Source organism: Stenotrophomonas sp. STEN009 (assembly GCF_056760395.1).
In genome coordinates this window covers 1-56867 of sequence record NZ_JBRRES010000021.1, presented here as the reverse complement: position 1 = coordinate 56867, position 56867 = coordinate 1, and the positions used below count along the sequence as shown (strand labels likewise).

The window sequence follows — 56867 nt, the reverse complement described above, 5'->3', positions numbered from 1 at the left end:
CCGCGGCAACATCGATGAACTGGTGCAGCAGGCGACCAGCCAGAACCCGTCGCTGAAGGCGCAGGAGCTGAAGGTCAGCGCGGCCGAGGCCGGCGTGCAGGCCGCCCGTGGCGCCCACTACCCGACGCTGTCGCTGGGCGGCAGCTGGGGCAAGACCGCGACCTGGGGCGACAGCACCGGTTCGGGTTCGCTGTCCCCGGATGCGCGCACCAACAGCATCGGCCTGACCCTCAGCGTGCCGATCTTCGCCGGCGGCGCCACCCAGTCCGGCGTGCGCCAGGCGCTGGCCCAGCGTGACATCGCCCAGGATGGCTACGAACAGCAGAAGCGCGCGCTGGATCGCAACACCCGCAATGCCTACCAGACCCTGGTGCAGGGCATCAGCGAGGTGGAAGCACGCCGCCTGGCCGTCGTCTCGGCACAGAGCGCGTACGACGCCTCGCAGGTCGGCCTGGAAGTGGGTACCCGCACGGTGCTGGACGTGATCCAGAACCAGCGCATCCTGTTCTCGGCACAGCTGGACTACGCGCAGGCCCGCTACACCTTCCTGCAGAACCGCCTGCTGCTGAGCCAGTCGCTGGGCGCGCTGGACGTGGCCGAACTGCAGGACATCAATCGCCTGCTGACCCAGGACGCGGGCAATCCCGCCACGACCACCCAGTAAGTCGTCGTCGCCTGTGTTGACGGAAAGCCACCCGACCGGGTGGCTTTTCTGTTTGTGCCGCGGCGATGAGATCTAGCGCAGGAGCGGCAGCAGGCACAACGCTGCTGCCGCCATGCCCAGCACGGCGTCGGCAGGCGAGCGCGTCACCTCGCTGCGCCGCTGGAGTCCCCCCAGGCACAAGGCGGCCACCACCAGCAGTCCCACCGGCCCCGGCATCGCCGGCAAGACGCCGGCCGGCAGCCACAGCGCCAGCAGGGTCGCCAACAGGATGATCGCCACGGTCGCCACGCACGCCGCCGGTGGGTCGCCCTCGTTTCCAAGCGGCCACAGCGGCAGCGCCAGCCGCGTCGCCAGCATCAGCAGCACCAGTTGCAGCGCCGCCAACCCTGCATAGCCTGCCAGCGGCAACCACGGCAACATCCAGGACAACTGGGGATGGCTTCGCAGCGCAACCGTCAAGGGCCGGCTGCTGGCCAGCGCTGGATAGTCGACAAGGCCCGCCTGCAGTGCGGCCAGCGCGATCAGCATCAGCGTCGCCGCGACGAGCACCATGAGCATCGTCAGTGGGCGTCGCGCCAGCCCGCCAACAGGCACCCCGGGAACACCCAGTGCCAGGCCGGCGCTGGCAAAGATGCCCAGCAGCGGCACAGCCGCAGCGAGCACGCCTCCCAGGCCGAAGCGATACGGTGCAGTGGCGGGGGGAACCCATGGGATCCAGTGCGCGTAGTGCACATACCGGGCCGCCAGCGCCAGCAGCAGCACGCCGATGCCGATCTTCACGGTCAACAGCGCGCACACCAGCAGCACCGTCCGCGCCGGTCGCATCAGCGTGGTGGCTCCCAACAGCAGCAGGCCTGCAGCGGCTGTCACCTGCACCGGCAGCGTACCGGCGCTGGATGCGCCCGCCGCCGCCAGTGCCGCATGCAGATGGCCAGCCCCGGACTGCGCCGCACCCGCCAGCGTCGCCGTGCACTCCAGCAACAACGCCAGGCACAGCACGCGGGCAATCGACCGCCCCCAGCCGGCCACCAGCAGGCCATGCAGGCCATGCAGGCCATGCAGGCCATCGGCCATATCCGCCTGCGTCACCACCCTGTACAGGCGTGCCAGCACCAGCGCCGCACCGAGGGCTGCGAGCAGCAGACTGAGCACGACGGCCGGCCCCGCCTGCGCCGCCGTGTACTGACCGACCCGTGCGATGACACTGCCACCGAGCAGCAACGTCATCAGGATCACGCCCAGATGATCCATTCCAAGCCGATGGCCATCGCTGCCGCTCATCTCAAGCTCCCTTGATGCCGTCCAAGCACGGTCGACATCAGGCTGGCAGCCTGTGCGGGCAATCGATATCAGATTTGCATCTGCATGCCGCGAGGTGTGATCCGAGGCACGTTGCGGCGTCGGCGACCGGTCCTGCTACGACAGAACGATAGCCGTCAAGCAGGCTTAATCCAGTTGATCGCGACAGTACGGCGGCGAGCGCGCCGCGTGCGGCTCAGCCGCGGGGCGGTGGCAGGTGCGGGGCCACCAGCGCCAGCGTCCGCTGCAGCGCGCCGCGCCCATTGCTGACCAGCGTGCATCCAGCGTGCGCCATGTCCTCGCGGGCCTGCGGATCCTCCAGCAGGTGCTGCAGCAGACCGCCGACCGCCTGCACGTCTTCGCCGATCAACAGCGCACCGGCCTCGCGCATGCGCCGCGAGATCTCCGAGAAATTGTGCAGGTGCGGACCGGTCACCGCGGCAGTGCCCATCGCCGCCGGCTCCAGCAGGTTGTGGCCACCGATCGGCTGCAGGCTGCCGCCGACGAAGGCGACCTGCGCACAGCCATAGAACGGCATCAGTTCACCGAGGGTGTCGATGATGAAGGCGTCGGTATCGGCGGACGGCCACTGCTGCGCACGGCGGGTCGCCACGTTCCAGCCCTGCTCGCGCGCCAGCGCCTCCACCTTCGGGAAGCGCTCGGGATGCCGGGGTGCCCACAGCAGCAGCAGGTCCGGATGGTGCTGGCGCAGGCGCCGGTGCAGTTCGATCACCGCCTGCTCTTCGCCATCATGGGTACTGGCCGCGATCCAGACCGGTCGCGTGTCCGGCACCCGTGCGTGGAACTGTTCGATGAAGGCCTGCACGTCCGGCGTGGCGATGTCGAATTTGAGGTTGCCCAGTGCCTGCACCTGGTCAGGCGCCGCCCCCAGCTGCACGAAGCGCTCTGCGTCGTCCTGCGACTGGGCTGCCACGCACGTCACCGTGCGCAGCGCGCGGCGGATCAGCGCGGCCAGCAGCCGGTAGCCACGCAGCGAACGGGCCGACAGGCGGGCATTGAGGATGTAGACCGGAATGTCGCGGTCACGGCAGCCGAACAGCATGTTCGGCCACAGCTCGGTTTCCAGGATCAGCGCCAGGCTGGGCTGGAAGTGGCCGAGGAAACGGTTGACGCTGCCGGGCACGTCATACGGCAGGTAGACGTGGTCCAGCGCATCGCCCCACAGCGCGCGCACGCGCTCGGAGCCGGTGGGAGTGATGGTGGTGATGACCCAGCGGATATCCGGGCGCTGCTGGCGCAGGGCGTTGACCAGCGGCGCGGCGGCGTTGACCTCGCCCACCGAGACCGCATGCAGCCAGACCCGTGGCTGGCCGCTGGGCTGGGGATAGGAGGCGTAGCGCTCGTCCCAGCGGCGGAAATACTCACGGACCCGGAAGCCGCGCCAGACCAGGTGGTACACGGTGATCGGCAGCAGGATGTAGAGCACGACCGAATACAGGCCGCGCAGGATCCATTCGACAGGGTCTTTGCGCATGCGGCAAGGATACGGGACACCCCCGGGAAAGACACGCAGCCGGATTGCTAGAATGGCGCCATGTCCGATGCCTCCACTGCCGTCCGCCCGTCACTGCGCGATCCCCGCAACTGGCCGATGTTCGCCGCCATGTACGGCGCTTTCGCCATCGCCCGCCTGCCGTGGATGCTGCAGCGCGCCCTCGGTCGCGGGGTGGGGTCGATCGCCTGGCGCCTGGCCGGCAGCCGTCGCCGTGCAGCCGAGGTCAATCTCGCACTGTGTTTCCCGGAAAAGGACGATGCCTGGCGCAAGCGGTTGGTTCGCGACAGCTTCGATGCCCTGGGCGTGGGCGTGTTCGAGTGCATCCGTGCCTGGTGGGGCAGCATCGACAGCATCCGCCCGCAGGTGCAGATCGAAGGGCTGGAGCACCTGCGGCAGATGCAGGCCGAGGGTCGCGGCGTGCTGCTGGTGTCCGGGCACTTCATGACCCTGGAGATGTGCGGCCGCCTGCTGTGCGACTACGTCGACCTGTCCGGCATGTACCGCAAACACAAGAATCCGGTGTACGAGTGGGCGGTGAAGTTCGGCCGCCTGCGCTATGCCAAGGCGATGTTCGCCAACGAGGACATCCGCGCCACCGTGCGCCACCTGAAGAAGGGCGGCTTCCTCTGGTATGCCCCCGACCAGGACATGCGTGGCAAGGACACCGTGTTCGTTCCGTTCTTCGGCCACACCGCCGCCACCATCACCGCCACCCACCAGCTGGCGCGGATGACCGGTTGCGCGGTCATTCCGTACTTCCACCGCCGCGAAGGCGGGAAGTACTTCCTGAAGATCGGCGCGCCGCTGGAGAACTTCCCGAGCGAGGATGTGGAAGCCGATACCGCGCGCGTCAACCAGGCGATCGAAGAGATGGTGCGCGAAGCCCCTGACCAGTACCTGTGGATCCATCGCCGCTTCAAGCGCCAGCCCGGCGGGCGCAGCGACTTCTACAAATAACCGTGGAACAGAATGGCGACCCGAGACAGCACAGGAACTTTATCAGCGCTGCCCGGGATAGCCAGACGACCGATGGAGTCGCACGTCATCCACAATCACCTTGATCAGTGAAAGAAGGATCGTGAAGGACGACGCCGAGAAGATCATGTTTACGACATTGCCCTGATCCAGGGCTGCCTTGAACACGATGATGGAGAGTATGGCGATATAGAGTGCTGCAGCAGTCGCCACATAAGCGATCTTCATCTCAAGACTCCTGTTCTGTGCCCCCCGCCCAACTGCTGGGAGGGGTGAAGATTGGCATTAGACGCCTGCACTCGGTACTACAACAAGGGCAGCAACTTCAGGGGTCGTCGCAGCGACGTTTGCACCTTGAACTGAAACAGTCAAACGGTCATGGATCTGCGATCAGCCGACGCGTGGTGAGTCATCCGCGTCACGCGCCAGCAGGCTGCCGGCGAACAGCGCCGCCAGCAGCACGGTCAGCCCACCCCAGAACGCAGAGTAGAACGCCAGGTGGGTGTTGAGCGGGAACACGGTGACCGCCAGCGCCAGCATCGCCGGCCGCGCCCGCTCGCGGGCCGCGGTCGGTGCGAAGCGCCACGCCCGCCAGGCCTGTGCCACGGCGGCCAGCCACAACAGCAGGCCCAGCACGCCGGTCTCGGCCAGGATCTCCAGCACGATCTGGTGCGCGTGCAGGGCCGGTTCCGCGCCCCACACCGCGGTTCCCTCCCCTGCGACGCAGGCGGGATACGCATCGCGGAAGCCACGCGCGCCGACACCGTTGATCGGATGTGCTTCGATCATGCAGGCCGCTGCGCTCCAGATCCGCGCACGCCCGGACAACGCCTGGTCGACGCCCGTCTCGTCCCCCTCCCAGGCCATCGTCGTGCGCAGCACGCGCTCACGCAGCTGCGGCACGCTGGCAACCAGGACCCCGGCCCCCAGGACCCCGACCATCGCCAACAGCGCCAGCCGCTTCCAGCCGAACTGGCGCATGCCGCTGTAGGCCAGCACGAGCGCGAAGGTGATCCACGAGGCGCGTGAGCCGGCCAGCAGCAACACACTGCCGAGGGCTGCAGCGGCCAGCAGCCAGCCGGCAGCACCGAAGCGGCGCGCCAGCGGCAGCAGCAGGAACGGCGACAGGCTGGCCAGCACCTGGCCAAATTTCAGGTTGCACGGGCCCAGTACGCCACTGAGCCGGTCGGCCAACGCCGCTTCATCGGCCGGGCACAGCGCACGCCCGCTGATTGCCAGTTTGAGCTGCTCCAGCGACCAGAACCATGGGCTGGTGCCGGCCACCGCCTGCACCAGCGCATCCAGCGTCCAGGCGCCGGTGATCACCGCCAGTCCACCCAGGGTGAGTCTGCGCCGCTCCGGCGTGGCCACTGCGATCGCTACCAGCCACATGAAGGGCAGGTAGCGCAGGCCTGCTGCTGCCTTGGTCCACGAGGCCGACGGGTCGATCGCATCGAATGCGGAAAATGCCTGCGGCAACCAGTAGCCGATGAACAGGATCGAGGTCAGCGCCCAGGCCGCCGGGCTCAGCAGATGCGGCCGGCGCTGCAGGCGGCGGATGACCATGCGCACTGCGGCATAGATTGCACCCAGGCCCAGGACGGTCTCGGCGATGCCTGGCAGCGGCCACAACGCCACGTAGGCAAGCACCCACCAGGGCGCCCAGCGCCCGGCGCGTTCATCGCGCAGGACGGCTGCGGTGTCAGCCTGCGAGGTCGGCATAGAGACGGAGGGTATCGCGCTGCATGGCCTGCAGGGTAAACGGGATACGGCCCGGCAACGATGGCGGCTGCGCCAGAAGGGCCAGCGCACGTTCACCCAGTGCCTGCGCATCTCCCAGCGGCACCGCACCGGTGGGCTGGAGCTGCTGCAGCAGTTCGCCCACCCCACCGTGGTTCCAGCCGAGCACCGGTCGGCCCACCGACAGTGCTTCCACCACGGTACGGCCGAAGGCTTCGGGCTTGTCGGACAGCTGCAGCACCAGATCGCTGGCGGCATAGGCCTGGGCAATGCGGGCGGTCGGCGTGCTGATGTGGACCGCGTCTGCGATGCCGAGCGTGGCGGCCTGGCGGCGCAGGTCGGCCACATAGGCTTCGCGCCCCGGCTCGTCGGTGCCCAGCATCCACAGCTGCGCCGGCACGCCGGCAGCGCGGACGTCGGCCAGCAGCTGCAGCGCGTGCGCGTGCCCCTTCAGGCGCGTGCCACGGCCCGGCAGCAGCAGCAGCGGCCCGTCCACCCCGGCCAGCCACGGGTAGTCCGCCACCAGCGACAGGCGCGGCCGGCGATCACCGCGCGCCACCCGCGGGAACTGACTGACATCGACACCACGCGGGATCACCCGCAGGTGGTCCTCCGGCACGGTCGGATAGTGGCGCTGCACGTATTCGCGCACGCTGTTGGAGACACAGATCACGCGCTCGCCGCTGGTCATCACCGCGCTGTAGCGGCTGGGCGAGTTCAGCCCGTGCACGGTGGTTACCCAGTGCGGCCGCTGCGCCTGCGGCATCGCCCGGATCGCATACAGCCCCAGCCACGCGGGCAGGCGCGAGCGGGCGTGCACGATATCGGCGCCGACCTCGGCGAACAGGCGACGCAGGGTCGGCAGATGACGCAGGGTCAGCAGCGACTTGCGGCCGATATCGAGGGTGAGATGCTCGGCACCGCTGGCCAGCAGCGGTTCAACGAGGCGGCCACCGGCAGACACCACCAGCGCGCGATGGCCGGCTGCCACCAGTGCCGACGCGATTTCCAGGGTCGAGCGCTCGACGCCGCCGGAGTGCAGCGCCGGCAGCAACTGCACCACGGTCAGTCGACGCATCGGTGAAGGCCGTTCAGTCAACCAGTACGAACACGGAACCGCAGTACGGGCACTGCGCTTCACCGTTGGGTTCGTCTTCGATCGCCAGGTAGACCCGCGGATGCGAGTTCCACAGCGCCATCTCCGGGGTCGGGCAGCTCAGCGGCAGGTCGCTGCGGTGCACGGTGTAGCGCTTCTCGGCGTTGGCGGGCGCGGTGGCGGTATGGCTCATGGCGGATGTCGATGCACGGATTGCGAGGCCTGCGATTCTAGCACCTGGGGCGGCGACCCGGCCGCCCCTGTCCTTTCCTGGCCCCCGCCCCCTGACAGCCGGGACCTGCCAGCGCCCGGCCTACTGGAAGTCCAGCGACAGCTCCAGGAAGGCCGAGCGGCCATAGGCGTTGTAGATGCCCTGGTCGTAGTACGGCCAGTTGCCGTTGCTGCGGTCGATCGGCGGCATCTCGTCGGTCAGGTTGTTGACCGTCAGCAGCAGGCTGGCCAGGTCATTGATGCGGTAGCCGACCGTGGCGTTCCAGGTGGTCCATGGCCCGATGTTGCGCTGCTCGCCACGGCTGTCCCAGGTGGGCGCGTTGCGCACGCCGAACGCACTGGCGCTGAACGGCCCGCGCTTCCAGTTCACGCCCAGCGTGGCCCGGTACTGCAGTTCATTGGAATTGCCGCAGCACAACTGGTCGTAGACCGGGTCGCCTTCCTTGTCCTGGGTGGTGTGCTTGAGCGGGCGGTAGTAGCCCGCGTTGACCGTGAAATCGCCCACCGAGGAGGTACCCCAGCGATAGTCCAGCGCTGCCTGCACACCAGTCTGGCGTTGGCTGGCGATGTTGATCGGGTAGGAGAACACCTTGTCCACACCGTTGGGGTTGAGCGGATCGGTAGCCGGCTTGCGCTGCACCTGGCCCAGGACCTGCTGGCAGGTGGGCGAGGTGATGTCGAAGCGGGTCTGCCCGTTCTCCGATACGCCCAGCCGGCAGTTGGCCTCGGTGTCGAGGATGCTGTCGGTACCGAGGATGCGTACTTCGTTCTCGATCACCACCGAGTTGTAGTCCACCGACAACGTCAGCGCGTTGTCCAGTGTCGACCACACCGCACCATAGGTGAACGTGCGTGCAGTGATGTCCTTCAGATCGCGGTTGCCGGTACTGGAAGACAGCACCGCCAACCCGGACTGCTCGCAGTCATCGAAGTTGTCGGAGGTGTAACCGGCCTGCCGGCACTGGTAGAGGTCGGTGTTGGTGGTATAGCCGCTGCTCTCGCGGGAAAACAGGTAGAACATGTCCGGCGAACGGAACGCAGTGGCGTAGCTGCCACGCAGCAGCAGCGATTCGATCGGCCGGTACTCCAGGCCAAGCTTCCAGGTCGCCTTGCCGTTGCCGCCACCGCCCTGCAGGGCGTACTTGTCGTAGCGGCCGGACAGATTGGCGCTGAAGGTATCGATGATCGGCACCTGCAGTTCCGCACCCAGCGCGTACAGGTCCCGCTGGCCCTGCGCCGAAGTGCCGGCGGTCTGCCCGCGGAACAGCACACCGGCATCGGGATCGGCCGACTGGTTGAAGAACTTCTCGCGCTGGCCCTGGGCGATCAGCGCGAAACCGACGTCGCCGGCCGGCAGGGTGAACAGCGAACGATGGGTCAGCAGTGCCGTCACTGCTGTGCGCGACGCGCTGGATGCAGCACGGTTGAGGCCGCTGAAGCTGTCGTACTGGTCACGGGTGATCGGCTGGTACAGGCGCGACAGGTCCGGGGCGTAGACCTCGTAGCCATCCTGCATGCCCAGCCTCGGACCCAGGTAGTAATCGTCCACGCCGTTCCGGGCGAGGAAGTCGGTGGATTTGCGGGTGACATCGGTGCTGGAACGGTTGACGTAGACGTCGTAGTCGAAGCTGCCCAGCACGCCACGCACGCCGGCGGTGACGTTCAGCGATCGCGTGTAGACGCGCTGGTCCTTGGCATCCAGGCCGACTTCCTCGGGCGCGTAGATGCGCTGCCACTGCTCGTACTGGCCGCTGGTGCGGTTGTAGAAGGTCTTGTTCCAGAACGGGCTGCCACCGCTGTAGGTCGGCCGGCTGAAGCCGAACAGGATGTCCGAGTACAACTCGGTATCCGGGCTGAGGTGATAGCGCAGGAAGGTGGTCGCGTTGACGTCCTGGCTGGCGTTGTACAGCGACGCGGTGCCGACGTTGTCGGGGGTGCCGCAGTAGTAGCCACCGCCGGAAATGTCGCGGTGCGCGTACACGGTGCTGCCACCGAACAGATTCGACAGCGGCGCGCAGGTGGCCGCGCCCGGGTCGATGTAGGCGTTGGGCCCCTGGCGCATACGCAGGAAGCTGCGCGACGGATCCTGCGGCCCGGTCGGGTTGTCGTTGACGCTGTCGATGCGGCTGCGGTCGAAGGCGTAGATCGCCTTCTGGTTGATGTATTCCAGCCCGTAGCTGATATCGAGGTTGCCGAAGGTCTGTCCACTGCTGGCGCTGAAGCGCTGGCTGGAACCGCCGCCCTGGCTGTAACCACCGACGCGGTAGCGCAGATGGGTGCCTTCCACGCGGTCTTTCAGCACGATGTTGACTACGCCGGCCACGGCCGACGAGCCATACACCGAGGACTGGCCACCGGTGAGCACATCGATGCGTTCGACCATGCCCAGCGGGATGTTGGCAATGTCGGCGATGCTGGTGTTGCCGTTGTAGGCCAGCGGATAGCTGTTGATCGGCCGCCCGTTGATGAGGGTAAGGGTGTAGCTGGGGTCCAGACCGAACAGGCTGATGGTCTTGGCGCCCGGAGTGTAGAAGCCGGTTCCCTGGGAATCCTGCACCGACCCATTGGAGACCGGCAGCGAGCGCAGCGCATCGAACACCGTGGTGAAACCCTGCGCCTGGATCTGCTCGGCGGTGATGGTCGTCACCGGTGAGGGGCCCTCCACCTGCGCGCGCGGAATGAGCGACCCGGTCACCGTGACCGCATCCAGGTCGCGCGTACGCGGCGGATCGGCGCCCTCCCCTGCGTTGGAGGACTGGGCCTGCACGGCCAGCGGCGACAGCAGCAGCGAAGACATCAACAACGACAGCAACCTCGGTTTCATCAAGCGCTCTCCAGAGACGGATGACGGTCCTGCCGGTGGGGGACGGACGGGAGGGTCGTGGATGGACGGTGGTGACGGGCAGCAGCAGCAAGCGCAGGCCGCCCGCCCGGATCAGGGCATGCATGGTGTTCCGGGACAGATGGAAGGGTTGGGATCGGGACGGGAAGGACGCCGCCTTCCCCGGGCCTGGACCCCGGCCACTTTTAAATCGATCCAATCCACTCTGTCAATAATTTGAAATGAAACGTTTTTCCCGGATTTGGATCGAACTAATTGCACTTGTCAGGGGGCAACGCACTGAGGCAGGATCGGGACCACTCCGACGACCCGATCGCATGGCCCGCCCCCACCGGACCGGCATCGCTCCTTTCCACCGCCCCTGGGCGGCGGGCGCGATGCTGGCCGTGGTACGTGCCGATGCGGGTCCTGCCTGCCGCCTGCCCTTCCGGGAGACCCTGCATGACCCTGTCCGATCCGCGCCGCGCCCTGCTTCCGGTCGCCCTGGCCCTGGCCTGCGCCACGCCCGCCCTGCCCGCAGTGGCACAGGGCCTGCAGACCTCGTTCGAAGCAGGTGAGCCCGCACCGGCCAAGGCCGGCGGCGCGCTGCAGGTGCAGATCGGCACCGGTCCGGCGGCGCCGTATGCAGCCAAGCGCAACGCCGGCTACAGCGGCCTGCGCGCGCTGCACTACCAGGCCGACGGCGGCGCGGCGCGGCGCGACCTGTTCAGCACGGACCTGACCATCGACGCCGACACCACCCTGTCCTGGCTGGTGCTGCCGGAGATCGTCGACAAGGACACGGTGGCCTCCACCTACGTCTCGCTGGACCTGCGCCTGGACGATGGCAGCCGCGTATCGGCCAGCTCCGCGCGTGATCAGCACGGCATCGCCGTGGGCGCGCGTGCGCAGGGCGATTCGAAAACGCTGTATCCGCAGCAGTGGGCGCGCAAGGCCGTACGCCTGGGCGATGTGCCTGCGCTGCGCGGCCGCCGGGTGGTCGCCATCGAGCTGGAAGTGGCCAGCGCCGACGGTGCGCCGGTGTCCGGCTGGATCGATGACGTGCGCCTGGATGCGCAGCCGCGGCAGGTGCCGCAGCGGGTCTCGGACTGGGTGCTGACCACCCGCGGTACGCAGGCCAACGGCACGTTCTCGCGCGGCAACAATTTCCCGGCCACGGCGGTGCCGCACGGCTTCAACTTCTGGACCCCGGTGACCGATGCCGGTGCACTGAACTGGCTGTACCGCTGGAACGAGCAGAACGATGCGAACAACCGCCCGCAGCTGCAGGCGCTCGCGCTGAGTCACCAGCCCAGTCCCTGGATGGGCGACCGCCAGACCTTCCAGGTGATGCCATCGGCCAGCCGCGGTGTGCCCGAGGCCGACCGCAGCAAGCGGGCACTGTCCTTCGACCGCACGCACGAGAACGCGCGCCCCTACCGCTACGACGTGCGCTTCGACAACGGCATCGCCGCCTCCATCGCGCCGACGGACCACGCCGCGGTCTTCCGCTTCGATTTCCCTGCGGAAGGTGATGCCAACCTGCTGTTCGACAATGTGGACGCACGCGGCGGGCTGACACTGGATGCGGCCACGCAGACACTGTCCGGCTACACCGACACGCGCAGCGGCCTGTCCAACGGTGCCGGCCGCATGTTCGTGGTGGCCCGCTTCGACCGGCCCTGGCGCAGCAGCGGACGCATCGACAGCGGCCGCCCGACCGGCTACATCAAGTTCGATGCCGGCAGCGATCGCCGCGTCACCATGCGCATTGCCACCTCGCTGATCTCGCTCGAACAGGCGCGGCACAACCTTGCTCTGGAGATTTCCGCCACGGATACGCTGGAAAGCGTGGCCGGCCGCGCCCAGGATGCGTGGGATGCGCGCCTGGCCCGCTTCGATATCGGCGATGCCACGGACGACCAGAAGACCACGCTGTACTCCAACCTCTACCGGTTGTACCTGTATCCCAACTCCGGCCACGAAAACGTCGGCAGCGCTGCCGCCCCCGAGTGGCGTTACGCCAACCAGGCCAGCGCCAGCGAGAACAACACCGATGGCAGTGACAGCCGCACCTTCAGTGGCGTGCGCGATGGCCGGGTGTTCGTCAACAATGGCTTCTGGGATACGTTCCGCACGACGTGGCCGGCGTACGCACTGTTCACGCCGGAGGACGCCGGCCAGCTCGTGCAGGGTTTCATCGAGCAGTACCGCGCGGGCGGCTGGATCGCCCGCTGGTCATCGCCGGGCTACGCGGACCTGATGGTCGGCACCAGTTCCGACGTGGCCTTCGCCGACGCATGGCTGAAGGGCGTCGGCGGTTTCGATCCCGCCGAGGCCTATGCCGCGGCGCTGAAGAATGCCACCGTGGTACCGCCCGATCGCCATGTAGGGCGCAAGGGCATGGACCGCTCGACGTTCCGCGGCTATGCCAGTGCCGACGTGCATGAAGGCATGTCATGGACGATGGAAGGCGCGCTGAACGACTTCGGCATCGCCAACATGGCCGAGGCACTGGCCAAGCGCGCGACCACCGCCGCGCAGCGCGAGCGCTACAGCACCGAAGCCGACTACTTCCGCTACCGCGCTGCCGGCTACGCGACCCTGTTCGACCCTGCCGCCGGCTTCTTCCAGGGCCGCAAGGCCGACGGCAGCTGGCGCGTGGACGCCAAGGACTACGATCCGCGCGTGTGGGGCCACGACTACACCGAATCCAACGGCTGGACGTTCGCCTTCACCGCCGCGCACGATGGCGAGGGCCTGGCCGCGCTGTACGGTGGCCGCGACAGGCTGGCCGCCAAGCTCGATGCCTTCTTTGCCACGCCGGAGACCGCCGATGCCGCGTTTGCAGGCTCCTACGGCGGCATCATCCATGAGATGACCGAAGCGCGCGACGTGCGCATGGGCATGTACGCGCACAGCAACCAGCCGGCGCACCATATCCCGTGGATGTATATGTACGCCGGGCAGCCCTGGAAGACCCAGCAGCACGTGCGCGAGATCCTGTCGCGGCTGTACGTGGGCAGCGAGATCGGCCAGGGCTATCCGGGCGATGAGGACAATGGCGAGACCTCCGCATGGTACGTGCTGGCTTCGCTGGGCCTGTATCCACTGCGGATGGGCGCGCCGGAATACGTGATCGGCTCCCCGGCATTCAGACACGCCCGGGTGGAACTGCAGGGTGGCGCGGTGCTGACCGTCAACGCGCCGCAGAACTCCGCGGAGAATGTCTACGTCCAGTCGCTGAAGATCAACGGCACGCCATGGACCCGGACCTGGGTACCGCACGAGGTGATCGCCAAGGGCGCGACGCTGGACTTCGAGATGGGCCCGCAGCCTTCGCGCTGGGGCACAGGCGCCGACGACGTGCCCCGTTCGCTGACCACACCGGGCCAGCGACCGCAGATGCTGCACGATCTGCTGGGCAGCGGCACGCGCGCTGCGCTGGCCGATGGCCGCGCCGTGCCCGCGCTGTTGGACGACGATGCGACCACGGCCGTTCCGCTGGGCGCGGGTGCCACCCTCATGCTGAGCGCCGTGGGTGATGGCGCGCCGACGATGTATACGCTGACCAGCGGCGAAGGGCCGATCCGGGGGGCCGGATGGACGCTGGAAGCCCGTAACGGCGATGGCCGCTGGACCACGCTGGACCAGCGGCGTGGCGAAGACTTCAGTGCTGCGCGGCAGACCCGTCCGTTCCGCATCGCCTCGCCCTCACGCTATGCCGAGTACCGCCTGCGCGTAACTGCGCCGGGACGCCTGCAGCTGGCTGAGATCGAACTGTTGTCCCCCTCCACTGTACGGTGACCCCATGCGCATTCGCCTGCTGACCCTTGCACTTGCTGCATTCACCCTGCCCGGCATTGCGCTGGCCCAGCCGTCGCAGAGCCGGGCCTTCGATGGCCAGTTCACCCGCGAAGGCATCACGTTGCACTACCAGGATGCGACCGGTGCGCTGGCCCCACCCGCACCCCACCGCATAGTCGATACGTTCTATTCCGCCTACCTGCGCGAACGGGCGGACTTCCACCCGGCGGCACCGGCCGAGGTGCACATCGTGATCGATCCGGCCTACGACGGCGTCGCCTACGTGGGCGAGAAGGACAAGGCGAGCACCATCACCATCAACCCGGGCTGGCTGGTGAAGCACCCCGATGACATCGACCTGGTGACCCACGAGGCGATGCACATCGTGCAGGGCTACCCGAGCTACGGCGACACGCGGGTACCGGGCTGGCTGGTGGAAGGCATCGCCGACTACGCCCGCGACCGCTACGGCACGGACAATGCCGCAGCGGGCTGGGCGCTGCCGGAAAAAGTGGGCAAGGGCCAGAGCGTGGAAAGCGGCTACCGGGTAACCGGGGCCTTCCTGAAATGGGCCGAAGCTGGACACCCCGGCTTGGTACTGGCGCTGGACAAGGCCCTGCGCAACGGCCAGTACACCCTGGCGCTGTGGCAGCAGCACACCGGCAAGGGCCTGCCAGCGCTATGGGCCGAGTACGCCAAGCCGCGTTCGGATGCCCCGCCGCCGGCACCGGCACGAGGCGGCAAGCGCTGAGCGGTTGCGCCGGGCCATGCCCGGCGGAATGCCTGATTTGCCGCGCTGCGCGCTCGCCGGGCATGGCCCGGCGCTACCGATCGCGGTGACGAAGGATTACGCCTTCTTTTCCGCTTCCAGCTGCTTGCGGATCTGCGCATCGACCGCAGCGATGGCGGTCATGTTCAGGATGCGGCGCGAGGTCGCGCTGGTGGTCAGGATGTGCACCGGCTTGTTCACGCCCATCAGGATCGGGCCGATCGCCACGCCATCGGTGAACACACGCACCAGGTTGTAGGCGATGTTGGCCGCTTCCAGGTTGGGCAGCACGAACAGGTTGGCGCGACCCTGCAGGGTGGAACCCGGCAGCAGTTTCTGGCGCAGCGCCTCGTCCCAGGCGGTATCGCCCTGCATCTCGCCGTCCACGTTCAGGCGCGGATTGCGCTTGAGCAGCAGCTCGCGGACCTGGCGCATCTTCAGCGCGTCCTTGGAATCGTGGCTGCCGAAATTGGAGTGCGACAGCAGCGCCACCTTCGGTTCGATGCCGAACAGCTTCATGCGGTACGCGGCCTGCAGGGTCGCCTCGCAGATCTGCTCGGCACTGGGATCTTCCTGCACGTGCGTGTCGACGAAGAAGAACACGCCCTGCTGGTTGATGACGCCGGTCATCGCCGAGGTCGAGGTGACCTTCGGCTCCAGCGGCAGCACGCTGCGGACATAACCCAGCTTCTTGTGGAAACGGCCGACGATGCCGGTCAGCATTGCATCGGCTTCGCCACGCGCGACCATCACCGCGGCAATCAGGGTCGGCCGCGAACGCATCAGGTTCTTCGCCGCCGCCACGGTGACGCCGCGACGACCGGTCAGCCCGTGGTAGTACTGCCAGTATTCGTTGAAGCGCGGATCATCATTGATGTTGGTGATCTCGAAGTGCTCGCCGGCCTTCAGGCGCAGGCCCAGGCGCTCGATGCGCGCTTCGATCACGTCCGGCCGGCCGATCAGGATCGGATGTGCGAGCCCTTCATCGACCACGTTCTGCACCGCCTGCAGCACCACTTCCTCTTCGCCTTCGGCGTAGACCACGCGCTGCTTGTCGGTGCGTGCACGGTCGTACACCGGCTTCATCATCAGGCTGGTGCGGTAGACGAACTGGGCCAGCTTGTCACGGTAGGCGCCCATGTCGGCGATCGGCCGGGCGGCCACCCCCGAGTCCATCGCGGCCTGGGCCACGGCAGCGGACAGCTCCACCAGCAGGCGGCGATCGAACGGGCGCGGGATCAGGTACTCGCGGCCGAAGCTCGGGGTTTCACCGCCGTAGGCCGAGCCCATGTCGGTCGCGGCGCGGCGTGCCAGTGCGGCGATGGCGCGCACGCAGGCGATCTTCATTTCCTCGTTGATCGCGGTGGCGCCCACGTCCAGCGCACCGCGGAACAGGTACGGGAAGCACAGCACGTTGTTGACCTGGTTCGGGTAATCCGAACGGCCGGTGCCGATGATCGCGTCCGGACGCGCCGCACGCGCCACTTCCGGCATGATTTCCGGGGTCGGATTGGCCAGTGCGAAGATCACCGGGTCCGGCGCCATGGTCTTGACCATTTCGGCGGTGAGGATGCCCGGCGCCGACAGGCCCAGGAAGATATCCGCGCCGTCGACGATCTCGGCCAGGGTGCGCTTGTCGGTGTCGCGTGCGTAACGCTGCTTTTCCGGGTCCAGATCGGTACGACCGGTGTGGATCACGCCCTCGCGGTCGAACGCCAGGATGTTCTCCGGCTTCAGGCCCAGCTGCACCAGCATGTTGACGCAGGAAACGCCCGCCGCGCCCATGCCCGTGGTCGCCAGCTTCACCTCCTCGATCTTCTTGCCGGTGATCGCCATGGCGTTCAGCACCGCCGCGCCGACGATGATCGCCGTACCGTGCTGGTCGTCATGGAACACCGGGATCTTCATGCGCTCGCGCAGCTTGCGCTCGACCACGAAGCATTCCGGCGCCTTGATGTCTTCCAGGTTGATGCCGCCGAAGGTCGGCTCCAGCGAGGCGATGATGTCGACCAGCTTGTCCGGATCGGTTTCGTCCACTTCGATGTCGAACACATCGATGCCGGCGAACTTCTGGAACAGCACGCCCTTGCCTTCCATCACCGGCTTGCCGGCCAGTGCGCCGATGTTGCCCAGGCCCAGCACCGCGGTGCCGTTGGAGATCACCGCCACCAGGTTGCCGCGGGCGGTCAGCTCGCTGGCCTGCTGCGGGTCGGCCTTGATTGCTTCACAGGCGTACGCCACGCCCGGCGAGTACGCCAGCGACAGGTCGCGCTGGGTCAGCATCGGCTTGGTCGCGGAGACCTTGATCTTGCCCGGCGGGGACATCCGGTGGTAATCGAGGGCGGCCTGTTTGAAATCTTCGTTGGACATCGACGTTGGATACATGAATGGGCAAGAGGGACAGGGGATCATACCCCCGTTGGGGCGCCCGGACCTGTCGCTATCCTGTCGCAGGCATGCTGCGACCGCACAATTCCCTGGCGTATGCGACAACCTGGAGCCACCAGCTTCGGCGCTGCCCATGACAGCCATGGGACGCCTTGAAACGCCGCGGGGCCCCCCCCCCTACCGGTACCGCCCCCGCGGTACCACACACCTGGATCAGCCCTTGGCGGGCAGTGCCTCCGGCACGGCATCGACCGGCGGCGGCAGTTCGCTTTCGCGACCATCCAGCGCCAGCTTCAGGCGGTCACGGTCCAGTGCGCCTTCCCAGCGCGAGACCACCACCGTGGCCACGGCATTGCCGATGAAGTTGGTCAGCGAGCGGCATTCGCTCATGAAGCGGTCCACGCCGAGGATCAGCGCCATGCCGGCCACGGGCACTTCCGGCACCACGGCCAGGGTGGCCGCCAGGGTGATGAAGCCGGCACCGGTGACGCCGGCCGCGCCCTTGGAGCTGAGCATGGCGACCAGCAGCAGCGCGATCTGGTGGCCCAGGGTCAGTTCGGTGTTGGTGGCCTGGGCGATGAACAGCGCCGCCAGGGTCATGTAGATGTTGGTGCCGTCCAGGTTGAACGAGTAGCCGGTGGGGACCACCAGGCCCACCACCGACTTGCTGCAGCCGGCCCGCTCCATCTTCTCCATCAGCGACGGCAGCGCCGACTCGGACGAAGAGGTACCCAGCACCAGCAGCAGTTCGGCCTTCAGGTAGCGGGCCAGCTTGAACACCGAGAACCCGCACAGGCGGCAGACCACGCCCAGGATGACCGCCACGAACAGGAAGGCGGTGATGTAGAACGAACCGACCAGCCAGGCCAGGTTGATCAACGACCCCACGCCGTACTTGCCGATGGTGAATGCGATCGCGCCGAAGGCACCGATCGGAGCAGCCTTCATCAGCATGTGCACCAGCTTGAACACCGGAGCCACCAGCGCTTCGAGGAAGTTCTGGATCGGCTTGCCCTTCTCGCCGACCGACGCCAGCGCGATGCCGAACAGCACGGCCACGAACAGCACCTGCAGGATGTTGCCGTCCACGAAGGCGCTGATCAGCGTCTTCGGGATGACATCCATCAGGAAGCCGACCAGGGTCAGGTCATGCGACTTCTCGACGTAGCTGTGCACCGCGGTCTGGTCCAGCTCGGCCGGGTTGATGTTCATGCCCGCGCCAGGCTGTACCACGTGGGCCACGATCATGCCCACGACCAGCGCCAGCGTGGAGAAGAACAGGAAGTAGGCCATGGCCTTGGCGAACACGCGGCCGACCGTGCGCAGATGGGTCATGCCGGCAATGCCGGTGACGATGGTCAGGAAGATCACCGGCGCGATGATCATCTTCACCAGGTTGATGAAGGCATCGCCGAGCGGCTTCATCTTCTCGCCGATCAGGGGTTCGTAATGGCCGAGGATGGCGCCCAGGACGATCGCCACGATCACCTGGAAGTACAGCTGGCGGTAGATCGGCAACGGCTTTGCAGGCGCCGGGGCAGCGGTCGGGATGTGCATGGCGGACTCCGGGGAAGGGCGTTTTCAGGCACGTACGGCCCCGGAACTGCATGGGAGCCGATACCGTGGAAGCTGGTCACCGCCCCCCTCGCTCCACGCGCAGGGTGGCGACCAATGGACGCCTTTGTACGCGCCGGGCACGCCAACGCAGATAACCTATTGGTACTAGCCCCCCGGTTCAGGTGGCCGGGATGCCTACACTGGCCCGGCATCGCACCGCGCCGGGAGGCCGGTGGCGCGGGCTGAACGGCCCGCGGCGTCCCTGCCCAAGTTCCGGCCCCGGCGGCCGTTGTTGTCCTGACCCTACGCAATCCGAGAGAGCCGCACCCAACATGCGCCCCATTCCCACCCTGCTGGCCCTGTCGCTGGCCGCCCTGCCCGCCTTCGCGTCCGCTGCCGATTTCGACAACTGGCCGACCAAGTACGCGTTCGGCGACGGCACCGAGCTGGCGGCCACCGCCAACATCGCCTACGACTACAACGATTTCTCCTCCGGCAGTGGCCTGGACGATGACGACGCCGTGCGCCGCAAGGAATTCGGCGCCACGCTGAAGAAGAAGGGCGTGTACGACGCGATGGTGTACTACGACTTCCAGGCCGACACCTGGCTGGACGTGTTCCTGCGCCTGGAGAGCAAGGCCTTCGTGGGCCGCGACATCGGCCGCTTCCGCTTCGGCTACATGAAGACGCCGGTCGGCCTGGATGCCAACACCTCCTCGCGCGCCGGTAGCTTCCTGGAGACCGCGCTGCCGGTGCAGGCGTTCTACGCCGGCCGCCGCACCGGTGTGGAATGGGTGCTGGAGCGCCCGCAGTACCTGCTGCAGGCCGGTGCCTACGGCGGCAAGGACCTGCAGGGCGACAACCCCGGCACCACGCAGGCGGTACGTGCGGTGTGGACGCCGGTGAAGGCGCCTGGCGATGTGATCCACCTGGGCCTGGCCTACTCGCAGGAAAACCCGCGCGGCTACCGCGATGGCCGTGACGTCCATCACGAGGCCAGCGCACGGTTGCGCGCGCGCCCGGAAGCCGGCCTGACCGACATCCGCTACGTGGATTCCGGCGCGCTGGTGACCGCCGACCAGATCCGCCGCACCGGCCTGGAAGGCATCTGGATCCGTGGCCCCTTCTCGCTGCAGGCCGAAGCGCTGCAGGCCACTGTCACCCGCAACGACGGCAAGCCCGACTACACCGGCCACGGCCAGTACGCGATGGCCAGCTGGGTGCTGACCGGCGAGTCCCGTCCGTACAACGCCGGCGCCGTGGCCAACATCAAGCCCGCCCACGACTACGGCGCGGTCGAGCTGGTGGCACGCTACAGCCGCCTGGATCTGGACGACGGCAGCATCCTGGGGGGCCGTCAGCACGACCTGACCCTGGGCGCGAACTGGTACCTGACCAGCCATTTCAAGTTCCAGGCCAACTACGTCAAGGTCGATGCCAGCCGCCGCGGTGTGCACAGCACCCCGGAGATCTTCGAACTGCGCGCACAGATGCACTTCTGATCCGCGCCACGGTGCGGAATCCGGCGGGCATGCACGTCATGCCCGCCCTCACTGCGTAGACTGCCGCCATGTACTGGCTCGGCCGCCACAGGATGCTGCTGCTGACCCTCCTCGCGCTGGCCGGAGGCACCGTGCTGTGCGCGATCGCGGCGGGCCACTACGCGTGGCGCAGCGCCCTGGCTGCCGAGAGCACGCAGGTCCAGCGCCAGCTGCAGCTGTACGGCCAGGGCCTGCAGCAGCGTATCGACCGCTTCGGCACCCTGCCGCAGGTGATGGCACTGGACCCGGACCTGCTGCGCGTACTGCGCACGCCGCCCTCGCCCGCCGAGCGCCAGCAGCTGAACCTGAAACTGCAGCGCGCCAACCAGGTCACCCGAACCTCCACCCTGACCCTGGTCGGCCGCGATGGCGTCGCGGTCGCGGCCAGCAACTGGGACCAGCCGACCACCAACGTCGGCGAGGACTACAGCTACCGGCCCTACTACCAGCAGGCCCTGGCCCACGGCCGCGGCCGCTTCTACGGTATCGGCATGACCACCGGCGTGCCCGGCTATTTCATGTCCGAGGCGATCGTCGACGACCGCGGCCAGCGCATCGGCGTGATCGTGATCAAGATCGAGCTGTCGGCGCTGGAACAGGAGTGGCTGAACAGCCCCGACGTGGTGCTGGCCAGCGACAACCATGACGTAGTGTTCCTGTCCAACCGCGATGCCTGGCGCTACCGCCTGCTGCGGCCGCTGGGCGCGGACGAGCGCCGCGAGATGCTTGATGCCCGCCAGTATGCCGACCGCTCGTTGCAGCCCCTGCGGGTGCGTACCGAGGATGTGCTGGCCGATGGTGGCCGCATGGTGCGCCTGCTCGACCCGGTGCTGCCGCAGGCGATGCTGTGGCAGAGCCTCGCACTGCCCGACGAACACTGGAACCTGCATCTGCTGCACGATGCCAGTGCCGCCACCAGCGCCGGACGCGGTGCCGCCCTGGCCGGCGCCGCTGCGTGGCTGGCGCTGGGGTTCCTGCTGCTGTTCGTGCAGCAGCGCCGGCGCCTGGCCCGGCACCGCCAGCGCAGCCGCAGCGAACTGGAAACCCTGCTCAAGCAGCATGCACAGGAACTGCGCACCGCCCAGGACGGATTGCTGCAGGCTGCCACCGATGCCGACAGCGGCCTGAGCCGCAGCCTGGAGCACCTGCCGCAGGGCGTGGTGATCATTGATCGCGAACAGCGCCTGGTCGCCTGGAATTCCCGCTATCTGGAACTGTTCCGCTTCCCGCCGGGGCTGGTCCGTGTCGGCCGGCCCATCGAAGAGCTGTTCCGCTACAACGCACGCCGCGGCCTGCTCGGGCCGGGGCCGATCGACGAGGCCATCGAGCGTCGTCTGAACCACCTGCGCAGTGGCCGCCCGCACATGCGCGAGAGCGAAAAGGACGATGGCACCGTTCTGGAGATCCGTGGCAATCCGCTGCCTGATGGCGGCTTCGTCACCAGCTACGCCGACATCACCAGCTACAAGAACGCTGCACGCGAACTGCGGTCACTGGCCGATGCGCTGGAACACCGCGTGGCCGAGCGCACCCATGACCTCGACGAGGCCCGCCGCGAAGCCGAACAGGCCAACCGCTACAAGACCCGTTTCGTCGCATCCGCGGTGCACGACCTGCTGCAACCGTTGAACGCCGCGCGCATGTTCGTCTCCGTGCTGCGCGGCAAGCTGACCGACCCGGCGCAGCAGCAGACCACCGACCACATCGATGCCGCACTGGCCGCGCAGGATGCCATCCTCAACAGCCTGCTCGACATCGCGCGACTGGAGTCAGGCAGCCTGCCCACGCGCGTGCATGCGTTCCGGCTGGGCCCGCTGCTGCAGACGCTGGCACGCGAGTTCGGCATCGCCGCGCAGACACGCGGGCTGGTCGTGGACTGGGTGGATACCCGCGCGGTGGTGGTCAGCGACGAAGCACTGCTGCGCCGCATCCTGCAGAATTTCCTGTCCAACGCACTGCGCTACAGCGAGCGTGGCCGGGTGCTGCTCGGCTGCCGCCGGCGCGGAGACCAGTTGTGGATTGAAGTGCATGACCAGGGCCCCGGCATTCCTGATGCGCTGCAGGGTGAAATCTTCGAGGAATTCCGCCGTCTGCACGATGGTCACCAGCGCGGCGCCGGCCTGGGCCTGGCAATCGTCGACCGTATCGGCCGCCTGCTCGGCCATCCGATCCGCCTGCGCTCGCAGCTGGGGCGAGGCAGCGTGTTCGCAGTGGGCGTACCTCTTGGCGATGCCAACGCGATTCCCGCTGTTGCGCAGGCACCGGCGCTGGCACAGGAACCGGCGGCGGACAATCCGCTGCGCGGCCGCCGCGTGTGGGTGATCGATGATGATCCGCATGTCTGCGCAGCCAGCCGTGCCCTGCTGGAGCGCTGGGGATGCGAGGTGGTGCTGGCCGATGGCCCCCAGGCCGCGCTGCAGCTGGCCGGCGTGGAATCCGTGCCGGAACTGGTGCTGCTGGACGTTCGCATGGGCGACCATCACGGGCCGGTGCTGTACGAAGTGCTGGCCGAGCACTGGCAGGCACGGCCGCCGGTGGTGCTGGTGACCGCCGAGCGCGACGCAGGACTGCGCGAAATGGCGGCCGAACGTGGCTGGGGCATGATGGCCAAGCCGGTGAAGCCGCCGGCGCTGCGGGCGCTGATGAGCCAGTTGCTGATCCGCCATCGCGGGTGATTCCAGCCAACGGCGCAGCCCCTCGCGGGTGGCACGTAACGCAGTTCATGGTTGAGGCCGGGCAGGTTCCTTATTCGTCCACCCACGTGGAAGAAAAAGAAGATCAAACGCGGGTCGCGACGCCGCGCGTGCTCGTGTAGAGCCGAGCCCATGCTCGGCTCCACAGAAGGCGGCCGGACAGGCTGCTTTTGCTTTTGATCTTTTCCCTTTTCCGTGGGTGGCAGGCCACCGAAATCTGTCAGAGATCGGCCGGGTTGGGTTCGCGGGGGCGTCCGCCGCATGGATGCGGCAGCCAAGCCTCCAGGGACGGATTCACGGCGCTCCCGCATCACCTTCCGGCTCAAGCGCCTTCACCAGCACCGCGGCCTGCGTGCGGCTGTGGCATTCGAGCTTCTTCAGGATCGCGGTGACATGCACCTTCACCGTGTTTTCGGCCAACCCCAGCGTGTAGGCAATCTGCTTGTTGAGCAGGCCATCGGCCAGGCACAGCAGCACCCGGAACTGCTGCGGTGTCAGCTGCGCCAGGCGGCTGGCCAGCAGTGCATCGGCCTCAGAACGCTCGGCCGCCATCGCCGGGAACCACAGGCCACCCTCCAGCACCGCCGTCACCGCCTCGCCAATGGTCTCGGCGGGCGCCGACTTCGGGATGAAACCAGCTGCGCCGAACTGCTGCGCGCGCCGGATCACCCGGGGATGATCGTTGGACGACAGGATCACCACCGGAATGTCCGGATGCGAGCCGCGCACGTGCAGCAGCGCGGAGAAACCGTGGGCACCGGGCATGGTCAGGTCGAGCAGCACCAGGTCCACGTCAGGATGCGCATCCAGCGCCTCGGCGAGCGCTTCGGCACTGGCCACCTCGCGCACCTGGGCAAGCGGCAGGCTCTGCCGCAATGACTGCACCACCGCCGAACGCAGCAACGGGTGGTCATCGGCGATCAGGATGGTGTATTCGCTCATGCGGCCATTGTACGGGCAGCGCACTGCATCCGCCGGGCATGGCCCGGCGCTACCAGGGCATCAGCGCCCCGCCGGCTCCACGCTGCTGCGCCAGGCATCGAAGAACTGGCGCCGCTTGAGCGCGTCCAGGTAGACCAGCAGTCCCGGCCCAAGCTGGATCGGGCGCCGGCTGCGACCGGGCGCATCATCGCGCCGGGCATCGCTGCGCACGATCGGCATCAGCCGCGCCTCGCGCGACAGCACCTGCTGGCCACGCGGCGACAGCAGGTAATCGAGGAAACGCCGCGCCTCCTCCGGATGCGGACCGGTGCGCGGGATCACGGCCGTGCGCAACACCACCAGCGTGTAGTCCTCCGGCTCGATGATGGCCAGTGGCGCGCCGGCATCGATGCGCGCCTGCGCGTACGAGCCGAGCACGTTGTAGACCAGCGACAGCTGGCCGCTGGCAACCTTGTCCAGCAGCACCCCGGTGCGCTCCTCGCGAACCACCTCGTTGTCGCCGAGCGCCCCGAGCAGCGCACCGGCAATGCTGCCACGCTGCGCATCCTGCGTGGCCAGCAGGTAGCCCACGCTGCTGCGTTCGATGTCGTAGGTGCCCACCCGTCCGCGCAGGGGCGCGCCTTCCGCGCGCAGCAGGTCCAGCAGCTGCCGGCGTGTATGCGGCACCTTGGCAGCAGGCAATGTGCGCGTGTTGTGGACCATCACCACCGGCTCGTAGCTGATCCCGAATGCCTCGCCCCGCCACTGTGCCCAGGCCGGCAGCGCCGCGGTCTGCGCCGAGCGGTGTGGCAGGGCATGACCGTCATTGACCAGCTTGGTCTGCAGGTCCATGCCGCTGGAGATCAGCAGATCCGGCGACGCAGGGCTGGTGCGGTCCTGCAGGTAACGCGTGTACAGATCCTGGGTGATGATGTCCTCGTACACCACTTCTGTGCCGGGATGCAGCCGCTGGTAGTCAGCGATCACCACCGCGAACACCTCGATGTCGGTGGTGCCGTGGATGCGCAGCTGGGCAGTGGCGGTCTCACGTGCGGGGAAACGGCGCACATCGCCGGGTGCAGCCTGCGCAGGCAGAGCCAGCAGCAGCGCGATGACGGCGGCAAACAGGCGGATCATGGGTTGCTCCGGGGCAGGCGGATGGTGGCGATCAGCCCCCCATGCGGGCGGTTGCTGAGGTCGATATGGCCTGCATGGCTGTCGATCACGCGTTTGACGATGGCCAGCCCCAGGCCGGCGCCACCGGATGGCACGCCTTCGCCACGGGCGAATCGCTCGAACACCCGTTCGGCGTCGGCCGCGGCGATGCCCGGGCCGTGGTCGGCAATGGTCAGCACCGCCTGGCCGCCCTCGACCGTCAGTGCGATCTGCAGCGGACCATCGCCGCCATACTTCAACGCATTGTCGACCAGGTTCTTGATCGCCTCGCGCAGCAGCAGCGCATCGCCGTGCACATGCACCTGCTCGGAAGTGACGGCCAGCTGCACGCGCGGCGCGGGACCGGCCTGCGGCAACGCATCGTGCAATGCCTGGTGCACGGTTTCTGCCAGATCCACCGGCGCGAACCGCTGCAGATGCGAACGGTGGATCACGCTGGCATCGCTGAGCAGCTGGTTGAGCAGCCGGCTCATGTGCGTGGCATTGCGCTCGATGGCCTGCAGGCTGCGCCGCATGTCCTGCGGGTCGTCATCATCCAGCGCCAGCTGCGCCTGCGCGCGCAGGGCGGCCAGCGGGGTACGCATCTGGTGCGCGGCTTCGGCCATGAACGCGCGCAGGGTCTCGTTGCTGCTCGACAGCCGCTCCATGAAGCGGTTCAGCGCCGCCACCATCTGGTCCATCTCACGGGGCACACGTGCATCCAGCGGCTTCAGGTCCGACGGTTCACGGCGCGAGAGTTCGCGTTCCACCCTCACCAGTGGCCGGAATGCACGGTGTACACCGAAGGCGACCAGCGCCAGCAGCAGACCGGACAGCACGCCGATCGCCAGCAGCGACCGATTGACCATGTCCTGCGCCACCGCCTCGCGCGCGCGCCGGGTCTGGCCGACCTGCACCAGCACCTCGCCCTGCGCGGACGCAGCAGCGAAGCTGCGGCCCACCACCACAAAGCGCACGGTCTCACCGCTGTAGCGCGCATCGAAGAACTGCGGTTGGCTTCCCGGGCGCCGGGGTGGCACCGGCAGGTCGCCGTAGCCAGTGATCAGCGTGCCGCGACTGTCCGCGACGCGGTAGAACACCCGGTCCTCCGGCGCCATCGCCAGCAGGTCGAGCGCCGCGTACGGCAGGTCGACCTGCCATTGGCCATCGGCCAGCGCCACCGAATCGGCGATGGACAGTGCAGAGGACGCCAGCAGGTGATCGTAGGAGCGATTGGCCGCACGCTGGCCGTAGTCGCGTGCGGCAAACAGCAGGGCGACTGCGAACACCGCCAGCAGCGCACCCAGATACAGCAGCAGGGTCCGCCGCAGCGAACCCGGCGCGGCCGCTGCCGGGCGCGCGTCAGCCATCGCTGTCCACGCCTTCGTCGCGGGCCTCGAGCAGGTAACCGACGCCGCGCACGGTCGTGATGCGCAGCGGCGCGTCGGCGAGCTTCCTGCGCAGGCGGCCGACATAGAGCTCGATCGCGTTCGGCCCAGCCTCGTCATCGAAGCCGAACAGGCCGTTGCCGATCTCATCCTTGCCGACCACGTGGCCCAACCGGCCGACCAGGATTTCCAGCAGACGGTACTCGCGGTTGGGCAGCTCGATGGGCTCACCATCCAGGGTGACCCGATGCGCGGCATTGTCGAACTGGAAGCCGCCCACCTGCACCACCTCACTGGCCTGGCCGCGGGCCCGTCGCAGCAGCACGCGGCAACGCGCCTCGAACTCGCGGAAGTCGAAGGGCTTGCCGAGATAATCATCGGCACCCACGTCCAGCGCCTGCACGCGGTCCTCGATGCCGTCGCGCGCGGTCAGCATCAGCACCGGCGTGCTGTCGCCGCGCTCGCGCATGCCGGCCAGCACGCGTAGCCCATCAAGCTTGGGCAGGCCGATATCCAGCACCACCAGATCGAAACTCTGGTAGCGCAGCACGCTTGCGGCGGCCAGGCCATCGGCCTGCCAATCCACCGCGTGCCCACTGCGGCGCATGCGACGGATGATCGCATCGGCCAGATCCGGGTTGTCTTCAACCAGCAGCAGGCGCATGGGGACAAGCGTGGGAGGGGAAGCGAATGCTACCGCATGCCGCCCGGCCTGCCCGCCGGGCGTGGCCTGGCGCTACCCGGGCGTCGCGGGGGGGGATGGATGGACCGGCGCGACCGGGCAGCCTGCACGGGGGTAGCGCCGGGCCATGCCCGGCAAGCGCAGCGGCCGCTTTTACGCTGCAACGCACAAACCGCTGACAGGCGGATGACAGCTTGCGCGACCCAGACTGCGGCCGCGCACCATCCGGTGCCCACGATTGCCGCGCGCCTGGCGCGCACCTGGGAGGGTTTGTGGAATTCACGTTTGCCTGGCCGCGTTCCGCCGCCATGATGGCCCTGGCTGCGTTGGCTGCGCCGGCCTTTGCCGCTGATGACGAGCGGCCGGTCACCGCCACGCTGGGCGGTCGCCTGCACCTGGACTTCGCCACGTTCGACAATGACAACCGCGGTACGCCGAACAAGGATGACACCGAGATCCGCCGCGCCTGGCTGGATGTCTCCGGCAGGTTCTTCGTGGTTGACTACAAGATGGAAGCCGACTTCTCCGGCGACCGTGTAGAAGCCAAGGACGTCTACCTGGCACGCAGCTTCGGCAAGGCCGGCAAGCTGACGGTCGGCCAGTTCAAGCAGTACTTCTCGCTGGATGACCGCACCAGCTCCAACTACGGCAGCTTCCTGGAGCGCGGCAATGCCGGTACCACGCTGGCGCCGCTGTACCGGCTGGGTGCCTCGTGGCAGGCCAATCCGGGTGACTTCACCTGGGCCGCCAGCGTCTACAGCCTAGAGAGCATCGATGCCTGGCAGGTGAAGGGGCGCGCCGCCGGCGGCCGCGTGACCTGGGCGCCCTCGCCCAGCGACGGCGATGTACTGCACCTGGGCCTGTCGCTGGCCCGTGAGGCGTACGACAACCCTGGCGCCAACGGTGTGCCGGCACTGCGCATCCGCCCGCGCCCCGCCGGCCATCTGTCCGATGAGAGCCGCCTGACCCTGGTCGATTTCTCCGCAGGCCGCGATACCGACGTCAACAAGTGGTCACTGGAGTACGCCCAGGTCCGCGGCCCGTTGTCATGGCAGGGCGAGTTCAGCGGTGCGACCTTCGATGACGGCGCCCAGCGCGGCGACGTCATGGCCGGCTACGGCATGCTCAGCTGGTTCGTTACCGGCGAGAGCCGCGCCTACGACCGCAAGACCGGCCGCTTCGCCAGGGTGAAGGACATCCGCCACAAGGCCGGTGCCTTTGAAGTGGCGCTGCGCTACGACCGGATGTGGGGCGCGCAGCACCTCGACGGCGCTCCCGACCTGCGCCGCGGCAGTACCGAAGCCTGGACGCTCGGCGGCAACTGGTACCTGCGCGACAACCTGCGATTCATGCTCAACGTCATCGAAAGCCGCAACCGTGACCGCCTGGCCGGGATCACGGTGGACCGCACGCGCGCCGTGACCGGCCGCCTGCAGTACGACTTCTGAGCCTCTTCCGCGCCCCCCTCCGCACCCGCCCCTCCCTTTCCCACGTCCTGTTTTCTCAAGGAGTCCGCAGATGATGCTGAGCATCCTCGGCTTTGGCATGGTCATTACATTCATGTACTTGATCATGAGCAAGCGGCTGTCACCGCTGGTGGCCCTGATCACTATCCCGATCCTGTTCGCGCTGATCGGTGGCTTTGGCGCCGGCATCGACGAAATGATGCTGGAAGGCATCAAGAAGATCGCGCCGACCGGCGTGATGCTGATGTTCGCCATCCTCTACTTCGGCGTGATGATCGACGCGGGACTGTTCGATCCGCTGGTGCGGGTGATCCTGCGCTTCGTCAAGGGCGATCCGATGAAGATCGTGCTCGGCACCGCCGTGCTGGCGATGCTGATCTCGCTCGATGGCGATGGCTCGACCACGTACATGATCACGGTCTCGGCAATGCTGCCGCTGTATCAGCGGCTGGGCATGAACGCGCTGAACATGACCTGCGTGACCATCCTCGCCGGTGGCGTGATGAACCTGACTCCGTGGGGCGGCCCGACCGCACGCGCCGCCACCGCACTGCACGTTGATCCTGCTGATGTGTTCGTGCCGCTGATCCCGTCGATGGTGATCGCCTGCGCGGGCGTGCTGCTGCTGGCGTGGTACCTGGGCCTGAAGGAACGCCGCCGGCTGGGCGTGGTGACGCTGCCCAAGGGCGGCAGCTGGATGGACAGCAGCGTGTCCGACGACAGCAATGCGCTGCCGACGGTTGAGGATGCCGAGGACATCAAGCGGCCCAAGCTGCTGTGGGTGAACCTGGTGCTGACCCTGGTCCTGATGACCGCGCTGATCGTCGGCGTGCTGCCGATGCCGGTGCTGTTCATGGTCGGCTTCGCCATTGCCCTGGTGATCAACTACCCGAACCTGGCCGAGCAGCGCCGTCGCGTGGTCAACCACGCCGGCAACGTGCTGTCGGTGGTGTCGCTGATCTTCGCGGCGGGCATCTTTACCGGCATCCTCAACAACACCGGCATGGTCGAGGCGATGTCGCACAGCTTCCTGGCGGTGATTCCGGATTCGTGGGGCCCCTATCTGGCGGTGATCACTGCCGTGGCCTCGATGCCGTTCACCTTCTTCATGTCCAACGACGCGTTCTACTTCGGCGTGTTGCCGATCCTGTCCGAAGCCGCCGGCAACTACGGCATCACGCCGGTGGAAATGGCCCGCGCCTCGCTGGCCGGCCAGCCGGTGCATCTGCTCAGCCCACTGGTGCCCTCCACCTACCTGCTGGTGGGCCTGGCCAAGGTCGAGTTCGCCGACCACCAGAAATTCACCCTGAAGTGGGCCATCGCCATCTCGCTGCTGTTGATGGTCGGCAGCCTGCTGTTCGGCCTGTATCCCCTCGCCGCCTGATCCCGTTACCAAGGAGCGTTCCGCAATGACTCTTCGCATCGCTTACGTCACCAGCGGCATGGGCAGTGTCGGCACTGCCATCTGCCAGAGCCTGGCCCGCGCCGGCCATACCGTTGTTGCCGGCTGTGCGCCGAACTCGCCGCGCAAGGCCAACTGGCTGCGCGAGCAGCGCGAGCAGGGCTTTGACTTCATCGCCTCCGAGGGCAATGCCACCGACTGGGCCTCGACCAGCGCCGCCTTCGCCAAAGTGCGCGCGGAAGTGGGAGAAGTGGACGTGCTGGTCAACAACTCCGGCGGCAGCCGCGACCTGCTGTTCCGGCAGATGACGGTGGAGGACTGGAACGCGGTGATCGCCTCCAACCTCAACGCGCTCTTCAACCTGACCAAGCAGGTGGTCGATGGCATGGCCACGCGGGGCTGGGGACGCATCATCAACATCGGTTCGGTCAGCGCCCACAAGGGGCAGATCGGCCAGGTGAACTACGCCACCGCCAAGGCCGCCATGCATGGCTTCAGCCGGGCGCTTGCCGCCGAAGTAGCGTCACGCGGAGTGACGGTCAACACGCTCTCGCCGGGCTACATCGCCAGCCAGGCCATCAGCAGTTTCCCCCCGGATGTCCTGGACCGCCTGGCCGCATCGGTGCCGGTACGGCGCCTGGGCCGTCCGGAAGAAGTCGCCGGCCTGTGCGCCTGGCTGGCCTCGGACGAGGCGTCGTATGTGACCGGCGCCGATTATCCGGTCAATGGTGGGCTGTACATGGGCTAATGAGCCGCCCTGGGTGCGCCGCCAACGCGGCGGCGCGTACCCGCATGGGTGTTCCGTAAAGAAGCTTTCATGTTCCGTTCGCATAGTGGGGCGGCATCGCGCACGCACGCCGGTGCCCATCCCCCATGCAACGGACCACCATGCAGACTCGACACCTGACGATCGCCGTAGCGATCGCGCTTTCCGCCGCTGCCAGCGCCTCCGCCGCCGATACCGACGCCGCGCCCAGCGCGCAGACGCTGGATACCGTCTCGGTGATCGGCCAGGGCGAGACCCGTCAGGTGCAGCGCATCACCAGCGTCGACAAGCAGGTGCTCCCGCCAGGCACCAGCGGCCAGAAGATCCTCGATCGGCTGCCGGGCGTCTCGGTGCAGTCCAACGATGCGTTCGGCGCCAATGAGGAGTCGCAGACCATCAGCCTGCGCGGATTCGACAAGAGCCGGCTGGGCTATACCCTCGATGGCATTCCGCTGGGCGACAACAGCTACGGCAACTACAACGGCCTGAGCATCGCCCGTGCGCTGATCGCCGAAAACCTGGCCGGCGCCGAGCTGTCGCAGGGCATCGGTTCACTCGGCGTGGCCTCGACCAGCAACCTCGGCGGCACCATCCAGTACTTCTCGGCCGATCCGTCCACCGAGTTCGGCGGCCGTGCCAGCGTCACCGTCGGCGACGACAATCAGCGCCGTGGATACCTGCGCGTGGATACGGGCGACCTCAACGGCTTCTCTGCGTATGTCTCCGGCGTTCACCAGGACCAGGACATGTGGGCTGCGCCGCACCAGAACCAGACCACCCGCCAGTTCAATGCCAAGGCCGTGTGGAACGTGGGCGACCATCGTTTCGGTGCGTTCGTGGCGACCTCGCGTGCCAGCCAGGCCAACTACGCCTACCTGTCCAAGGACATGCTGGCCCGGGGCCTGGGCTGGGACTGGAACATCTATGCGCCGGACTGGAACCGCGCGGTGGCCGCAGCCTACTGCGCACCGGCTACGCGTGATCCGGCGCGGTGTGCCTACAGTGGCGGCGTCACCAGCATCGACGATGCGTACTACCAAAGCCGTGCGCTGCGCGATGACAACCTGTACTCGATCGATGCCGACCTTCGCCTGGGCGAGCAGGGCCGCCTGAAACTGCTGGCCTACCACCATGACAACCGCGGCCAGGGTCACTGGTGGGCGCCGGGCCAGCCGTCCTACCCCGGCACCGACCGGATGCTGCCGATCTCCATCCGCAGCACCAACTACACGATCAACCGCGACGGCATGACCGCAGCGCTGTCATGGACGGCGGGCATCCACGAGCTGGAAGCCGGCCTGTGGTACGAGCAGAACGACCACAACGTGTCGCGCAATTTCTACTACATCAGCGGTCCGTTCCTGGACGACCTGTACCTGAAGAATCCGGACCGCCTGCTGTTCAACCAGGACTACGACATCCGCACGCAGCAGTTCTACGTGCAGGACCGCATGCGCTTCCTCGACCAGCGCCTGACCGTTGATGTCGGCATCAAGAGCCCGAACACCCGCATGCGTGCCACGGCCCGCCCGGGCGTGGAAACCCGCCTGGCGTCCGGCACACTGACGGCCAAGGAGTCGGCGCTGCCGCAGCTGGGCGTGGGCTTCAAGCTCAACGCCAGCAACGAGCTGTTCGCCTCGTACGCCGAGAACATCGCCGCCTTCGTCGGTGGTGGCAGTGGCGGCCCGTTGCAGGTGGCACCGGAATCGTTCGCTGCCAGCGCCGACCTGGAACCGGAAAAGTCGAAGAGCCTGGAGGCCGGTTTCCGCACGTTCGGCGAGAAGTACCAGGCCTCGATCGCCGCCTACAACGTCACGTTCGACAACCGCCTGCTGTCACTGAACCCGTGCTCCAGCATCGAAGTGGGCACCCGACCGGAGTGCGTGACACGCTTCATCAACGTCGGCTCGGTGAAGAGCCACGGCGCGGAACTGACCTTCATCCTCAAGCCGGTCGATGGCCTGCAGTGGTACAACGCGCTGTCCTGGAACAAGACCACCTACGAAGATGACTACATCTCCGGCGGCGCGGTGGTGCCGGTGGCCGGCAAGATCACGGTGGACACGCCGCAGCGCATGGCCTCCAGCGAAATCAGCTGGAACCGCGATGGCTTCTTCGCCAGCCTGCGTGCCAAGTACACCGGCAAGCGTTATTACACCTACACCAACGATCAGTCGGTGCCGGGCGTGACCACCTTCGATGCGGGTGCCGGCTATGACTTCGGCCCTGGGCTGGGACTGCGCAACGTGCGGGTCTCGTTGAACGCGACCAATCTGACCAACAAGCGCTACGCCGGCCAGCTGAGCTCGTTCGCGCCGACCGACCTGGAAGGCAAGCGCTATGCGATCCACGCCAGCGCACCGCGGCAGGTGTTCATGACGGTGGCGGCAGAGTTCTAAGTCAGAAGCGGGCGCTGCGGCGCATCGAGTGTTCCTGCATGGCGCGGGCAGGCAGGCCCATGCAGGATCCGCCAACGCATGTCACTCCGGCGCAAGCTGGTCCATCCGTATCCGGTTGGCAAACAGCGAAAACGCCAGCATGCCGGCCAGGCCATTGGCCCGGCTGACCCAGTGCGGCAGCCAGCGTGGTGGCTTCAACACCCCGGCCTGGAACAACGGCGCGAACGCGATGGCGTCCTGCAGGCTCATCTTGCCCGCGAACAGCCACCGGCAGACCTGCAGGCGATCCTCGGCCAGCATGTGGCGGAAGAAGGTGTGCACCGATACCAGCCCGCGCAGGTACACGGTGTCCTTGGTGAAGGCCAGCCCGCCGCCGGGGGGCACCCCGCGGAACACGCGCTGGGCCGATGCGAAGCTCTCTTCCGGGTTCTGCCCGGCATCGCAGAAGTAGCGGAACACCTCGATGAAGTCGGCGCCCTCGCGGGCCATCGCGATGGCTTCGGTACGCAGGCTGATCCGCTTCAGGCGCTCGATGTCGATGCTGCCGGTGATCTGCTCGGCAAACGTGGCCAACCCTTCCTGGGTAGCCGTCACCCGCGGTGAGGACAAGGCCAGGCTGGGCAGCACCGGTTGCTCCCGGCCATTCAACGCGGTCAGCGAATGCACCAGCGCTTCGTGATGGAACAGCTGTGCACGATCGTAGGCGCTGAAGCGCGCACTGGTACGCAGGCGGATCCGCGTCGGCCCGGCGGCCGCCTTGGACACCAGTTCCGGGTCCAGCTGCACCTGGATGATCCGCGATTCGAAGAAGGCATCCAGATCGTTCTGCAGCTGCAGTTGCAGCGCGATCGCAGACACCGGCACCTGTTCTTCCGGCGCCAGCAGTTCATGGTCCAGCTCGGCCGCGATCTGGATGAAATGGCGCGCTGCATCGCGCGTGCTCGGGCCATTGCCCGGCAAGGGCTGTTCGGGGGCGCCGAACAGCTGCACCGAACAGGTGTCCACCGCTGCGGTACCCAGGCCTTCCAGCAGGCGTGCGGCCAGGTCCCAGCTGTGCGCGGACTGCTGCACGTAGTGGCCCAACGGATGCCCCGCGTCGCAGTCGGCGGCGATGGCTGCCAAGGTGCGGCGTTCCTCGCTGAAATCCAGCTTCGGGTAGTCCACCTTCGGCAACTGCGGCTGCCCGCGCGCAACGCTGTCCAGGAACGGTGCCTGCACCGTCGCCGGCCAGCTGGTCAGGCCCAGCAGGCGGATGCCACCCACGGCCTCGACCAGCCGCGCATCGAGCGCCGCATGGTGGGCCACCTCGCGATCCAGCACGGCGGTCGTTTCCATGCGCGGACTATAGCGCCCTGCCCGGCCGTGCGCTGTCCACCGCGTGCCCAGCATCAGTGAGGGCGTTACCCCTGCATCCCGGGATGAATCTCCATGCAGCCGCGCCCATGGCCGGCTGCCTCATCAACGACGTCGCGGCTTTCCTGCCGGACGGAACTGCTGGCCCTTGCCTTTCCTGCCACCTCGTTCCTGCGCGGTCTCGGCCTGGCGCACGGCCAGCTTGGCGGCGGCGGCCGCCACTTCTTCCTTCAACTTGAAGTAGTTCAGCAGCCGGCTTTCCTCAATCTCACCCGCGTCGATGGCCGCCCGTACCGCACAACCGGGCTCCTGGTGATGCGAGCAGTCGCGGAAGCGGCACTGTTCGGCCAGTGCTTCGATATCGGCGAAGCCCCCTTCGGCCAGCGTCTCCTCGCCGGTCGGCTTGAGCTCGCGCATGCCGGGCGTGTCGATCAGGCAGGCGCCGGTCGGCAACGGCATCAGCGCACGATGGGTGGTGGTATGACGCCCGCGCGAGTCGTTGGCGCGCACCGCATTGGTCTTCATCCGCTGCTCGCCAAGCAGCGTGTTGGTCAGCGTGGATTTGCCGGCGCCGGAGGAGCCCACCAGCACCACGGTGCGGCCCGGCCCCAGCCACGGCTGCAGCACAGCCACGCTGCCAGCATCCAGGCCATTGATGGCATGCAGGGCGATCCCCTGCATTTCCAGCTCTTCCAGCACCGCCAGCGCATCGTCGCTGTATTCGGTCTGGTCGGCCTTGGTCAGCACCACCACCGGTTCGGCACCACCGCCGCCCACCAGCAGCAGGTAACGCTCGATACGCCGCGGATTGAAGTCCGCATCCAGCCCGCAGACGATGAACACCGTATCGATGTTGGCCGCGATCACCTGCTGGTGATAATGCTCGCCGGCGGCACCGCGCTTGATCGCGGTGCGACGTGGCAGCAGCGCCACGATGCGGATGCCGTCGAGCAGCACCCAGTCGCCGACCGCCGGCCGCTCATGGCTGGGAAAGCGTGGCCGCTGCCATTCCGGCAGCGATTCGGCCTTGATCGCAGCGTCCGGGGCGTCGGCCACGACATAGTGCGTACGGTGCTGCTCGATCACCCGGGCCGGGCGGGCCTGCGGGTGCTCGGCCATCATGGCCTGCCAGTCGGCCTGCTGCGCCGGGCCCGGCCAGGGCCAGCCGATGGTCTGCAGGGCGGTGAAATCGGGGGTCTGGGTCATCGCCTCCATTCTACCCGTGCCAACGCCGCTCCAGCCCAGCAGCGGCGGGCCCTGGGGGCCTTGCCATGCAGTGCAGCAATTCCGCTACCATGGAACCTCCATGCCATCCGACGGCTCACCGACCATGTCAACCTCCGCGCCCAAGCCCCTGGCCACCCGCGAGCGCCTTTCCGAAGTGCGCTACGAAATCCGCGGAGAACTGGCCCGGCGAGCCCGGGAGCTGGAGGCGCAGGGCCGCAAGCTGATCAAGCTCAACATCGGCAACCCCGGCAATTTCGGCTTCCGCGCCCCGGAACACCTGCAGCGCGCGATCGCCGACGACATGGGTCGCACCGATCCCTATACCCACCAGCAGGGCCTGCCGGTGGCGCGCGAGGCGATCGCTGCCTATTACACCCGTCGCGGCGCTCCCGACGCGCACCCGGACCGTGTGTTCGTCGGCAACGGCGTCAGCGAACTGATCGACCTGTCGCTGCGTGCGCTGCTCAACCCCGGCGATGAAGTGCTGGTGCCGTCCCCGGACTACCCGTTGTGGTCGGCCTCCACCATCCTCAACGACGGCCGGCCGGTGTACTACCGTTGCGCCGCCGAGAACGGCTTCCAGCCGGACCCGAGCGAGATCGAGACCCTGGTGTCCTCGCGCACCCGCGCGATCGTGCTGATCAATCCGAACAATCCCAGTGGCGCCAGCTACCCGCGCGAACTGCTTGAACGCGTGGTGGACATCGCGCGCCGGCACAACCTGCTGCTGCTGGTCGACGAGATCTACGATCAGATCCTGTATGACGAGGCGGTGTTCCAGCCGGTCGCACCGCTGGCGGGCGACCATCCGTGCCTGACCTTCAGCGGGCTGAGCAAGGTGCATCGCGCCTGCGGCTGGCGCGTGGGTTGGGCGCACCTCAGCGGCGATGACGCACGCCTGGGCGACTTCCGCGCGGCGATGGACCTGCTCAGCGCGCTGCGCCTGTGCGCCAATGTGCCCGGCCAGTACGCCATCGAGGCTGCGGTGAACGGGCCCGACACCATTTCGGCACTGTGTGCCCCGGGCGGGCGCCTGTACGAAACCCGCCGCGCGGTGATCGAAGCATGCGAGGCCAGCGAGCATCTGTCGCTGGTGGCCCCCGCCGGCGCGCTGTATGCCTTCCCGGCGGTGGTCGGCGCTGCCGCCAAGGGCTTCGACGATCACACCTTCGCCCTGGACCTGATGGACAACGAGGGCGTGCTGGTGGTGCCCGGTTCCAGCTTCAACGTGCCCTACCGCAACCACTTCCGCGTAACCCTGCTGCCGGAGGCCTCGGTGATGCGCGATGTGTTCGCCCGCATCGACCGCGTGCTGGCCCGCCGCGCCGAGGACGCAACCAAGGTCGTACCGATCAAGCCACGCCGTTCGGTGGCCTGAGTCGTGGGCTTGTCCTATCTGGCGCTGGGCGACTCCTACACCATCGGTGAGGCCGTCGCGGTCGAAGGCCGCTGGCCCCATCAGCTGGCCGCCGCGATGCGCGCACAGGGCGTCGCGCTGGCCGATCCGCAGACCATCGCCACCACCGGCTGGACCACGGACGAGCTCGATGCCGGCATCGACGAGGCCGCCCCGCAGGGGCCGTTCGACTTCGTCAGCCTGCTGATCGGGGTCAACAACCAGTACCGCGGCCGCCCGCTCGACGAATACCGCACGCAGTTCCAGGCCCTGCTGCAGCGCGCGATCGGTTTTGCCGGCGGCCGTACCGATCGGGTGCTGGTGCTGTCGTTTCCCGATTGGGGCGTGACGCCGTTCGGCGCCAGCAGCGGCCGACACCGTGGCCGCATCGGCATCGAAACCGACGCGTTCAACGCGGCTGCGGAGCAGGTCTGCAGTGGCCTCGGCGTCGACTTCGTCGACATCACCGACATCAGCCGCGTCCACGGTCACGACCCGGCGATGATCGCCGAAGACGGTCTGCACCCCTCCGCGCGCATGTATGCATTGTGGAGCGAGCGTGCCTTGCCGGTCGCCCTGCGCCGGCTAGGCGACGCCGGCTGACCCGATGGACGGCACGCCACGGAATGGCACGCCCCTGCCCTGCTCCCCGCTGACCTCCCCGCAGGCCCGCGCGATCGCCGAGGCGTTCCGACCTGCACAGGCCTGGGGCAGCCGCCGCGACTATTACTACACCCGCGGCAAGCTCGGCAGCGATCCGTTGTACGACGGCGTGCTGCAACAGCTGCCCGAGGATGGCCAGCCGGTGCTGGACCTGGGTTGCGGACTGGGCCTGTTCGCGCATGTGCTGCGCCAGCGCGGGCGCGGCCAGCCCTATCTCGGGGTGGACGTGGACGCCGCCAAGATCGAGCGGGCGCGGCAAGCCGGTGAAGGCCTGCCGGCCGTGCGCTTCGAATGCCTGGATGTGCAGGCTGCGCTGCCGTCGCACGTCGGCCATGTACTGCTGCTGGACGTAGTGCAGTACCTGGATGCCGGACCGCAGCAGACGCTGCTGCGTGCCGCAAGCGCGCGGGTGTCCCCCGGAGGACGGCTGCTGCTGCGCACGCCGCTGGCGACCGGTGATGGCCGGGACCGCACCACGCGGGTCGCGGACCGCCTTGCCTGGCTGGTGGGCTGGATGGGTACCCGCCCGCGGCACTATCCCCAGCCGAAGACCCTGCTGGCGACACTGAGCGAAGCGGGATTGCGCGTCGCCGCACCACGGCCGCTGCACGGGCGCACACCGTTCAACAGCTGGCTGGTGGTGGCCGAACGGCCTGGGTGACGTCGGGCGTGGCCCGGCGGATTCCGTGCGTGCCGCTGCGCTATACCGAAGGCAGCGTTGCCTTCAATCCACGCTGATGCAGTGCCTGCAGCACGCGTTCGATGATTACCAGGTTGTGGCCATGGGCGGCCCCCTCATGCAGCAGCACGATGGCGCCCGGGCGAAGATCCGGCAGCAGGCGCTCCAGCACGCGCTCGGGCGTACAGCCGACACCATCGAAGCCGCGGGCGCTCCATCCCACCCGCACCAGGCCCAGGCGGCGCAGCACCGGGCCCACGAACGGATTGGTCATGCCCACCACCGACCGGTACCAGCGCACCGGCGTGCCCGACAATGCCTGCAGCGCATGCTGGCAGCCTTCGATCTCCGCACGCATCGCCTTCGGTCCCAGCCGCCAGAAGCGCGCCTGCGGATGGCTGAAGCTGTGGTTGCCCAGATCGTGCCCGCGGCGCAGGATCTCGGCCACCAGCGCCGGCTGGGCCAGCGCCCGCTCGCCCACCAGGAAGAATGTCGCCCGCGCCTGATGCCGATCCAGCAGATCAAGCACGGCCAGCGTGTCCGCACCGGGACCGTCATCGATGGTCAGCCAGACCGCGTCGTCCGCCTGCGCCAGGCGGCTCAGCACCGGCGTGTAGAAGCGACTGTTGGGCAGGAACACCGGCACGATGAACAGCGCGTGGCTGGCCACCATCAGCGGCAGACCCCAGTGCCATCCCGCCAGCACCCAGGCCAGGATCACCCCCAACTGCGACGCCACCAGCCAGGGCAGCCAGCGCCATGGCCGGGGCGGAATGCGATGCAATGTTCCTGCGCTGCTCATACCCCATGATGCCATGAGGGGTAGAATCGAAGATTCGAATTACTGGACCCCCGACTTCCCATGTCTCTCGATCCTGCCCTGCGTTCGCGCATCGAATCCCTCCTCAACGCCAACCGCGTCGTGCTGTTCATGAAGGGCCAGCCGTCGATGCCGCAGTGCGGCTTCTCGGCCAAGGCCGTGGGCGCGCTGCAGGACCTGGGCGTCGAGTTCGCTCACGTCAACGTGCTGGCCGACCAGGAAATCCGTGAAGGCATCAAGGCCTACGGCGACTGGCCGACCATCCCGCAGCTGTACATCGACGGCGAACTGGTCGGTGGCAGCGACATCGTGCTGCAGATGGCCGCCAGCGGCGAACTGAGCAGCGTGCTGGGCCTGCCCGCGCCGGACCGCACCCCGCCGCGCATCACCGTCACCCCGGCCGCGGTGGAGATGCTCAAGGGCGCGCTGGCCGACGCCCCGGGCGCCGCCCTGCAGCTGAGCATCGATGCAGGCTTCCAGCCCAACTTCCAGCTCGCTCCGCATGACGAGGCTGCGATCGCCGCCGAATCCAATGGACTGCGCGTGCAGTTCGACCTGGCCAGCGCGCGCCGCGCCGAAGGCATCACCATCGACTGGGTGGACGACATCCGAGGCAAGGGCCTGGCCATCGACAACCCGAATGCACCCAAGCCGGTGCAGGAAATCAGCGTGCGCGACGCCGACGACCTGGTGCGCGCCGGCAACGCGATCCTGGTGGACGTGCGCCCGGCTGACGAGCGCGCCATCGCCGCCGTCGGCGTGCCGTTCAAGGTGTTCGACGGCAACGGCCGCGCCGAGCTGGAAGCACTGCCGAAGGACACCGCACTGGCCTTCCTGTGCCACCACGGTGGTCGCAGTGCGCAGGCTGCCGAGCAGTTCCGCGCGCTTGGCTTCACCAAGGTCTTCAACATCACCGGCGGCATCAACGCCTGGTCCGAAGAGGTGGACAACGGCGTGCCGAAGTACTGATCGGCTGCAGCGCGGGACAGGAAAACGTCGGCGCACGCCGGCGTTTTCCGTTTCCTGCCTGTCCCGCGCGTGGCCGGCCCCGCCCGGTCAGCCGGCAAACCCGCCTTCGGCCAGGTAGTCCAGTTCCTCCGGCGTGGGAATGCGGCCCAGCACGGCGTTGCGGTGCGGGAAGCGGCCAAAACGGCGGATGATGTCGCGATGCAGGTCGGCGTACTGCAGGTATTCCTTGTCACCCAGCACGTCGAACATGGCCACCGAACGGTCCTGGTCCAGCGGATCCTCGGAATGCTCGAACGGCAGGTAGATGAAGGCCCGCAGCTTTGGAACCAGCTGCAGGTCCAGCCCTTCCTCGATGGCACGCATGGCGTAGTGCCGGGCCAGCCCATCGGTGGCGTAGGAGTGGGCGGTGCCACGGAAGCAGTTGCGCGGGAACTGGTCCAACAGCAGCATCAGGGCCAGCGCACCCTCGGCGCTGCCCAGCCAGTGTTCGCGCGCACGCGCGGCCGCAGCGAAATGCTCATCGAGGAACAATCGGCGGAACTGCGCGTCGAACGCATCGTCGCGGGCGAACCACTTCGCAGGGCCCGCCTCCTTCCAGAATTCCACCACCTGCGCGGCAACGTCCATTACCTACTCCCGGGCCCGGACGTCCCGCGCCCGGCCCTCATCATCATTCGTCGAAGCGCAGATGGCGGACCGACTTGCCGTTGCGCCGGATAAGCTTAAGCGCCTCGATGCCGATCTGGATATGGTTTTCCACGAACTGGGAGCTGACCTTGGCATCGGAGGCTTCGGTCTTGACCCCGTCGGGAATCATCGGCTGGTCCGAAACCAGCAGCAGGGCGCCGCTGGGGATGTGGTTGGCGAAGCCGGCGGCGAACACCGTGGCCGTTTCCATGTCGATGGCCATGCAGCGCATCGCGCGCAGCCGTTCCTTGAATGCCTCGTCGTGTTCCCAGACCCGCCGGTTGGTGGTGTAGACGGTACCGGTCCAGTAGTCGTGCCCCAGATCGCGGATCATGGTCGAGACCGCGCGCTGCAGGGCGAAGGCCGGCAGTGCCGGTACTTCCGGTGGCAGATAGTCGCCCGAAGTGCCTTCACCACGGATCGCGGCGATCGGCAGCACCAGGTCGCCCAGCTGGTTCTTGCGCTTCAGGCCCCCGCACTTGCCCAGGAACAATACCGCCTTGGGCATCACCGCCGACAGCAGGTCCATGATGATCGCGGCATTGGGGCTGCCCATGCCGAAGTTGATCATCGTGATGCCATCGCTGGTGGCGCTGGCCATGGGCCGGTCCAGGCCGACGATGGGCGCACCGGTCAGTTCGGAGAAGGTGTGCAGGTAGCCGCCGAAGTTGGTCAGCAGGACGTGCGGGCCGAACTGGTCCAGGGGCACGCCGGTATAGCGCGGCAGCCAGTTGTCGACGATTTCCTGCTTGCTCTTCATGCTCGGTCCGGAACGGCGGGGACCGCCTATTTTCGGCCAGTGGGGCGACGCCGTCGAGGCACGCGGTCGCACCCTGTGAAGAAGGTCACTTGGCAAGCCCACCGCTGCCCGGCTAGCGTCAGCGGTTGCTTACGTAGCCGAGGGGATCTGCATGACGTCGACGTTGTTGCGCGCCGGGCTGGGGCTGGCGCTGGTTACGCTGGCCGCCGCGCCAGCACTGGGCGCCTCGCGCTTCATGGCCGATCCTTACCCCAGCACCTATCGGGCGCAGCCCGATGCGCCGGTGCTGATCCACAACGCAACGGTGCTGACCGGCACCGGCCAGCGCCTGGACAATGCCGACGTCCTGCTGCGTGAGGGCCGCATCGTTGCTGTCGGCCAGCAGTTGCAGGCCGAGGCCGATGTCACCCGCATCGACGCGCAGGGCAAGTGGGTCACCCCCGGGCTGATCGACGTGCACTCGCACCTGGGCGTATATCCCAGCCCGGGGGTGGGCGCCCACAGCGATGGCAACGAGATGACCGCACCGGTCACGGCCAATGTCTGGGCAGAGCATTCGGTGTGGCCGCAGGATCCCGGCTTCGCTGCCGCCTTGGCCGGCGGCGTGACCAGCATGCAGGTGCTGCCCGGCTCGGCCAACCTGGTCGGTGGCCGCGGCGTGACCCTGAAGAACGTTCCGGCCATCACCTACCAGGCGATGAAGTTTCCCGGCGCGCCGTGGGGCCTGAAGATGGCCTGCGGAGAGAACCCCAAACGCGTCTATGGCGAAGGCAAGGGTGTGACGCCTGCTACGCGGATGGGCAACGTCGCCGGCTACCGCGCAGCCTTCATCGATGCCGCCGACTACATCACCAAGAACACGCCCAAGGCAGCCAAGCGCAAGCGCTGGTTCGGCAGCGACAAAGGTGACAGCGCGGGCGATGCCGGTGGCAAGCGCGATCTCAAGCTGGACACCCTGGCCGGCGCGATCCAGGGCGACATCCGCGTGCACATCCACTGCTACCGCGCCGATGAAATGGCCACCATGCTCGATCTGGCCAAGGAATTCGGTTTCAAGGTGGCAGCGTTCCACCACGGCGTGGAGGCCTACAAGCTGGCCGACCGGCTGGGGGCGGACGGCGTCTGCGGTGCACTGTGGGCCGACTGGTGGGGCTTCAAGATGGAAGCCTTCGATGGCATCCCCGAGAACATCGCGCTGGTGGACCGGGCGAAGAACAGCTGCGCCATCGTCCATTCCGATTCGCCCGAAGGCATCCAGCGCCTGAACCAGGAAGCCGCCAAGGTCATGGCCGCCGCGCGCCGCGCACGCATGGCCCCGATCACTCCTGAACATGCGATCACCTGGATGACCGCCAATGCCGCCAAGGCGCTGGGCATCGAGAGCCAGACCGGCACGCTGGAGCCCGGCAAGATGGCCGACGTGGTGGTGTGGAACGGCAATCCCTTCAGCTCCTACGCATTGGCCGAGCAGGTCTATGTCGATGGCCGCCGCCTGTACGACCGCAGTGCGTTGCCGGCAACGCCGCAGTCGGACTTCCAGCTCGGGCAGGAGGTGCACTGATGGCCGGTTCCATGCAGATGGCAAGGTCTTCCAGCCGCAACCGGGCATGGCTCGGCGCTGCGATCATGGTGCTGGCAGGCATCACCGGCACGGCATCGGCACAGGATCTGCTGGTGCGCGGCGCGACGGTTCACACCGCCAGCGCACGCGGCAGCCTGCAGCACGCCGATGTGCTGGTGCAGGGCGGCATCATCCGTGCCGTGGGTACGGGCCTGGCCGCACCGGCCGGCACGACCGTGGTTGAAGCCGATGGCCGCCCGCTCACGCCCGCGCTGTTCGGTGGCATCGCCGAGATCGGCATCGAGGAAGTCTCGGGAGAAGCGAGTACGGTCGACAGCAGCCTGAAGATCGGCGAGCAACCGCTGCGTCCGGAGTTCGACGTGACCCTGGCCTACAACCCCGCGTCGGTGCTCATTCCGGTGGCGCGACTGGAGGGCATCGGCTTCACCGCGCTGGGCGCCGTCACCGGCGGTGGCTTCGTGGCGGGCCAGGGCGGGGTGATGCGGCTCGATGGCAGCGCCGACCCGCTGGGTCCACGTGCGCTGTTCCTGCGGCTGGGCGCCGCAGCGTCGGAACTGACCGGTCATTCGCGTGCAGCACAGTGGATGCTGCTGCAGCAGATGGTGGATGAAGCGCGCGGCCAGGTCGCCGCCGATTCTCCGCACGCCGTGCTGACACCGGCCGGTCGCCGCACACTGTCGCGCTATCTGGCCGGCCAGGGCCGCATCGTGGTTGAAATCGATCGCGCTGCCGATATCCGCCAGCTGCTGCGCTGGGCTGCACGCGAAAAGGTGAAGATCGCCCTGTCTGGAGCCAGCGAAGCCTGGCAGCTGGCGCCGGAGCTGGCTGCGGCCGGCGTGCCGGTGTTCGTCGACGTGCTGGCCAACCTGCCGGCCAGCTTCGACCAGATCGGCGCCACCCTGGAAAACGCGGCACGACTACAGCGTGCGGGCGTGCCCGTCAGCTTCGTGCAACGTGGCGATGCCTCGCACAACGCACGCAAGATCCGCCAGCTCGCAGGCAATGCGGTCGCCCATGGCCTGCCTTGGGCCGACGGGCTGGCAGGCCTGACCCGGGTTCCCGCACAGGCGTTCGGGGTGGCCGACCAGATCGGCAGCATCGAGCCCGGCAAGCGCGCCGACCTGGTGCTTTGGGAAGGCGACCCGCTGGATGTGGCGCACTATGCCGAACAGGTCTGGATGGGCGGGCGGCCGATGCCGATGCGCTCGCGCCAGACCGACCTGCGCGACCGCTATCTGCAGCGCAACGCGCAGCCCTGACCGACGAGGAAAGCCCCATGGCCCCGCTGCACTGGTACTTCGATTTCGTCTCGCCCTACTCCTACCTGCACTGGCAGAAGGTCAAGCAACTGCCCCAGTTCGCACAGGTACAGCCGGTGCCGATCGCCTTCGGGGCGGTGCTGCAGCAGCTTGGCAATCTCGGCCCGGCTGAGATCCCGGCCAAGCGGCGCTTCATCTACCGCCAGTTGCTCTGGAACGCGCAGGCGGAAGGCGTGACGCTGCGCTTCCCGCCTGCCCACCCGTTCAACCCGCTGGCCGCTCTGCGGCTGTGCCTGGCCGCAGGCGGCGGCGCGCAGGCCGTGGACGTGCTGTTCGACTGGATCTGGCGCGAGGGCAACGCCGCCGACAGCGCCGAGGCGCTGCGCGAACCCGGCGCGCGGCTGGGCATCGCGGATGTGGCGGTCGCCACGGCAACCGCAGAGGTCAAGGAGCAGCTGCGGCGCAATACCGAGGCTGCGCTCGCGGCCGGCGTGTTCGGCGTACCGACCTTGGCCATCGGCGACGAGCTGTTCTGGGGCAATGACGCGCACCCGCTGATGGCCGCTGTGCTGGCCGATCCGGACCTGCTGAAGCAGCCGGAATGGCAGCGGGTGGAGGCCCTGCCGATCGCGGTACAGCGCAGACGCTGAACAGGGCGCCTGCGCTTCCCTCGCGCGCGGGCTCCCGTTTTGAGATATTTTTCACACTTCCGAACCAACAACCGCCCTGGAGGGGGAGCCGCGGATGCGCATCGGAATCGTCGTCGACTCGGCCTGCGACCTGCCGCAGGCGTTCATTGCCGAACACAACATCGTGCTGCTCCCGATCACCGTACGGATCGGCGAAGCCGTACTCGCCGACCACCGCGACGAACAGGCCACGCTCAGCTTCCTGCACGCACACGTGGCCGAACATGGTGCCGAGGCGGAGACCATCCCCTTCAGCGTCAACCAGATCCGTGACCTGTTCCTGCAGCAGCTGGTGATCGACTACGACCACGTCTTCTGCATGACCATCACCAAGACCCGCAGCCCGATCCACGACAACGCCCTGCAGGCCAGCTTCGCCATCCTCAACGACTACAAGCCGGTGCGGCAGGCCGCGGGCTACAACTCGCCCTTCGCACTGCGCGTGCTCGACACCCAAAACCTGTTCGCCGCGCAGGCGGTGACGGCGGTGGAAGCGGTTCGCCTGCGCGACAGCAACGCCAGCGTGCAGCAGATCCGCGAGCGGCTGGAGGAACTGGCCGGCAACGTGCATGGCTACATGGTCACCCGTGACCTGTATTACATGCGGGCCCGCGCGCGGCACAAGGGCGACCGCAGTGTCGGCCTGCTCAGTGCCGCGCTGGGCAGCGCACTGGACATCAAGCCGGTGCTGCACGGCTACCGCGGTGAGACCGGCCCGGTGGCCAAGATCAAGGGCTTCGACAATGCCGTGCAGAAGCTCTTCGCTGTGGTTGGCCAGCGCGTGCGCAGTGGACTGATGACACCGACAGTCTGCGTCAGCTATGGCGGTGAGCTGGAGGAGCTGCGCGCCCTGCCCGGCTATGCGCAGCTGACGGACGTCTGCGCCACCCACGGCGTCACCGTGTACGAATCGGTGATGAGCCTGACCGGCATGGTCAACGTCGGCAAGGGCGCCGTTACCGTGGGCTTTGCCGATGGACCGCATCGGTTCGAATGAGGGCGGGCGACGCCTGCATGCAGGTGCGCCGGATGTACACAAGCATTGCACCGCGTCTATGCCAGCCTTGCCGCACTTCAAGGAGATCACCATGCCTGCGCAGTACCACATCAGCCTTCCCGACCCGTCCAAGGCCCGCGGCAACGACCCCGACCTGTCCTTCCATTCGCAGGGCGCCGCCGGCTTTGCCGAAGAACTGCAGGACGCCCTGCGCAGCGGCGCGCTGTTCGAGCGCTGGAAAGCCAAGCAACCCGATCCGGATGCAGTGGAGCCGCAGTGGGGCGTGACCGACCCGGACGCCACCGTAACCGGTGAGCAGAAGGACCTGCGCATCAACCTGGTGGCCACCACCCGCATCGACAGCGATGTGTTCAAGCAGCGCCTGCGTCTGCTGGCCGGCCATCACTGGGAACTGCGCGACGTGCGTTGAGCGGCGAACGCGCTGGCGTCTGCTGGGCTTCGCCCGTCGAAGCCCTCATCGCGCGGACGTGGGGCGGGCCTGGCCGTATTCGGACCGCAGCGCATCGCCACGGATGAAGTCCGTCATCAGCTGGAAGTACCCGGCCGGCTGCCGTGTCGATACACGTTCCCCGGCCGCATCCAGCTCGAACTCGTACATGCCATGATCGGCGTCTGCATACACGGCCGTGTAGATCGGCCGTCCCTGGCCCTGCAGAACCGCAAGACGCCTGAGCGTCTCTCCCGGCGGCGCATCGCGGTCCTGCCCGCCAAAGATCCACAACTGCGGCACCTGCAGATGCGTGAGCACCGGTAAAGGGTCGTAATGGGCCGGCACCCCGTCCAGCAGCCGCGGCCCCTGCTCGCGCGCAGTGACCTCCGGAGTCGACAACAGATACCCGGTAATGTTCCCGCGTACCGCAGGGAACCAGGGCGCATGCTGGTAACGCTGCTTCACCTCCGCCAGTACATCGAATCCCTCGCTGAATCCGCTTTCGACGATGGTCGCCACCGCATCGGCGATCTGCATCGCCTGCGCAGTGGCTTCTGCGTCCTGGCCGGCCCGCTGCATGTCGAAAGCGATCGCCTCGCGGTCTTCCTCCAGCGGCGAGACCGCCAGGCCGAAGCTGATCACGATGAAATCCACAGGCTCGATGCGTGCCGCCAGCGGCGCCACCCAGCCACCCTGGCTGCCGGCCTGGTAGCCGACCCGCTGCGCACGTGCCCCCGCCAACCGGCGTGCTTCGCGCGTGGCCAGGATCAGATCATTGGCCAGGGTCAGGTAGTTCTGCGTGTACCGCCCGCCAGAGCGTCCCGTGCCCCGCTTGTCGTACGCGAACACGGCGATGCCGGCACTGGCGAACTCGCGCTGCAGCGAGTAGCGCTCCAGCGCGGAGCTGTTCTCCGCACCATGCACCAGCACCACCAGTGGAACCGGCGCATCGCCCGGAGGCAGCGTCAGCCGCCCCTGCAGCGTTGCGCCGGCACCGCTGAAACGGGTGTCGATCTGCCGCAGCGGAATGCGCTCGCCCTTCATTCCATCGACGCTGATGCCGCGCTTCCCACAGTCCGTGAGCACCATCCGGTGCCCGTCCGGCTGCCCGGTCCAGCCGCGGGTACTGGTCCAGGCATCGCCCGCGGTGCGCTGCAGTGCGCCGCTGCGACCATCTGGCGTGCGCCAGCGCAGCTGATCACCCGCACCCGGGCCGATGTCCAGCGTACTGCCATCGGCCATCCGATAGCTCGCAGCGGCGCAAGGCGACGCCGCCGTGGCCGCGACCGCCTGCGCACTGAAGGCCATCGCGCTCCACGCGGCCAGGGACACCAGGGTTCTGTGCATGTCTGCTCCTCTCCACACTGGTGGGTGACGGTGAACCGGCTCCCGCGTGATCGCCAGCGCGGTGCGACGGAGTGCGGGTACCGCCGACGAAGGCGCGTCCGCGGGCGACAGCCACCAGCGGCGGAACCGCGTTCCCCTGGCGAATGCGCGGGGCGGGGTCTAGCGGCGGTCTGCACCGGCCGGCGCTGCGCCCTGCATCGCCACACGATTGCGTCCCGCGCGTTTGGCCACATACAACGCCGCATCCGCATCGGCGAGCAGTTGCCCGGCATCAGCTGTTGCCGGCGGATGCAGGAATGCGATGCCGATGCTGATGCTGACCCGCCCTTCCGGCAGCTGCAGCGCTTCCACCGCGCGTCGCAGCCGCTCGGCCAAGGCCTGTACGCCGTCCAACGTCGTGCCTGGCACGATCACCGCGAATTCCTCACCGCCGTAACGCGCCACGCTGTCGCCCGCACGCCCGGCGCTGTGCTGCAGCAGCGCCGCCACGGCCTGCAGGCAACGGTCGCCGGCGGGATGACCATGGGCATCGTTGAATGCCTTGAAATGATCGATATCGACCAGCAGCAGCGCCAGTTCGCTGCCGCTCCGCCGCGCCCGGTTCCATTCGGCCTGCAGTTCGGCATCGAACTGGCGGCGGTTGGCTACGCCGGTCAGGCCATCCTGGCGCGCGAGCTGGTCGAGCCCGGCCTGCCGTTCCAGGAGATCGATCTGCAGAAGCGCACTGCGCAGGCTGAAGCCCAACGTGGCCAGAACGAATCCAGCCAATGCCAGGGGCCTGGCATGGTCCACCACCAGGGTGCCCACCACCAGCAGCAGCAGCGGCAGGATGATCGGGCCGCCGGCCTGCACCAGCCGGGCCAGCCGCGGCTGCAGCACGAATCCGGTAGCTGGCGACCGCCGCAGTGCCAGCAGCGCGAGCAACAGGAACGGCACGTCGATCAGCAGATCGTTGTAGGCGCCGAAAGACTGTTCGGAGGTGAAGTGGTTGATGTAGTAGGCCACCAGCAGATAGGCCAGCGCGTACAGCGCCAGCGCGCGGAACACGCTGCGTCGCTCCGGGACATCACAGGACACCCAGCGCACGATGGCAAAGACAGCGATGCACAGGTTCTGGATATCGAACATGCGCTGCATGTTGGCCAGCGCCTGGTCGTCGATGCCGACATGGTCGGCAAATGACTGGGTATGCACGAAGAACAGCACGCCCAGCAGGGCCGCCATGATTCCGTCGATCACGCTGATGGCCCAGCGCTCCCGCCGCGAGCGGGCCAGGATGAACACCAGCGGCACGCCATACAGCACGTACAGCAGCAGGCTGGCGCCCGGGGTGATGTCGGGGCGGTCGGCACGGAGTGCATCGAGCATGTTGATGCCCATGCCCCCCGCCCACAGCAGCAGTGCCAGCGCGATCGCACGCCAGCCCAGCGCGGCGCGATCCGCACGCGCGCGCCACAGGCATGCCGCGGCGGCCAGCAGCGGCGCGCCGGTGAGGAACACGAACGAACCCAGGCCTGCCGGCCCCGGCAACAGGGCCACGACCAGGCCATGGCCGAACACGTACAGCAGCGCCAGCACTACCGGCATGCATCCCCCACTGCGCAAGCCTGTCTGCACGCACGATAGCGCGACAGGCCGCCATGGAGGCGTGATCCACGCCACACCTGCTTCCCCTGCCCCTGCGCCGGGCATGGCGCGGCGCTACATCGACGCAGGCGTTCCGTCGCGCCGGGGCATGCGCGGTTGCGTCCCCGGGACCGCAGCTGTCACGCGGGCTATTCAGCCGTGCAGCGCGCGGGCGTGGTGAGCGATGTGCTCGCCGATGAAGCTGGCGATGAAGTAATAGCTGTGGTCGTAGCCATCCTGCAGGCGCAGGGTCAGCGGATGGCCGACGGCGTCGCAGGCCTGCTGCAGGCGCTGCGGCTGCAGCTGGCTCTGCAGGAACTCATCGGCCCCGCCCTGGTCCACCAGCAGCGGCAAGCGTTCGCTGGCCGCAGCGATCAGTTCGCAGGCATCCCACGCGGCCCAGTCGGCGCGGTTGTCGCCCAGATAGGCCTGGAACGCCTTCTGCCCCCAGGGCACCTGGCTGGGGGCAACAATCGGCGAAAATGCCGACACGCTGCGGTAACGCCCCGGATTGCGCAGCGCGACCACCAGTGCACCGTGACCTCCCATCGAGTGACCACTGATCGCGCGTGCCCCGGTCACCGCGAAGTTCGCCTCGATCAGCGCCGGCAGTTCCTGCGCCACATAGTCATGCATGCGGTAGTGCTTGGACCACGGCTCGCGGGTGGCGTTGAGGTAGAAGCCGGCACCCTTGCCCAGATCGTAGCCCTCCGCGTCGGCGACATCGTCGCCACGCGGGCTGGTGTCGGGCGCGACCAGAATCACGCCATGTTCGGCCGCATAGCGCTGCGCGCCCGCCTTGGTAATGACGTTCTGTTCGGTGCAGGTCAGTCCGCTCAGCCAGTACAGCACCGGCAGCGCCTGCGTTTCCGCCTGCGGCGGCAGGTAAACGGCGAACTGCATGTCGCAGCCCAGCGTGGACGAGGGATGACGGTACACGTCCTGCCAACCGCCGAAGCAGGCACGATGTTCGATGCGTTCCATGGTGTCTCTCCAGAAGGGTGGCAGCCCTGACGGCCTGCCACCCGGGATGGCTCAGTAGTGCACGACCGAACGGATCGACTTGCCTTCGTGCATCAGATCGAAGGCATCGTTGATCCCGTCCAGATCCATGGTGTGGGTGACGAACGGCGCCAGTTCGATGTCGCCCTTCATCGCGTCCTCCACCATGCCCGGCAGCTGGCTGCGACCCTTGACTCCACCGAAGGCCGTGCCCATCCACTTGCGGCCGGTGACCAGCTGGAAGGGACGGGTGGAGATTTCCTGGCCGGCGCCGGCCACGCCGATCACCACGCTCTGGCCCCAGCCACGGTGCGCGCACTCCAGCGCCGCGCGCATTACGTTGACGTTGCCGATGCACTCGAAGCTGTGGTCCACGCCCCAGGTGGTCATTTCAACAATGACCTGCTGGATCGGCTTGTCGAAGTCCTTCGGATTGATGCAGTCGGTCGCACCGAACTCACGCGCCAGCTCGAACTTGGACGGATTGGTATCCACCGCGATGATGCGGCCGGCCTTGGCCTGGCGCGCGCCCTGGATCACGGCCAGGCCGATGCCGCCGAGGCCGAACACTGCCACGCTGTCGCCTTCCTGCACCTTGGCCGTGTTGTGCACCGCACCGATGCCGGTAGTGACACCGCAGCCGAGCAGGCAGACATGTTCCGGGTTCGCCTGCGGATTGATCTTCGCCAGCGAGACTTCGGCCACCACTGTGTACTCGCTGAACGTCGAGCAGCCCATGTAGTGATAGATCGGCTCGCCGTTGTAGCTGAAGCGGCTGGTGCCATCGGGCATCACGCCCTTGCCCTGGGTCGCGCGTACCGACACGCACAGGTTGGTCTTGCCACTCTTGCAGAACAGGCATTCGCCGCACTCGGCGGTGTACAGCGGAATCACGTGGTCACCCGGCTTGACGCTGGTCACGCCCTCGCCTACTTCCACCACGATGCCGGCACCTTCATGGCCCAGCACCACCGGGAACAGACCTTCCGGATCATCCCCTGACAGGGTGAACGCATCGGTGTGGCAGACGCCGGTGTGGGTGATCTTGACCAGCACTTCGCCGGCCTTCGGCGGGGCGACGTCGATCTCGACGATCTGCAGCGGCTGGCCGGGAGCAAAGGCGACGGCGGCACGGGATTTCATGGTGGGATTCTCCAAAGACAGGCAGTAACGGATGGACGACGCTATGCTGCGCCGTTGCTTATTTCAGGTACGAGCGGATCAGCCCGCTCATCTCGCGCACGCGCTCGGCGCGCTGTTCATCGGACGCTGCGGGTTGTCCGAACTCTTCGCGCAGGTGGGCTTCCATCACCTCGGACATCAGCCCGTTGACCGCCCCGCGGATGGCGGCGATCTGCTGCAGGACGGGCCCGCAGTCGGCGCCGGCTTCCAGCGCACGGTCCAGTGCATCGCACTGGCCGCGGATGCGGCGCACGCGGGCCAGGACCTTCTTCTTCTCTTCGGGAGAGTGCGGCATGGCAGGGCCACCCAGGAACTATACTGGGGGATAGTATACACAGGTGACGGAAAGGTACATCCTGCGCCTCAGCGCAGGCGGTGCGCGGGTACGCCCTCGTGCGTCATCTTCACCGGCAGGATGCGGCCCTGCGCGTCGAAGTACAGGCGATCGATCGCGGTGACGCGGGCATTGCGGTCGGTCTGGTCGAGCGGCCGGCGGTGGTAGACGATGTACCACGTGTCATCGCCGGGCGCGTGGATCAGGGAGTGGTGCCCGGCGCTGGTCGCGATGGCCGGGTCCTGCTGCAGGACCCGGCCGATGCGTGTGAACGGCCCGGTCGGCGCGTCGGCGATCGCATAGGCCACCGAGTAGTCCGGCTCGCCCCAGCCGCCTTCGGACCACATGAAGTAGTAGCGACCGCCCCGCTTGAACATCAGCGGACCTTCCACGTACTCCGGCGCCGGCGTGATCTCCTTGAACAGCGTGCCGTCGTCCCAGGGCAGCAGGCCGCTGAAATCCGCCTTCAGGCGCACGATGTTGGCGTGCTTCCAGCCGCCATAGATCATGTACCAGGCACCATCGTCATCCTTGAACACATACTGGTCGATCGGCTGCGCGCCATTGTGGAACGCGCCCACCAGTGGCTTGCCGAGCAGATCGCGGTAAGGCCCTTCGGGCTGGTCGGCCACGGCCACGCCGATGCCACCGGTCTCGCCGTCGTTCTGGATGTCATTGGCGGAGAAGAAGAAGTAGTAGCGCCCGTCGTTGGCCACCACCGAGGGTGCCCACAACGCCTGCCTGGCCCAGGGAATGTTCTCGATGGACAGCACGCTGTCGTGCCGGCGCCAGTGCACCAGGTCGGGCGACGAAAAGGCATCGAAGGCAACCTGTTCTGCATAGGGCCGCGAGCGCGTGGGGAAGATCCAGTAGGTGCTGCCGAATACGGCCGCCTCCGGGTCCGCGTACCAGCCCGGCAGGATCGGATTGCCGGACATCACCGGTGCCTGGCTGTCACGCGCATCCGCGATGCCGACGCCAGTGGCTGCGAGCAGCACGGCCAGTGCGGCCCCCCTCCCCCATTCGCGCAGTCCCATCAGAGCCACTCCCATGCAGGTTCGATCGCTCGAGTCTAGAACGATCGCCGGCGCCTTTCCGCGACACGCTGCCTCAAACCGCGCACCCTCTTGATCGACGGGAATCATCGGCGCATGGTGCCTGGCACAACGCAGGACCCGGGCCATGATCCCCTTCATCATCAATCTGGACGTTCCGGACCTCGCGGCCGCCGAGGCGTTCTACACACGCGCCTTCGGCCTCCATGCCGGGCGCCGTCTCGGCCCGGAGGTGCTGGAACTGCTGGGCGGCCCGACCCCGCTCTATCTGCTGCAGAACGAAGCGGGCAGCGCGGCTACCGTCGACGGTGACGTGCGGGATTACGAACGTCACTGGACCCCGCTGCACATCGACTGGATCGTGGAGGACCTCGACGCCGCGCTTGCCCAGGCGTTGGCGGCAGGCGCGGCGCTCGAGCAGGCGCCACGCGAGCGTTCATGGGGGCGCATCGCAGTACTGGCGGATCCGTTCGGGCACGGCTTCTGCCTGATCCAGTTCACCGGCCCCGGCTACGACGCCCTGCTGGATTGATCGGCGGAATGCACCGGGCCCGCCGCCAGCATCAGCGCACGTAGGCGAATGATTCGTCCAGCCGCTCGAATCCGATCAGCTGCTGCACCAGCGCCTGCGCCTGATCCTCATCGATCTCTCCCTGCTCGATCTCTGCGCTGCGTGCAAACAGGGCCTCCAGCGCAGTGGCCTGGTCGTCCCGCAGCCACGCGCGATGCGAGCCCAGCCAGCGCTGGAGATTGTCGGCCAGGTCACCGTGCGACAACAGCGTGTAGGGGGCCTCGTAGTCCGCCACTGCCTCCACCATCTTGCGGAACAGGAAATCCTGGAGGTTGCGGGCCAGTACGTCAGCGCGATCATCGTCGTGCCACACCAGCAGCACCGGCGGCTCGTCGCAGCCCGGCGCATTGGTCCAGAAGCAGTAGCTGTCACCGGCCCCCGTGCGGGCGAACGGCAGCAGCTGCAGATCCTCGCGCAATGGGTTGTAGTGATCCTCTGCAGTCAGCTCCTGCCAGGCCTCGAGCAGTTCGCCACGCTCAAGCGGCTCGTAATCCTGCGCATACAGCAGAATCGGCGGAACCGGTTGCAGCTCCGGAAGGCACACCTGCGCCCATTGCGGATGGGTCACCCCCCAGCTCAGCCGGTCTTCCGTATCGAGCCGGTGGTAGAGAGCAGGAAAGGTCTGGCCGGTGGCCAGTTCGATCTCGGCAAGCGTATGCATGAACGTCCCTGTGATTGGATCGGCACGCACTTTACCTCGACAGGCAGCATCCGCGCGGGCATGGATCTATTCGCGCAGCATGTCCACGAATGCGCGCAAGGCCGACGCCATCTGCCGTTGCCTGGGGTAATACAGCACGAAGCCGGGAAACGGTTCGCTCCAGTCCTGCAGTACCGCCACCATCCGCCCGGCTTCGATGTGCGGGCGCGCGGCATCCTCAAGCACATAGGCCAGGCCGAAGCCATCCAGCACCGCGCGCATGATGGTGGTCTGCTCGCTCAGCGTCAGTCGCCCACGCACGTCGATTTCCAGCGACTGCCCATCGCGGTCGAACTGCCACTTGTACAGGTGACCGCTGGCGAAGCGGAAGCGGATGCATTCGTGCTGCAGCAGGTCGCGGGGATGCTGCGGTGCCGGGTGCTGGCGCAGATACCCGGGCGAGGCCACGATCATGCCGTGCAGGGCCGGGCCCAACGGCACGGCCACCATGTCCTCGGGCACGAACTCATGCAGCCGCACGCCGGCATCGAAGCCTTCGGCAACGATGTCCACCAGCCCATCGTTCTCGGTCAGCTCCAGGCGCACATCGGGGTGCGCGCGCAGGAAGCGGGTCAGGCGTGGGCCGAGCTGGGTCGGCACTGCGGCGCGGGCCGCGTTGATGCGCAGCAGGCCCGTCGGGCTGTCCCTGAACTGGTTCATTTCCTCCAGCGCCTCGTGCACCTGGCCCAGCGCCGGCTGCAACCGGTCCAGCAGGCGCTGCCCGGCCTCGGTCAGGGCCACGCTGCGGGTAGTTCGATGGAACAGGCCCACCCCCAACCGCTCTTCCAGTGCCCGGATCGCATAGCTCACCGCCGAGGTCGACAGGGCCAGCTCGGCGCCGGCCCGGCGGAAGCTGCGGTGGCGGGCCACCGCCGCGAAGGCGGCCAGGTGGGTGAGATTGTCAGTGGCCATGATTGTGCAGTCTGCCTTGATGAATCATGCCGATATCCACGCTTTGTGGGCGGGTATGAGGGGCGTATTGTAAAACGCCTTTCCACAAACCCGCCAAGGATTCCCCATGTCCCTCGCCCATGGTTATGCGGTGCGTACCAATACCGCTCCGCTCGAGCCCTTCACCTTCGAACGCCGCGCTGTCGGCGCCAACGATGTCCGCATCGAAGTGCTGTACAGCGGCATCTGCCACTCCGACCTGCACCAGGCCCGCGACGACTGGGGCGGCGCGGAGTACCCGATGGTTCCCGGCCACGAAATCATCGGCCGCGTGGTCGAAGTCGGTCCGGCCGTCACCCGCCTCAGCGTCGGCGATATCGCCGGCGTCGGCTGCATGGTGGATTCCTGTCGCCATTGCGATGCCTGCGACCACGACCTTGAGCAGTACTGCGAAAAGGGCCCGACCTATACCTACAACAGCCGCGACCGCAATACCGGTGAGCTGACGATGGGCGGCTACTCCGACCACATCGTGGTCGAGCAGCGCTTCGTGGTGAAGGTCTCCGAGACGCTGGACCTGAAGGCCGCCGCGCCGCTGCTGTGCGCCGGCATCACCACCTACTCGCCGCTGCGCCACTGGAAGGTCGGCCCCGGCCAGAAGGTGGGTGTGATCGGCCTGGGCGGTCTGGGCCACATGGGCGTGAAGTTTGCCAAGGCGATGGGCGCCACCGTAGTGATGATCACCACCACCCCGGAAAAGGGCGCCGACGCCAAGCGCCTGGGCGCGGACGAGGTGCTGGTCTCGCGCGATCCGGCGCAGATGAAGGCGCACGCCAACAGCTTCGACTTCCTGCTCAACACCGTGCCGGTCAGCCATGACACCAACCCGTACATGAGCCTGCTCAAGCGCGATGCCACCATGTGCCTGGTCGGCGTCATCACCGAGCTGGACCCGCCCCTTATGGGTGCCAGCGTGATCTTCGGCCGCAAGCACGTCACCGGCTCGGCCATCGGCGGCATGGCCGAGACCCAGGAAATGATGGATTTCTGCGCCGAGCACAACATCGTCAGCGATGTTGAGGTGATCGACATCAAGGATGTCAACCACGCGTGGGAGCGCATGGCGAAGAACGATGTGCGCTATCGCTTCGTGATCGACATGGCCAGCCTCAAGGCCTGACGGCCCGGCTGATGGAATGAAAAACCCCGGCGTGGAGGCCGGGGTTTTTTCTGCGCGCAACACCCGCCGGGCATGGCCCGGCGCTACCGGAATCATGGCGGGGGGGGGGCCCGCCGCCCCCCCGGCGTTGTGGTGGGGGGGCCGCGCCGGCCCCCCCCGCCCCCGACGAGC

At 67.5% G+C, this 56867-nt stretch carries 47 protein-coding genes (1 of these 47 running past the window's edge); 21 read left to right on the top strand and 26 right to left on the bottom strand.

The genetic code is table 11. The annotated features are described in order from the left end of the window. Positions 1-664: the final stretch of a TolC family outer membrane protein gene (locus ACVOMM_RS11470; RefSeq protein WP_065175111.1), read on the top strand. Its footprint begins 695 nt before the window's first position; only the last 664 of its 1359 coding nucleotides appear in the window; the start codon falls outside the window, past its left edge; the stop codon is at positions 662-664. A gap of 72 nt (positions 665-736) precedes the next feature. Here the strand turns inward: ACVOMM_RS11470 and ACVOMM_RS11465 are convergent, their stop codons facing one another. Then, positions 737-1945: an amino acid transporter gene (locus tag ACVOMM_RS11465; RefSeq protein WP_481526263.1), complete on the bottom strand. Its 1209-nt coding sequence runs from the start codon at positions 1943-1945 to the stop codon at positions 737-739. Between the two features lie 214 nt (positions 1946-2159). After that, complete coding sequence (gene waaA, locus ACVOMM_RS11460) at positions 2160-3458, bottom strand: lipid IV(A) 3-deoxy-D-manno-octulosonic acid transferase (RefSeq protein ID WP_111186158.1); 1299 nt, start codon at positions 3456-3458, stop codon at positions 2160-2162. 60 nt (positions 3459-3518) lie between these two features. Here waaA and ACVOMM_RS11455 point away from each other — a divergent pair, with 60 nt between their 5' ends. After that, a complete protein-coding gene (locus ACVOMM_RS11455; protein WP_053517401.1) occupies positions 3519-4436 on the top strand; it encodes an LpxL/LpxP family Kdo(2)-lipid IV(A) lauroyl/palmitoleoyl acyltransferase in 918 nt (305 codons plus the stop codon). Positions 4437-4478: 42 nt separating this feature from the next. Here ACVOMM_RS11455 and ACVOMM_RS11450 read toward each other — a convergent pair whose 3' ends face one another. The 5 genes from ACVOMM_RS11450 to ACVOMM_RS11430 form a co-directional block, all read right to left on the bottom strand. Further along, positions 4479-4682, bottom strand: coding sequence for a hypothetical protein (locus tag ACVOMM_RS11450; protein ID WP_193396797.1), 204 nt, complete (start codon positions 4680-4682; stop codon positions 4479-4481). A 162-nt stretch (positions 4683-4844) separates the two neighbouring features. After that, positions 4845-6176, bottom strand: coding sequence for an O-antigen ligase family protein (locus ACVOMM_RS11445; RefSeq protein ID WP_481526262.1), 1332 nt, complete (start codon positions 6174-6176; stop codon positions 4845-4847). Next, positions 6157-7272, bottom strand: a complete 1116-nt coding sequence (locus tag ACVOMM_RS11440; protein WP_065181722.1) for a glycosyltransferase — start codon at positions 7270-7272, stop codon at positions 6157-6159. Before ACVOMM_RS11440 ends, ACVOMM_RS11445 begins: the two co-directional genes overlap by 20 nt. Positions 7273-7285: 13 nt before the next feature. Further along, positions 7286-7483: a zinc-finger domain-containing protein gene (locus tag ACVOMM_RS11435; RefSeq protein ID WP_481526261.1), complete on the bottom strand. Its 198-nt coding sequence runs from the start codon at positions 7481-7483 to the stop codon at positions 7286-7288. 120 nt (positions 7484-7603) lie between these two features. Beyond that, complete coding sequence (locus ACVOMM_RS11430) at positions 7604-10345, bottom strand: TonB-dependent receptor plug domain-containing protein (RefSeq protein ID WP_481526260.1); 2742 nt, start codon at positions 10343-10345, stop codon at positions 7604-7606. Positions 10346-10804: 459 nt separating this feature from the next. Here ACVOMM_RS11430 and ACVOMM_RS11425 point away from each other — a divergent pair, with 459 nt between their 5' ends. Both ACVOMM_RS11425 and ACVOMM_RS11420 read left to right on the top strand, forming a co-directional pair. Then, positions 10805-14149, top strand: a complete 3345-nt coding sequence (locus ACVOMM_RS11425; RefSeq protein ID WP_481526259.1) for a GH92 family glycosyl hydrolase — start codon at positions 10805-10807, stop codon at positions 14147-14149. A 4-nt stretch (positions 14150-14153) separates the two neighbouring features. Continuing rightward, on the top strand, positions 14154-14900 hold the full coding sequence (locus ACVOMM_RS11420; protein WP_481526258.1) for a basic secretory protein-like protein: 747 nt from the start codon (positions 14154-14156) through the stop codon (positions 14898-14900). 96 nt (positions 14901-14996) lie between these two features. On the opposite strand, the gene ACVOMM_RS11415 is transcribed toward ACVOMM_RS11420, so the two are convergent. Together ACVOMM_RS11415 and ACVOMM_RS11410 are read right to left on the bottom strand one after the other, a co-directional pair. Beyond that, positions 14997-17288, bottom strand: coding sequence for an NADP-dependent malic enzyme (locus ACVOMM_RS11415; protein ID WP_065175119.1), 2292 nt, complete (start codon positions 17286-17288; stop codon positions 14997-14999). A 231-nt stretch (positions 17289-17519) separates the two neighbouring features. Beyond that, entirely contained in the window at positions 17520-18863 is a 1344-nt protein-coding gene (locus ACVOMM_RS11410) for a dicarboxylate/amino acid:cation symporter (RefSeq protein ID WP_053517411.1), read from the bottom strand. A 332-nt stretch (positions 18864-19195) separates the two neighbouring features. Here ACVOMM_RS11410 and ACVOMM_RS11405 point away from each other — a divergent pair, with 332 nt between their 5' ends. Continuing rightward, positions 19196-20365 (top strand): OprO/OprP family phosphate-selective porin, encoded by a 1170-nt coding sequence (locus tag ACVOMM_RS11405; RefSeq protein ID WP_053517412.1) that lies wholly within the window; start codon positions 19196-19198, stop codon positions 20363-20365. Between the two features lie 68 nt (positions 20366-20433). Then, positions 20434-23079, top strand: coding sequence for a hybrid sensor histidine kinase/response regulator (locus ACVOMM_RS11400; protein WP_065181725.1), 2646 nt, complete (start codon positions 20434-20436; stop codon positions 23077-23079). Positions 23080-23391: 312 nt separating this feature from the next. On the opposite strand, the gene ACVOMM_RS11395 is transcribed toward ACVOMM_RS11400, so the two are convergent. From ACVOMM_RS11395 to ACVOMM_RS11380, 4 genes are read right to left on the bottom strand one after another with little or no spacing between them, the layout of a single operon-like run. Then, entirely contained in the window at positions 23392-24039 is a 648-nt protein-coding gene (locus ACVOMM_RS11395; protein ID WP_053517414.1) for a response regulator, read from the bottom strand. Positions 24040-24099: 60 nt separating this feature from the next. Then, complete coding sequence (locus tag ACVOMM_RS11390; RefSeq protein ID WP_459040086.1) at positions 24100-25155, bottom strand: ABC transporter substrate-binding protein; 1056 nt, start codon at positions 25153-25155, stop codon at positions 24100-24102. Continuing rightward, positions 25152-26543 carry a sensor histidine kinase N-terminal domain-containing protein gene (locus ACVOMM_RS11385; protein WP_459040085.1) on the bottom strand — a complete coding sequence of 464 codons (1392 nt, stop codon included), beginning with the start codon at positions 26541-26543 and terminating at the stop codon, positions 25152-25154. The genes ACVOMM_RS11390 and ACVOMM_RS11385 overlap by 4 nt, the downstream gene beginning before the upstream one ends. Continuing rightward, a complete protein-coding gene (locus tag ACVOMM_RS11380) occupies positions 26536-27225 on the bottom strand; it encodes a response regulator transcription factor (protein WP_053517418.1) in 690 nt (229 codons plus the stop codon). Before ACVOMM_RS11380 ends, ACVOMM_RS11385 begins: the two co-directional genes overlap by 8 nt. Before the next feature lie 326 nt (positions 27226-27551). Here ACVOMM_RS11380 and ACVOMM_RS11375 point away from each other — a divergent pair, with 326 nt between their 5' ends. From ACVOMM_RS11375 to ACVOMM_RS11360, 4 genes are all read left to right on the top strand, one after another. Continuing rightward, positions 27552-28691, top strand: a complete 1140-nt coding sequence (locus tag ACVOMM_RS11375) for an OprO/OprP family phosphate-selective porin (RefSeq protein WP_065175123.1) — start codon at positions 27552-27554, stop codon at positions 28689-28691. A gap of 73 nt (positions 28692-28764) precedes the next feature. Beyond that, positions 28765-30093 (top strand): CitMHS family transporter, encoded by a 1329-nt coding sequence (locus ACVOMM_RS11370; protein ID WP_053517450.1) that lies wholly within the window; start codon positions 28765-28767, stop codon positions 30091-30093. 25 nt (positions 30094-30118) lie between these two features. Then, a complete protein-coding gene (phbB, locus tag ACVOMM_RS11365) occupies positions 30119-30859 on the top strand; it encodes an acetoacetyl-CoA reductase (protein ID WP_053517420.1) in 741 nt (246 codons plus the stop codon). A gap of 140 nt (positions 30860-30999) precedes the next feature. Further along, positions 31000-33276, top strand: coding sequence for a TonB-dependent receptor (locus ACVOMM_RS11360; protein ID WP_481526257.1), 2277 nt, complete (start codon positions 31000-31002; stop codon positions 33274-33276). Positions 33277-33357: 81 nt separating this feature from the next. Here the strand turns inward: ACVOMM_RS11360 and ACVOMM_RS11355 are convergent, their stop codons facing one another. Together ACVOMM_RS11355 and rsgA are read right to left on the bottom strand one after the other, a co-directional pair. Further along, positions 33358-34611, bottom strand: coding sequence for a flavohemoglobin expression-modulating QEGLA motif protein (locus ACVOMM_RS11355; RefSeq protein WP_065175125.1), 1254 nt, complete (start codon positions 34609-34611; stop codon positions 33358-33360). 123 nt (positions 34612-34734) lie between these two features. After that, complete coding sequence (rsgA, locus tag ACVOMM_RS11350; RefSeq protein WP_340044953.1) at positions 34735-35844, bottom strand: ribosome small subunit-dependent GTPase A; 1110 nt, start codon at positions 35842-35844, stop codon at positions 34735-34737. 115 nt (positions 35845-35959) lie between these two features. On the opposite strand from rsgA, the gene ACVOMM_RS11345 reads away from it, so the two are divergent. The 3 genes from ACVOMM_RS11345 to ACVOMM_RS11335 are packed head-to-tail and all read left to right on the top strand — an operon-like array spanning position 35960 to position 38576. Next, complete coding sequence (locus ACVOMM_RS11345; RefSeq protein WP_065175207.1) at positions 35960-37234, top strand: pyridoxal phosphate-dependent aminotransferase; 1275 nt, start codon at positions 35960-35962, stop codon at positions 37232-37234. 3 nt (positions 37235-37237) lie between these two features. Beyond that, positions 37238-37855 carry an SGNH/GDSL hydrolase family protein gene (locus tag ACVOMM_RS11340; RefSeq protein WP_065175127.1) on the top strand — a complete coding sequence of 206 codons (618 nt, stop codon included), beginning with the start codon at positions 37238-37240 and terminating at the stop codon, positions 37853-37855. Positions 37856-37859: 4 nt separating this feature from the next. Then, complete coding sequence (locus ACVOMM_RS11335) at positions 37860-38576, top strand: class I SAM-dependent methyltransferase (protein ID WP_053517426.1); 717 nt, start codon at positions 37860-37862, stop codon at positions 38574-38576. Between the two features lie 40 nt (positions 38577-38616). Here the strand turns inward: ACVOMM_RS11335 and ACVOMM_RS11330 are convergent, their stop codons facing one another. After that, positions 38617-39396 (bottom strand): polysaccharide deacetylase family protein, encoded by a 780-nt coding sequence (locus ACVOMM_RS11330; protein WP_180875857.1) that lies wholly within the window; start codon positions 39394-39396, stop codon positions 38617-38619. A gap of 60 nt (positions 39397-39456) precedes the next feature. On the opposite strand from ACVOMM_RS11330, the gene grxD reads away from it, so the two are divergent. Beyond that, positions 39457-40383: a Grx4 family monothiol glutaredoxin gene (gene grxD / locus ACVOMM_RS11325; RefSeq protein WP_053517428.1), complete on the top strand. Its 927-nt coding sequence runs from the start codon at positions 39457-39459 to the stop codon at positions 40381-40383. An 87-nt stretch (positions 40384-40470) separates the two neighbouring features. Here grxD and ACVOMM_RS11320 read toward each other — a convergent pair whose 3' ends face one another. Both ACVOMM_RS11320 and ACVOMM_RS11315 read right to left on the bottom strand, forming a co-directional pair. Then, the gene (locus ACVOMM_RS11320; RefSeq protein WP_065175129.1) at positions 40471-41010 is read right to left on the bottom strand and encodes a DUF924 family protein; all 540 of its coding nucleotides are present in this window, start codon (positions 41008-41010) and stop codon (positions 40471-40473) included. Between the two features lie 43 nt (positions 41011-41053). Continuing rightward, positions 41054-41830, bottom strand: coding sequence for an AMP nucleosidase (locus tag ACVOMM_RS11315; protein WP_053517431.1), 777 nt, complete (start codon positions 41828-41830; stop codon positions 41054-41056). A gap of 151 nt (positions 41831-41981) precedes the next feature. Here ACVOMM_RS11315 and ACVOMM_RS11310 point away from each other — a divergent pair, with 151 nt between their 5' ends. The 5 genes from ACVOMM_RS11310 to ACVOMM_RS11290 all read left to right on the top strand — a co-directional run bounded on the left by ACVOMM_RS11310 (position 41982) and on the right by ACVOMM_RS11290 (position 46787). Beyond that, the gene (locus ACVOMM_RS11310) at positions 41982-43391 is read left to right on the top strand and encodes an amidohydrolase (protein WP_481526256.1); all 1410 of its coding nucleotides are present in this window, start codon (positions 41982-41984) and stop codon (positions 43389-43391) included. A gap of 17 nt (positions 43392-43408) precedes the next feature. Further along, positions 43409-44671: an amidohydrolase family protein gene (locus tag ACVOMM_RS11305; RefSeq protein WP_053517452.1), complete on the top strand. Its 1263-nt coding sequence runs from the start codon at positions 43409-43411 to the stop codon at positions 44669-44671. A gap of 17 nt (positions 44672-44688) precedes the next feature. Then, positions 44689-45321, top strand: a complete 633-nt coding sequence (locus tag ACVOMM_RS11300; protein ID WP_053517433.1) for a 2-hydroxychromene-2-carboxylate isomerase — start codon at positions 44689-44691, stop codon at positions 45319-45321. Positions 45322-45415: 94 nt separating this feature from the next. Beyond that, on the top strand, positions 45416-46357 hold the full coding sequence (locus ACVOMM_RS11295; RefSeq protein WP_053517434.1) for a DegV family protein: 942 nt from the start codon (positions 45416-45418) through the stop codon (positions 46355-46357). A 91-nt stretch (positions 46358-46448) separates the two neighbouring features. Next, positions 46449-46787, top strand: a complete 339-nt coding sequence (locus ACVOMM_RS11290) for a hypothetical protein (protein ID WP_053443843.1) — start codon at positions 46449-46451, stop codon at positions 46785-46787. Positions 46788-46832: 45 nt separating this feature from the next. Here the strand turns inward: ACVOMM_RS11290 and ACVOMM_RS11285 are convergent, their stop codons facing one another. From ACVOMM_RS11285 to ACVOMM_RS11260, 6 genes are all read right to left on the bottom strand, one after another. Further along, positions 46833-48155: an alpha/beta hydrolase family protein gene (locus tag ACVOMM_RS11285; protein WP_081284379.1), complete on the bottom strand. Its 1323-nt coding sequence runs from the start codon at positions 48153-48155 to the stop codon at positions 46833-46835. A 159-nt stretch (positions 48156-48314) separates the two neighbouring features. Next, a complete protein-coding gene (locus ACVOMM_RS11280; protein WP_481526255.1) occupies positions 48315-49742 on the bottom strand; it encodes a GGDEF domain-containing protein in 1428 nt (475 codons plus the stop codon). A gap of 192 nt (positions 49743-49934) precedes the next feature. Continuing rightward, positions 49935-50765 (bottom strand): S-formylglutathione hydrolase, encoded by an 831-nt coding sequence (fghA, locus tag ACVOMM_RS11275; RefSeq protein ID WP_065181736.1) that lies wholly within the window; start codon positions 50763-50765, stop codon positions 49935-49937. Positions 50766-50816: 51 nt separating this feature from the next. Then, on the bottom strand, positions 50817-51926 hold the full coding sequence (locus ACVOMM_RS11270; RefSeq protein WP_065175135.1) for an S-(hydroxymethyl)glutathione dehydrogenase/class III alcohol dehydrogenase: 1110 nt from the start codon (positions 51924-51926) through the stop codon (positions 50817-50819). 58 nt (positions 51927-51984) lie between these two features. Beyond that, a complete protein-coding gene (locus tag ACVOMM_RS11265) occupies positions 51985-52260 on the bottom strand; it encodes a metal/formaldehyde-sensitive transcriptional repressor (RefSeq protein ID WP_053517440.1) in 276 nt (91 codons plus the stop codon). 68 nt (positions 52261-52328) lie between these two features. Beyond that, the gene (locus ACVOMM_RS11260) at positions 52329-53336 is read right to left on the bottom strand and encodes a glycoside hydrolase family 43 protein (RefSeq protein WP_206733989.1); all 1008 of its coding nucleotides are present in this window, start codon (positions 53334-53336) and stop codon (positions 52329-52331) included. A 145-nt stretch (positions 53337-53481) separates the two neighbouring features. Here ACVOMM_RS11260 and ACVOMM_RS11255 point away from each other — a divergent pair, with 145 nt between their 5' ends. Next, positions 53482-53886 (top strand): VOC family protein, encoded by a 405-nt coding sequence (locus ACVOMM_RS11255; protein WP_053517441.1) that lies wholly within the window; start codon positions 53482-53484, stop codon positions 53884-53886. Positions 53887-53917: 31 nt separating this feature from the next. Here ACVOMM_RS11255 and ACVOMM_RS11250 read toward each other — a convergent pair whose 3' ends face one another. Together ACVOMM_RS11250 and ACVOMM_RS11245 are read right to left on the bottom strand one after the other, a co-directional pair. Beyond that, positions 53918-54586, bottom strand: a complete 669-nt coding sequence (locus ACVOMM_RS11250; RefSeq protein WP_481526254.1) for an SMI1/KNR4 family protein — start codon at positions 54584-54586, stop codon at positions 53918-53920. Between the two features lie 66 nt (positions 54587-54652). Beyond that, entirely contained in the window at positions 54653-55537 is an 885-nt protein-coding gene (locus tag ACVOMM_RS11245) for a LysR family transcriptional regulator (RefSeq protein ID WP_065181739.1), read from the bottom strand. 106 nt (positions 55538-55643) lie between these two features. Here ACVOMM_RS11245 and ACVOMM_RS11240 point away from each other — a divergent pair, with 106 nt between their 5' ends. Beyond that, positions 55644-56696: an NAD(P)-dependent alcohol dehydrogenase gene (locus ACVOMM_RS11240; protein ID WP_053517445.1), complete on the top strand. Its 1053-nt coding sequence runs from the start codon at positions 55644-55646 to the stop codon at positions 56694-56696. Positions 56697-56867 lie beyond the last annotated feature (171 nt).

What these genes read in the sequence shown, in the direction of transcription:
- ACVOMM_RS11465 (WP_481526263.1), bottom strand. Translation starts at nt 1,945, where the DNA reads ATGAGCGGCAGCGATGGCCATCGGCTTGGAATGGATCATCTGGGCGTG.
- waaA (WP_111186158.1), bottom strand. Translation starts at nt 3,458, where the DNA reads ATGCGCAAAGACCCTGTCGAATGGATCCTGCGCGGCCTGTATTCGGTC.
- ACVOMM_RS11455 (WP_053517401.1), top strand. Translation starts at nt 3,519, where the DNA reads ATGTCCGATGCCTCCACTGCCGTCCGCCCGTCACTGCGCGATCCCCGC.
- ACVOMM_RS11450 (WP_193396797.1), bottom strand. Translation starts at nt 4,682, where the DNA reads ATGAAGATCGCTTATGTGGCGACTGCTGCAGCACTCTATATCGCCATA.
- ACVOMM_RS11445 (WP_481526262.1), bottom strand. Translation starts at nt 6,176, where the DNA reads ATGCCGACCTCGCAGGCTGACACCGCAGCCGTCCTGCGCGATGAACGC.
- ACVOMM_RS11440 (WP_065181722.1), bottom strand. Translation starts at nt 7,272, where the DNA reads ATGCGTCGACTGACCGTGGTGCAGTTGCTGCCGGCGCTGCACTCCGGC.
- ACVOMM_RS11435 (WP_481526261.1), bottom strand. Translation starts at nt 7,483, where the DNA reads ATGAGCCATACCGCCACCGCGCCCGCCAACGCCGAGAAGCGCTACACC.
- ACVOMM_RS11430 (WP_481526260.1), bottom strand. Translation starts at nt 10,345, where the DNA reads ATGAAACCGAGGTTGCTGTCGTTGTTGATGTCTTCGCTGCTGCTGTCG.
- ACVOMM_RS11425 (WP_481526259.1), top strand. Translation starts at nt 10,805, where the DNA reads ATGACCCTGTCCGATCCGCGCCGCGCCCTGCTTCCGGTCGCCCTGGCC.
- ACVOMM_RS11420 (WP_481526258.1), top strand. Translation starts at nt 14,154, where the DNA reads ATGCGCATTCGCCTGCTGACCCTTGCACTTGCTGCATTCACCCTGCCC.
- ACVOMM_RS11415 (WP_065175119.1), bottom strand. Translation starts at nt 17,288, where the DNA reads ATGTCCAACGAAGATTTCAAACAGGCCGCCCTCGATTACCACCGGATG.
- ACVOMM_RS11410 (WP_053517411.1), bottom strand. Translation starts at nt 18,863, where the DNA reads ATGCACATCCCGACCGCTGCCCCGGCGCCTGCAAAGCCGTTGCCGATC.
- ACVOMM_RS11405 (WP_053517412.1), top strand. Translation starts at nt 19,196, where the DNA reads ATGCGCCCCATTCCCACCCTGCTGGCCCTGTCGCTGGCCGCCCTGCCC.
- ACVOMM_RS11400 (WP_065181725.1), top strand. Translation starts at nt 20,434, where the DNA reads ATGTACTGGCTCGGCCGCCACAGGATGCTGCTGCTGACCCTCCTCGCG.
- ACVOMM_RS11395 (WP_053517414.1), bottom strand. Translation starts at nt 24,039, where the DNA reads ATGAGCGAATACACCATCCTGATCGCCGATGACCACCCGTTGCTGCGT.
- ACVOMM_RS11390 (WP_459040086.1), bottom strand. Translation starts at nt 25,155, where the DNA reads ATGATCCGCCTGTTTGCCGCCGTCATCGCGCTGCTGCTGGCTCTGCCT.
- ACVOMM_RS11385 (WP_459040085.1), bottom strand. Translation starts at nt 26,543, where the DNA reads ATGGCTGACGCGCGCCCGGCAGCGGCCGCGCCGGGTTCGCTGCGGCGG.
- ACVOMM_RS11380 (WP_053517418.1), bottom strand. Translation starts at nt 27,225, where the DNA reads ATGCGCCTGCTGCTGGTTGAAGACAACCCGGATCTGGCCGATGCGATC.
- ACVOMM_RS11375 (WP_065175123.1), top strand. Translation starts at nt 27,552, where the DNA reads ATGATGGCCCTGGCTGCGTTGGCTGCGCCGGCCTTTGCCGCTGATGAC.
- ACVOMM_RS11370 (WP_053517450.1), top strand. Translation starts at nt 28,765, where the DNA reads ATGCTGAGCATCCTCGGCTTTGGCATGGTCATTACATTCATGTACTTG.
- phbB (WP_053517420.1), top strand. Translation starts at nt 30,119, where the DNA reads ATGACTCTTCGCATCGCTTACGTCACCAGCGGCATGGGCAGTGTCGGC.
- ACVOMM_RS11360 (WP_481526257.1), top strand. Translation starts at nt 31,000, where the DNA reads ATGCAGACTCGACACCTGACGATCGCCGTAGCGATCGCGCTTTCCGCC.
- ACVOMM_RS11355 (WP_065175125.1), bottom strand. Translation starts at nt 34,611, where the DNA reads ATGGAAACGACCGCCGTGCTGGATCGCGAGGTGGCCCACCATGCGGCG.
- rsgA (WP_340044953.1), bottom strand. Translation starts at nt 35,844, where the DNA reads ATGGAGGCGATGACCCAGACCCCCGATTTCACCGCCCTGCAGACCATC.
- ACVOMM_RS11345 (WP_065175207.1), top strand. Translation starts at nt 35,960, where the DNA reads ATGTCAACCTCCGCGCCCAAGCCCCTGGCCACCCGCGAGCGCCTTTCC.
- ACVOMM_RS11335 (WP_053517426.1), top strand. Translation starts at nt 37,860, where the DNA reads ATGGACGGCACGCCACGGAATGGCACGCCCCTGCCCTGCTCCCCGCTG.
- ACVOMM_RS11330 (WP_180875857.1), bottom strand. Translation starts at nt 39,396, where the DNA reads ATGAGCAGCGCAGGAACATTGCATCGCATTCCGCCCCGGCCATGGCGC.
- grxD (WP_053517428.1), top strand. Translation starts at nt 39,457, where the DNA reads ATGTCTCTCGATCCTGCCCTGCGTTCGCGCATCGAATCCCTCCTCAAC.
- ACVOMM_RS11320 (WP_065175129.1), bottom strand. Translation starts at nt 41,010, where the DNA reads ATGGACGTTGCCGCGCAGGTGGTGGAATTCTGGAAGGAGGCGGGCCCT.
- ACVOMM_RS11315 (WP_053517431.1), bottom strand. Translation starts at nt 41,830, where the DNA reads ATGAAGAGCAAGCAGGAAATCGTCGACAACTGGCTGCCGCGCTATACC.
- ACVOMM_RS11310 (WP_481526256.1), top strand. Translation starts at nt 41,982, where the DNA reads ATGACGTCGACGTTGTTGCGCGCCGGGCTGGGGCTGGCGCTGGTTACG.
- ACVOMM_RS11305 (WP_053517452.1), top strand. Translation starts at nt 43,409, where the DNA reads ATGGCAAGGTCTTCCAGCCGCAACCGGGCATGGCTCGGCGCTGCGATC.
- ACVOMM_RS11300 (WP_053517433.1), top strand. Translation starts at nt 44,689, where the DNA reads ATGGCCCCGCTGCACTGGTACTTCGATTTCGTCTCGCCCTACTCCTAC.
- ACVOMM_RS11295 (WP_053517434.1), top strand. Translation starts at nt 45,416, where the DNA reads ATGCGCATCGGAATCGTCGTCGACTCGGCCTGCGACCTGCCGCAGGCG.
- ACVOMM_RS11290 (WP_053443843.1), top strand. Translation starts at nt 46,449, where the DNA reads ATGCCTGCGCAGTACCACATCAGCCTTCCCGACCCGTCCAAGGCCCGC.
- ACVOMM_RS11285 (WP_081284379.1), bottom strand. Translation starts at nt 48,155, where the DNA reads ATGCACAGAACCCTGGTGTCCCTGGCCGCGTGGAGCGCGATGGCCTTC.
- ACVOMM_RS11280 (WP_481526255.1), bottom strand. Translation starts at nt 49,742, where the DNA reads ATGCCGGTAGTGCTGGCGCTGCTGTACGTGTTCGGCCATGGCCTGGTC.
- fghA (WP_065181736.1), bottom strand. Translation starts at nt 50,765, where the DNA reads ATGGAACGCATCGAACATCGTGCCTGCTTCGGCGGTTGGCAGGACGTG.
- ACVOMM_RS11270 (WP_065175135.1), bottom strand. Translation starts at nt 51,926, where the DNA reads ATGAAATCCCGTGCCGCCGTCGCCTTTGCTCCCGGCCAGCCGCTGCAG.
- ACVOMM_RS11265 (WP_053517440.1), bottom strand. Translation starts at nt 52,260, where the DNA reads ATGCCGCACTCTCCCGAAGAGAAGAAGAAGGTCCTGGCCCGCGTGCGC.
- ACVOMM_RS11260 (WP_206733989.1), bottom strand. Translation starts at nt 53,336, where the DNA reads ATGGGACTGCGCGAATGGGGGAGGGGGGCCGCACTGGCCGTGCTGCTC.
- ACVOMM_RS11255 (WP_053517441.1), top strand. Translation starts at nt 53,482, where the DNA reads ATGATCCCCTTCATCATCAATCTGGACGTTCCGGACCTCGCGGCCGCC.
- ACVOMM_RS11250 (WP_481526254.1), bottom strand. Translation starts at nt 54,586, where the DNA reads ATGCATACGCTTGCCGAGATCGAACTGGCCACCGGCCAGACCTTTCCT.
- ACVOMM_RS11245 (WP_065181739.1), bottom strand. Translation starts at nt 55,537, where the DNA reads ATGGCCACTGACAATCTCACCCACCTGGCCGCCTTCGCGGCGGTGGCC.
- ACVOMM_RS11240 (WP_053517445.1), top strand. Translation starts at nt 55,644, where the DNA reads ATGTCCCTCGCCCATGGTTATGCGGTGCGTACCAATACCGCTCCGCTC.